Source organism: Flavobacterium sp. ZB4R12, assembly GCF_048276375.1.
In the GTDB taxonomy this organism is placed as follows: Bacteria; Bacteroidota; Bacteroidia; order Flavobacteriales; family Flavobacteriaceae; genus Flavobacterium; species Flavobacterium gawalongense.
This window is the reverse complement of the sequence record NZ_JBLNKS010000007.1, coordinates 115,343-173,013: the sequence shown is the minus strand read 5'-3', so window position 1 is coordinate 173,013 and position 57,671 is coordinate 115,343. Positions and strand designations below refer to the sequence as shown.

The following is a 57,671-nucleotide window of genomic DNA, read 5'->3' as shown; positions in this document are numbered from 1 at the left end:
CGACTGAACACTGTCAATTTATTACGGAACTGGATTTCCGGCACTTTCTGTCCAAATGGCAAACCAATCTTCTTTTTCCAATTCTAATTCGACCGCTTTCATCAACGATTGAATTCGGGCCACATTTACGGTTCCGGCAATAGGAATGACTTTTGCAGGATGTTGTAAAACCCAGGAGAGCAAAATTGTATCGGAACCCAAATGGTACTTTGAAACTAATGTAGCCAATAATTTTTTCAATCGGTGGGTTTGTGGAATATCTTCCCTAAAAACACATCCCAACGGATTCCATGACATAGGACGAATGTGGTTGGTTTGCATATAATCAAAACTTCCGTCAACCATAGGTTCAAAGTTGGTAGCCGAAAATTGCACCTGATTGTAAGTGATTTCCGTTTTCTGACGAATCAATTCTGTTTGCGAAGAAGTGAAATTAGAAAGGCCAAAATCAATAATTTTTCCATCGGATTTTAGTTTCAAAACAGCTTCGGCAATTTCATCCGCCTGCATCAAAGGACTGGGTCTGTGAAGCAAAAACACATCCAGATAATCGGTGTGTAAATTTTTTAATGAATTTTCAACGGACCAAATAATGTAGTCTTTCGAATACTCATAATGTTTTATGGTATTGGTGCGATTTTCCGTCACCATTTGGATGCCACATTTAGATATGAGTTGCATTTTTTCTCTGGCTATTTTACTGGAAGCAAATGCTTTTCCAAAATCAGATTCCGTGGTATAGTCACCATATATATCCGCATGATCAAAGGTGGTAATTTTGTTTTCTAAACAGATATTTATCATGTTTTCCATTTCTGTTGTATTGAGATTTTTATCCCAAATTCCCCAATTCATGACACCTGCTACAATAGGTGATAATTTTGTTTTACTCATGGTTTTTATTTTTTATTGAAATGCTTAATTCTTCGATTTCAAAGTATATTTTTCAAAGTTCTTAAAAATAGGTAAATTCTATCATAATTCATCCTTAAAATTAGGGCATTTGTCAAAGTTTTAACCATTTTTTAACATCTTACTTCTAAAAAAAAATTCAATTTGCACTCTCAAAAGTAAGGCATTAAACACACGGTTTTAAAAATAATAAAATGGAAGAAAATACAGCGACTTTAGACATCAGAGCAATCAATGAAAAAATTGAAAGAGAGAGTGCTTTTATAGACCTTCTCACTATGGAAATGAACAAGGTTATCGTAGGTCAAAAGCACATGGTGGAGCGTTTGTTAATCGGACTTTTGGGTCAGGGACATATTTTGTTGGAAGGAGTTCCCGGATTAGCAAAAACTTTAGCGATAAATACCCTTTCACAAGCGGTACACGGATCTTTCAGCAGAATACAATTTACACCGGATTTATTGCCTGCCGATGTTGTTGGGACAATGATTTACAACATCAAACAAAATGAATTTTCGATAAAAAAAGGACCAATTTTCGCTAATTTCGTCCTTGCCGATGAGATTAACCGTGCGCCAGCCAAAGTACAATCGGCATTGCTAGAAGCGATGCAGGAAAAACAAGTGACTATTGGCGATACAACTTTTAAACTAGACCGACCATTCTTGGTTTTGGCTACGCAAAATCCAATCGAACAAGAAGGAACATATCAATTGCCTGAAGCACAAGTCGATCGTTTCATGTTGAAAACGGTTATTGATTATCCAAAAATGGAAGATGAACGGTTAGTGATTCGTCAAAACTTAAAAGGAAGTTATGAAAAAGTAAATCCTGTAGTTTCAGTAGAACAAATTTTACGTGCTCAAGAAGCGGTTCGTGAAGTGTACATGGACGAAAAAATAGAAAAATACATACTTGATATCATTTTTGCCACGCGTTACCCAGAGAAATACAAATTGGCCGATTTGAAACCATTAATCAGTTTTGGAGCTTCGCCACGTGGAAGTATCAATTTGGCGAATGCCGCAAAATGTTACGCCTTTATCAAACGTCGCGGATATGTAATTCCAGAAGATGTTCGTGCTGTAGTTCATGACGTATTGCGTCACAGAATAGGAGTTACCTATGAAGCCGAAGCCGAGAATATTACTTCAGTGGATATCATTAACAAAATCGTAAACGAAGTAGAAGTACCATAAGAATAGTATTCAGTGTTCAGTTTTTAGTGTTCAGTCTAGGTCGTTTCAAAAATATTTGTTGTTAAATAATTACAATGTAAAAAACTTTGGACAATAGACTTAACACTAATTATTAGGAAAGACTGACATAAATTAATTAACTGAATACTCTTACTGATCACTCAAAAAAATGGATACAAAAGAGCTTTTAAAAAAAGTACGAAAAATAGAAATCAAAACCCGAAGATTGAGCGATCATATCTTTTCGGGAGAATATCACACCTCTTTCAAAGGACGTGGAATGACGTTCAGCGAAGTGCGCCAATACCAATACGGGGATGATATCCGTGCTATTGATTGGAATGTAACTGCACGTTATAATGAAGCACACGTAAAGGTTTTTGAGGAAGAACGTGAATTGACCATGATGTTAATGGTTGATATTTCGGGTTCGGAAAGTTTTGGTTCGAAAAACCAATTCAAAAAAGACGTCGTTACGGAGATTGCTGCAACAATGGCTTTTTCAGCGACTCAAAACAATGATAAAATAGGTTTGATTTTGTTTTCAGATGAAATAGAATTGTATATTCCACCCAAAAAAGGAAGATCACACGTATTGCGAATCATTCGGGAATTGATAGAATTTCAGCCTAAAAGCCGTAAAACAGATGTTGCCCAAGCCTTGAAGTTTTTATCGGGAACCCAAAAAAAGAAAGCCATCGTATTTGTAATTTCTGATTTCATGTCGGAGGATTATGAACAGACATTAAAAATAGCTTCCAAAAAACACGATATAACAGGTATTCGGGTTTATGACATTCGAGAAGAAAAAATACCAAATTTAGGGATGGTTTCCATGCTTGATGCCGAAACCGGAGAAATAGAATTGATTAATACTGGTTCAAAATCGGTGCGAATGAATTATGAAAAACAGTATCACGATAAAGTAAACTATTTTAAAGAAACATTCAGTAAATCAGGTTCAGGTGTTGTAAACACTAGAGTTGATGAAAGTTATGTCACTAAATTATTAGGCTATTTTAAATCGAGATGATGATTTCAGATTGTTGATTAACGATTTTTGATTTCAGATTTTGTTGGGATGGAGCAATGATTTTAAATTGAAGATTAACGATTTTAGATTTTGTTGAAGTGGAAAATTGATTTTAGATTGGAGAAATAAAAATAGAAAGTGAGTAAGTGAATAAACAAGAATTAGAAAATAGATTGATAGATCTTGCGGCGATAATAATAATTGTTGCAGGTAAATTTGAAAAAAACTATGCTGGAAATCATCTGGCAGGACAAATAATTAGATCTGGAACTTCACCCGCTTTAAATTATGGAGAAGCGCAAAGCGCAGAAAGCAGTAAAGATTTTATTCATAAAATGGGTATTTGTTTAAAAGAATTAAGAGAAAGTTTTGTTTGTTTGAAAATTATTGAAAAATCAAATTTAATCTCAGATTTAAATAATTTATCGATTGCAAAAACAGAAGCCAATGAGTTAATTTCTATTTTCGTATCAAGTATTAAAACAGCTAAAACAAATCTGAAATAATTTAGATTTTCGATGTTAAACGAATAGAAGTTTCGGGAGAAATCTGAAATCAAAAATCGTTAATCTTCAATCAAAAATCAAAAGGTTTCAATAATAAAAGATGAAAAAACAATTATACCTACTATTATTGCTGCTTTCTACGGCTGTTTTTGCACAACAAAAACAAGTAGTCACAAGTATTGATACGATTAAAAATAAAATTGGTGCTGAATTTAAACTATCAATAAAAACTACTGTTGACACTTCGTCTAAAGTGATTTTTCCAAACCTGAAAAACTTTGGCGCTTTAGAGGTAATTCAGTCCTATCCTATTGATACCATCAAAACGGATGGCCGTTATGAATTGGTGAAAAAATACGGTTTAACCCAATTTGATTCCGGTAGATATGTTATTCCAAGCATAAAGATTTTTATCAACAGCAAACCGTTTCTAACGGATTCGCTTTCGGTTGAAGTGGCGAATGTTCAGGTGGATACTTTGAAACAAAAAATGTTTGATATTAAGGATATCGCTGCTGGGGACAATTCTATAGGCGATTGGTGGAAATATCCTTTAATACTGGCATTGATTGTTGGAATTGGAGCATTGGTTTATTGGTACATTAAAAAACAACAAAAGAAAAAGCTGGAAGAGGAAATATTCAAAACGCCAATTGAGAAAGCCACAAGTTTGCTGGATACTTTAGAGAAAAAAGAACTTTGGCAAAAAGGAGAAGTCAAAGCCTATTACAGTGAATTGACGGATATCGCCAGAAATTATATCGAAGAAGCAATTGAAATTCCAGCGATGGAAAGCACTACATCGGAACTGATTCAGGGACTTAGAGCGGCTTCTGTCAAAAAGAAAATGACGCTTTCTCAGGAAACAATTGAAAATCTGGAACGTGTTTTGAAACAAGCCGATTTAGTGAAATTTGCCAAATCTAAACCATTGGATTTTGAAATTACCGAAGATAGAAATAAGATTCAAAAAGCAATTCTGACATTAGATAGCTCCATTCCAGTGGAAGTTCCAGTAGAAGAAGATACTTTATTGAATGAGGCGCAAAGACAAAAACAGATACAAATTCAATTGCAAAAAAAGAGGAATAAGCGTATTGTTACTGCAGTTGTTTCGGTTGTCTTTTTAGTGGTGGCAATCACGACTTTTTTCATTGTTCTCAAAGGATTTGATTATGTAAAGGACAATATTTTTGGCCATCCTACTAAAGAATTATTGGAGGGCGAATGGGTGAAAAGTGATTACGGAAACCCAGGTGTTATTATAGAAACACCAAAAGTGTTGAAAAGAGTTGATCTGACCAAAACGCTGCCTAAAAACGGAATGGCTTTGATTAAAGAGATGCAATCTTTTGCATATGGAAGTGTTGTAGATCCTTTTTACCTTATGGTTTCTACTTTAAAATACAAACAGGAGACAGAAATAGATTTGGCAAAATCAATGGACGGTGCATTGCAATCATTTGAAGCTCAAGGAGCCCAAAACATGATTGTTAAGCAAGAGGATTTTGAAACCAAAGAAGGAATTAAAGGATTGAAAGCCTACGGAACATTCTCGCAAATTGATGGCGATAATAAAGCGAGCGTTAAAATGTATTATGAAGCATTATTGTTTAGTCAAGAAGGCGGATTACAACAAATTTTACTCTTCCATGAAGAAGGGGATAGGTATGCAAATGAAATATCAGAACGAGTTTTGAACTCTGTCGAATTAAAACAAGCAAGTAAATAATGGCTAAAGTAACTTTTTTAAACCCAGAATTTTTTTGGTTGTTTCTTCTGATTCCAGTCGCAATTGTCTGGTTGTTTTGGAAAAAGAACCAACAATCAGCAACGTTAAAAATAAGTTCAATACAAGGATTTAAAGGCACAACTTCTTATTTAACAAAGCTGAAGCCAATATTGAATGTGTTTCGAGTGTTGGCTTTATGTTCTTTGATTGTTGCAATGGCAAGACCAAGAACGGTTGATATAAGCAATAAAACTAAAACTACGAAAGGAATTGATATTGTTATGGCAGTTGACGTTTCCGGAAGTATGCTGGCCAAAGATTTGAAACCAGATCGAATGCAGGCGCTTAAAAGATTAGCTGCAGATTTTGTTGAAGAAAGACCAAACGATAGAATTGGATTGGTGGTTTATGCTTCTGAGGCGTATACAAAAACGCCGGTAACAAGTGATAAAGCCGTTATTCTGGACGCTATCCAAAGTATAAAATACGATAACATTCTAAAAGACGGAACAGGAATAGGAATGGGATTGGCTACTGCTGTAAACCGTTTGAAAGACAGTAAAGCCAAAAGCAAAGTGATTATTTTGATGACTGACGGGGTTAACAATGCGGGATTTATTGAGCCAGACACAGCCTCGGATATCGCCAAACAATACGGAATAAAAGTATATACTATAGGAATAGGAACAAACGGAATGGCAATGTTTCCGTACGCAGTTGCACCAAATGGACAATTTCTTTTTCAAATGATGAAAGTTGAAATTGATGAGCAAATGATGAAAAAAATTGCAAACAATACGGGTGGAAAATATTTTAGAGCGACGAGTAATAGCAAGTTAGCCGAAATTTATGCAACAATAAACAAACTGGAAACTACAGAAATTGAAGAATTAAAATTCTATGATTATGATGAAAAATTTAGGCCATTTGTATGGTTTGCAGGTTTTTTGTTATTACTTGAGATAGGATTGCGAAATACAGTTTTTAAAAGCTTTATATAATGTCAGTCGTAGTTTTCAGTCGTAAACTGCAACTAAAAGGAAAAAAATGGAATTAGACGAAAAAAAATATTTATACCTCCTTTTTATACTACCCATTGTGGCGCTGGTTTTTCTAGTTAATTTATATTGGAAAAGAAAAAAACAACGCGAATTTGGAGATTTAGAGATCGTAAAAAAACTAAGCCCGGAAAGCTCTGTTTTTAAACCAGTTTTGAAGTTGGTATTGTTATTATTAGCATTACTTGGACTGATTCTTGGATTGGTAAATCCAAAGATTGGTACTAAAATGGAAACCGTAAAGCGAGAAGGAATTGATATTGTTTTTGCAATGGATGTATCCAAAAGTATGCTGGCTGAGGATGTAGCACCCAATCGTTTGGACAAAAGCAAGCAAGTTGTCTCGCAAATTATCAATCAATTAGGGAGTGATAGAATAGGAATTGTCGCTTACGCCGGAAGTGCCTTTCCCGTATTGCCCATTACGACAGATTATGGTGTTGCAAAAATGTATTTGCAAAGCATGAATACTGACATGGTTTCATCTGTAGGAACATCGTTCAACGAAGCAATCAAACTGTCTACGACTTATTTTGATGATAAAAAAACGAGTAAGTTATTGATTATGATTTCCGATGGTGAAGACCATGCCGAAGGAGCAGAAGAAGCTGCAGAGGAAGCTAATAAATTAGGTGTAAAAATCATCACAATAGGAATAGGAACTGAAAAAGGAGGTGCCATTCCTTTGAAAAGAAACGGCATTATCGAAAGTTTTAAAAGGGACAATAACAATGAAGTGGTTATTACCAAATTAAATCAAGAAAGTCTAAAAGCAATTGCAAAAGCCACAAAAGGCGGTTATGTGAACGGAACGAATACTAAAGAAGTGCTGGAGTATGTGAAAAACGCATTAAATAATATTCAAAAAACCGAATTTGAAGCCACACAAATGGCCGACTTTCAATCGCAATTTCAATGGTTTTTAGGTTTTGCTTTTGTTTTCTTATTTCTGGATATTTTTCTTTTGGAAAGAAAAACAAGCTGGGTAAACAAATTGAATTTATTTAACGAGAATAAATAAAATAGAATGACAAAAATGTATTTAGCTTCGTCTCCCTCTCCTTTGGAGAGTCCTGACGCTTCGGGAGGGGTGAGGAAAAACATAATTTTACACCTGTTATTACTTTTTTCTTTTGTTGTAAACGCACAACAGAAAGACAGGATATTGCCTAAAGCAAACGAGGAATATGCTGAAAATAAATTTGTGGATGCCGAAGCTAATTATAGAATTTCGGATTCAAAATTTCCGAATAAAACAGTTGCGCCTTACAATTTAGGGAATGCTATTTATAAGCAAAACCAAGTTGCAGAGGCTAAATTTGCTTACGCAAAAGCATTGAAAAACGCTAAATCAAGACCTGATAAACACCAAGCATTTCATAATTTAGGAAATGTTTTCATGAAAGAAAAGGATTATACGCAAGCAGTGGAAGCCTATAAAAACGCACTGCGAAATGATCCTGCTGATGAAGAAACTCGTTATAATTATGCTTTGGCAAAGAAAATGCTAAAAGAAAATCCGCCAAAGGATGATAATAAGAAAGACGACAAGAAGAGTGATAAAGAGAAGAAAGAGGATAAAAAGGACGACAAGAAAGACGGCGAAAAAGATAAAAAAGATAAAAAGGATAAAGAGAAAAAAGACGACAAAGGAGATAAGGACAAAGATAAGAAAGAGCCTAAACCAAATGAGAATGGGGAACCAAAACCGGCGCCTGGAGGAATCTCTAAAGAACGTTTAGAAAATCTTTTGGATGCGGTAAATAAGGAAGAAAAGAAAGTTCAGGATAAAGTGAATGCCCAAAAAGTAAAAGGAAAACCAATGAAAACGGAGAAAGATTGGTAATTCAATTAGATAATTTGAAAATGAAAAGATTTATAGCAGCGATTGTTTTAATAGTGTGCAATTCACTTAGCGCTCAAGTACAATTTGAGGCTAGGGTAAGTAAAACCATGCTAGGCTTAAATGAAAGACTTCGTATTGATTTTATAATGAATGTAGATGGAGATAATTTTAATCAGCCATCTTTTGAAGGATTTAGAATTATTGCCGGACCAAGTCAGCAGGTTAGTCAGTCGTGGGTAAACGGAAGAAGCTCCTTTGAGAAAGTGTATTCTTATTTCCTTTTGCCAAATCAAAAAGGAACATTAGTTATCAAGCAGGCCGCTATAGAGTACAATGGACAAATTTATAAAACGTCACCTATAAAAATCAATGTTACTGCGGCAACGGAACAGCCTAGAGATCCTAACGATACTCAAGTTTCTGCGGATGACAATATCTATCTTGTGGCGGATGTTTCCAAGACAAATCCCTACATCAACGAACCTATTACGGTGGTTTATAAATTGTATTTCAGTTATAATATTGGAATTACCAATTGGCGAGAATTAAACAAACCAAAGTACAACGACTTTTGGAGTCAGAACATCGATATCAAACAGCTTGTTGCTGAGGAAGGCATGTTTAAAGGGCAAAAATACCGTTATGTGGTATTGAGAAAAACCGTTTTATATCCGCAAAAATCCGGAAAGTTAGCAATAGAACCTTTGTCATTAGATATTGATGTGCAATTGCCTACAAATCGCAGAGATATGTTTGGACGTGTAATTGTTAATGAGGGTAACAAAAGAGTTTCTGCAGGAACAAAAACAATAACCGTTAAACCACTTCCTGAAGTAGGAAAACCAGAAGATTTCTCTGGAGCTGTTGGGAATTTTAGTTTTAAAGTAACACCATCAAAGACCGATTTAAAAAACGGAGAAAGCCTTGATTTGGTTGTAAGTGTGACTGGAAAAGGGAATATGAAACTATTCAGCTTGCCAAAACCGGTTGTGCCAAATGCGCTGGAAATGTATGATGCGGTTCATAATGAGCAAGTGAATACACCGCTTTCAGGAATGTCAGGAAAAATTTCTGATAGTTATACTATTATACCACAGTACAAAGGGGATTATCCTATAAAACCATTAAAGTTTTCTTATTTTGATTTGGGTTCAGAAACCTATAAAACACTAAGTTCACCAGAGATAATGATTAATGTTCTCGATGGTCCTACAGCTTCGGATGCTACTACAGCTTCGAATTCAGGGGAGAACAAAAATAAAATTACAAACGTTGAACAATTCAAATTCATCAAGTTAAAAAGCAATCTTTTGACTATAAATAAGAAGGATTTCTTCGGTTCTAATTTATTCTACGGATTGTTATTTTTCCCATTTCTACTATTGCCTTTAATAGTATTATTCAAAAAGAAAAAAGAGGCTATTGATAGTGATGTTTCTGGAAACAGAATCCGAATGAATAATAAATTGGCAAAGAAATATTTATCGGAAGCCAAAAAACAAATCAACAACAAAGAACCGTTTTACATTGCCCTTGAAAAAGCGATGCACAATTTCCTGAAAGCTAAATTACATATTGAAACTTCAGAAATGAGCAAGGATAATATTCAGGAACTTTTGTTGTCCCGAAATGCTAATCCAGAAGCAGTAAATGATTTTATTGCACTTACTGAAAACTGCGAAGTAGCACGATATGCACCATCGTCAAGTGTTACGATACAACAGGATTTTGATAAAGCGGTATTTATAATCTCCGAGTTAGAAAAACAGATATAGCATACTTTTTCAAAGACGCTAAGGAAAAAAGCTGATTGAAATTAATTATTGAGTTAACAAACTTTGCGCCTTTGAGTCTTCGTGGCAAAAAAAAAACAGAAGTCGTGCCTTCGGGTAAAAATTAATAAAAATGAAAAATATTTTATACATACTCTTACTTTCAACCCAAGTTTTCTTTGCTCAAAATGGCTTCGAAAAAGGAAATGCATACTACGAAAAAGGGAAATATGAGGAAGCTGTTACAGCTTACGAAAGTGTTTTGAAAGACAACAAACATTCGTCAGAATTGTATTTTAATTTGGGAAATGCGTATTATAAATTGAATAAAGTAGCACCTTCCATTTACAATTATGAAAAAGCATTAGTGCTCAATCCAAATGATAGCGAAAGTATCAACAACTTAAAATTTGCTCAAAAAAGAACCATTGATGAAATTAAAGTAGTGCCAAAAGTTGGTTTTGGAAAGTTAGTCCGTGATTTTACGGGAATCTATCATTACAATACCTGGGCGTGGATTTCTGTTGGACTTGCAACATCATTCTTATTGTTTTTTCTGGGATATTATTTTTCACAAACAACAGTATCCAAAAGGATTTTCTTTTTTGGAATGTTTGTACTTATTTTTCTGATTCTAATCAGTGTTTCATCAGCGATTTTCGAGAAAAGCCATTTTGATACTGAAAAACCGGCTATTGTTTTTGCCGAAATAGCAGATGCAAAAAGCGAACCCAGAAATGGAGGTCAGGCAATCTTTATGTTGCACGAAGGGACCAAAGTGTACGTGGAGGAAATCATTGGAAAATGGAAAAAAGTGCAATTAACGGATGGAACCGAAGGTTGGATTGATAGTACCGCGATAAAGGAAGTGAAGTAGGTTTAGTAGGCAGTGGTCAGTTTTTTAGTGTTCAGTTGTGATACTAAATAAAATCGTCTGGTTCTTTCAATTTTTCGAGAGTTAAAAAATAATAGCCCATGGTTTAAACTGGGCTATTGTTTTTTAAGGATGCATTTATCTAATTGATTCGAAAATAGAGTAACCTTAACGGACCCAGAACTGACCACTATTTGCTTGACTTCACGTACCATTTCTCTATGGAAGGATACATAAATCTAGCTGTTTTTTGGATGGGATTATAAAATAGAGATTTATCCAATGTCTCTTTTTTGGCTATAAAATTATGATAATTTATTTTTTCGAAAACAGCGAATACAATACCTAATATCAAAACAGTTTTTAAAACCTTAAAAAATCCACCACCCAATTTGTTAATCCAACCTAAATAAGCAAAATCCGCTATTCCGGTAAGGAATTTTCCCAATAATGATATTCCAATCACAACAAGGATAAAAGTGAGCACAAAAGCAATCACTTGAATGGTATGGGGATTCCAATGAACAAATCCTGCCAACAGTCCTTTTATAAGTGAGGAAAATTTTATGGCAAAATAAATCCCGACTATTATTGAAACTAAAGAAGCTAATTCAACAAAAAGACCATTTCTAATGCCTTTATACAAAGCAAAGGCAAGTAATCCACCCAAAACGATATCTAAAAAACTCATAATTATATTTTATAAAAGAAAAAGTGCAAATATAAAAGAATTGTTCGGTATCAATTGCCAAATTTCAAGTTCTTATCTTTGTCAAAATAATTCGATTACTATTTTTGAAAATCTACAATCAAAAGTCGTTAATCTGCAATCAAAAATAAAAATGTCAAGAGACACACAACTTAAAGAACGCTGGGAACAGCTTGTAAATATACTTTCTAATCAATTTTCTCAAGGGGAAGATTTAGATCTCGATGCTATTATTTATCTGATTGGAGTACAAGAACTCGGGAAAGTACATAGCGAATACAAGAAAGACGAAAAATTAAACCTGATGCACATCGCGATTTGCAGGTTATTAGAGCCTTATGGATTCTATGAATTCGAATTTTTTGATGAAGAAGGATGGCCTCATTACAAAGTAAAAGAGGAATTACCGCCACTAAAAGCGGGAGAACAATCGGTTTTAATGAAAGAAGCTATTGTTAATTATTTTATTGAAAGAGAACTAATTTCGTAGTTTGCAGTCTCAGTCTCAGTTTTCAGAACGAATCTACTGAAAACTGAGACTGAAAACTGAAAACTTTTCCCTAAATTTGCACTCTCAATTATTGGATGAAAATGATAGACAAGATAAAAGAATATATTGGCGAAGCACAAGCTTTCTCAACGCAAAATACAGTAGATTTAGAAGCATTCCGAATTAAATTTCTTGGAAGTAAAGGGCTTTTAAAAGAACTTTTCGCTGAATTCAAAAACGTTCCTAACGAACAAAAAAAAGAATTTGGTCAAGTAATCAATTTGCTTAAAACTTCTGCCGAAGATAAAGTAAAAACCATACAAGAAGCTTTAGAAAGCAAAGAAGAAATCAAAGGGTTGCACGGGGATTTGACGCGTTCAGCTGAACCGATTACTATTGGTTCCCGTCATCCTATTTCATTGGTAAAAAACCAAATTATCGATATCTTTTCGAATATTGGTTTCAATGTTTCCGAAGGTCCTGAAATTGAAGATGATTGGCATAATTTCACCGCATTAAACCTGCCAGAATACCATCCGGCACGTGACATGCAAGACACGTTTTTCATCCAAACCAATCCTGATATTTTGTTGCGCACGCACACATCATCCGTTCAGGTGCGTTACATGGAGAACAACAAACCGCCCATTCGTACGATTTCTCCGGGAAGAGTTTTCCGTAATGAAGCCGTTTCGTCGCGTTCGCACTGTATTTTTCACCAAGTGGAAGGATTGTATATAGACAAAGACGTTTCTTTTGCCGACTTAAAACAAACGCTTTTGTATTTTACCAAAGAGATGTTCGGAAAATCAAAAATCCGTTTGCGTCCGTCTTATTTCCCGTTTACTGAGCCAAGCGCTGAGGTTGATATTTATTGGGGTCTGAAAACAGAAACCGATTATAGAATCACCAAAGGAACCGGTTGGCTAGAAATCATGGGTTGTGGAATGGTAGATCCTAACGTTTTGAAAAACTGTGGCATTAATCCTGACGAATACAACGGTTTTGCATTCGGAATGGGAATTGAAAGGATCGCCATGTTGTTGTATCAAATCGGCGATATCCGTATGTTCTACGAAAATGACGTTCGTTTCTTAGAGCAATTCAAATCAAGCATTTAAATATTTAAGAATGTTGATTAACGATTTCTGAAGGATTTAAAATCTGAATTCAGAAATCGTTAATCTTATATCTAAAATCAAAAATATGAAATCCGACATCATCATCCCCGAAGTAGAAAACGTATTCCTTGCTGCAGTTCAGGAATGGAGCGACGATTTCATGGAAAAAGTATGGTATGCCTATTTAATAAACGATAGTGATTACCTTATAGAAAGTGTAATGGTCGTTTCCAAAGCTTTTGGAACCATAGACGGCGAAATGAAAAAAACATCACTTTTGCGTCATGCTTTTGTGGAAGTGCCGCCAGTTTCAGTGATCAAAATAGAAATGATAGAAAAAAGTGTTCTGGCACTTAACAATGAATTTATGTTGACTTATTTCATCGGGGATAAATTGCACGACAAAAAATTCATTTTTAAGGCACATTCCATCCATGAAGATTTTGTGGAAGAAGTGCCTATTTTATTCGTTGACGGAGTTATTGTGAGGTAAATTAATTTCGGTTTCAAGCCGAATTAAAAATAATTATAAAAACAAAGGCACTATCTTTATGTAGATTAGTGTCTTTGTTTTTTGTTAGACTTGAAGAAATTCTTCTGTTTTACTATTTTAATAATGATGTAATTACTAATCTAATTTATCGGTCAGGGCCTTAAAGACAGTTTTAGCATCCTTTCCTTCATATAGAATCTCGTAAACGGCATCTATAATTGGTGTTTTAGCACCGTAGCCTTGATTGAGTTTATAAGCACTTTTAGCGGCATAATAGCCTTCGGCAACCATGCTCATTTCCATCATCGCTGATTTTACCGTGTAGCCTTTACCAATCATATTCCCGAACATTCTATTTCTGGAGAATACAGAGTAACCCGTAACCAATAAATCGCCTAAATAAGCTGAATCATTAATGTTACGTTTCATTTTATGAACTTTCTTGATGAATTTTCTCATCTCTCGAATCCCGTTACTCATCAACACCGACTGGAAATTATCACCATAACCCAATCCATGGGCCATTCCAGCTGCAATTGCATAAATATTTTTTAGCATGGCAGCATATTCGGTTCCTATAATATCATCTGTAATCTTCGTTTTGATGTAATTTCCAGATAAATTCTTAGCAACAATTTTAGCTTTTTCATCATCGCCACAGGCAATAGTCAGATAAGACAATCGTTCCATAGCAACTTCTTCTGCGTGACAAGGACCGGTAATTACACCTATATTATAATAAGGAATATCATATTTAACGTGGAAATGTTCGCCAACAATCAAACTCGTTTCGGGAACGATACCTTTTATTGCTGAAAAAATAATTTTGTCTTTCAATGAAACCGTCAATTTCTCTAATTCAGCATCTAAAAAAGCAGAAGGAATTGCAAAAATGATGTAATCAGCATAAGCCACAGCCTCATTTATATCACTGGTGAGTTTCAGTTTTTTGACATCAAATTCAACGGAACTTAGATAATTTGGATTGTGTTTGTAGGTTTTAATGTGTTCTATAGCAGCTTCATTACGCATATACCACGAAATCTCCGAAAGATTTACACATAGCATCTTTGCAATCGCTGTTGCCCAACTTCCTCCGCCAATCACTGCAAATTTTATATTTTCGGTCATTTTTTTATTAAATTTAATCAAAAGTACTTAAAAAAGTAGTGATTATACAAATAAAATTGGAACAAGAAATTGGCATTCTAAGAGTTTTCAAAAGGGTATTATTAGTAACAAAAAAAATAATTTTACTTTTTTTGTTTTTTAACACAATATATATATTCAATTTGCGTTGTATATGATTATAAATTAATCATTTAACAATTATAATGCATATTGAATTAGTTGGTTTTGTTTTAGTATTTTAAAAGGCGTTCCCATTATAAATAGGAGAACGCCTTTTTATTTGTGCCAATGTCAATCAGCATCAGTATTATTTGAATTAATAACTCATTTCAACAATTGACTTCAGTTTTTCTAAAGTAATGTTTTGTTTTTCGCCCAATGCTATCCAACCTCTTTCTTCAAAGCGATTGACAATAAAATCAGCCGTATGATCAAACTCATTGGTGTAATCAGATAATTTGGTTTGCATTCCCATAATATGATAAAATTCTACCGTTTTATTGATGGCTTCATTCGCAATCTCATCTTCACTTCCGGTTAAATTAAAAATACGTTTCCCGTATTGTGCTAATTTTCCTTTTTTGGTTTCAAACATTACTCGGAATAAATTTGGACCTACAACTGCCAAAGTTCTGGCATGATCGATTTCGTATAAAGCCGTTAATTCATGTCCAATCATGTGTGTAGCCCAATCAGAGGGAACTCCTTTCTGAATTAATCCGTTCAAAGCCATAGTGCAACTCCACATAAAATTAGAAGCCAAGGCATAATCTGTAGGTCTTTCAACCACTTCAGGGCCAACTTGTATTAAAGTTTGCAGGATACTTTCTGCAATTCGGTCTTGAAGATATCCTTCATGTGGATAGGTTAGATATTGCTCTAAAACGTGGACGTAAGCATCAACAACACCATTTTGCAATTGTCTTTTTGGTAAAGAGGCTATTACGGTTGGATCACAAATAGAGAATTTTGGAAACATAGCAGAACCACCAAAGTCTAATTTTTCCTGAGTGGCTTCAATCGTAATTACAGCACCAGAATTCATTTCGGTTCCCGTTGCAGGTAAGGTCAAAACAGTTGCAAAAGGGACTACTTTTGAACCTTCTGTAAACATGATTCTCTTTTTAAGAATATCAATTGGATTTCCGTCAAAGTGTACGGCTGCAGATATGAATTTTACTCCGTCAATTACCGATCCACCGCCTACAGCAAGAATAAAATCGATGTTTTGTTCTTTAATAATCGCAACGGCTTTCATTAATGTTTCAAAACGCGGATTGGGTTCTATTCCGCCAAATTCAACAATGTCAAAACCTTTTAGATTGTTGATTACTTGCTCGTGAATTCCATTTTTAAAGATACTTCCACCACCATAGGCCAATAATATTTTAGCGTCTTTAGGAACTAGTGTAGCTAATTTTTCTATTTGTCCTTTACCAAAAATTAAGTTGGTAGGATTGTATAATTCAAAATTTAACATGTTTATTTTTTTGCGTTTAATTGACCTAATATTTTTTCGGCAACAAGTTTAGAGGAAGCTGGATTTTGTCCTGTAATTAATAACCCATCTTCAACGGCATACGGATGCCAGTCTGCAACTTTGCTATACGTAGCGCCGTTATTCTGTAAAACATCTTCTAATAAAAAGGGAACCACTTTAGTTAAACCCACCGCTTCCTCTTCGGTATTAGAGAATCCGGTTATTTTTTTACCTTTCACTAAAAATTCACCATTTACTTTTACATTTTTCAAAGCTCCAGGAGCATGACAAACGAAACCAACTGGTTTATTGTGTGTGTAAAAAGATTCAATCAATGCGATTGACGTTTTGTCTTCGGCTAAATCCCAAAGTGGACCGTGACCTCCTGGATAAAAAACCGCATCATAATCTGCTTGATTTACATCCGATAATTTTTTTGTGTTTTTCAGTTTAGCAAGAAGCACAGTGTCGCTGTCAAATCTTTTGGTGTCTTCTGTCGCAGCTGATGAATCTTCACTTTTTGGGTCAATAGGTGGCTGACCTCCTAGTGGTGTTGCAATATCAATTTGTACTCCTTTATCCGCCAAAGCGTAATAAGGTGCCGCTAATTCTTCGGTCCAAAACCCTGTTTTTTCTCCTGTGTTACCTAATTTATCGTGACTGGTAACCACAAATAATACTTTTTTCATACCTTTTTTATTTATTTTTTGTGCCGTTGTAGTGATGCAACCCGCTGTTAATGCTATAATGGCAAATAATACAATTTTCTTCATGACTGATTTTGTTTGTACAAATTTAGGGCGAATATGCTATTAATAAGAATAATTTAAATTATGTTTGTGATAAATATATTTATATCATGGTAAATCTCGAATGGTACAGAACCTTTAAATCGGTTTACAAAAACGGGAATTTTTCTTTGGCTGCCAAAGAATTGTTTATTAGTCAACCTGCTGTTAGTCAGCAAATATCAATGTTGGAGGCGCATGTAGGCTATAAACTTTTTAATCGAAAGTCGAAAGGCGTGGAACCAACGGAATATGCTAAGTTACTCAATAATCTAATCATCGAGGCTTTAGACCGATTGGAAAATGTGGAGTATGGTTTTCGTGCCAAAGCGTTTGATGCAAACCGATTGATTTCAATTGGAATTTCGAAACACTTGATGAGCAGTTTGGGAAGTTGTTTGATTTCAAAATTTGATTTTATCGATTTTAGCTTTCATGAAAATGACACACTTTTTGAATTGGTAGATTCTAAAAAACTTGATTTTGGTGTTGTCACCAAAAAATACGATACGTTTGACACAATTCAGAAAAAGGTTGGTGAAATCAAACAGGTCATTATAGGTTCAAACACTATTGATGCCTCCGAATTAAAATCAAATATTAAAATCAAAGATTTCACGGCAATCGAACATTGGTTAAACGATCAAAAATGGTTTAGTCACAATGCACAAATCCCACACATCAAATTGTTTTGGTTGTATGTTTTCAACAAAAAAAGACCTTCGATGGTTCCCAATTATATTATTCCATCCGAATATGAAATGCTCGAAATACTTTCTAGAAATACTGGAATTGGAGTAGTTTGGGATATAAATGCAAAGGATTTTATTGCAGAAAAAAGAGCACAATTATTATGGAACAGCAAGCAAATGCCGAGCACGGAAGTGTTTTTATTATCAGGTAAAAATGAGAATCTGAGTACTATTTTCGAAAATATTGAAACAGAATTGAAAAGGGTGTTGAAGTAGTTTTCTCATAAAACACTATAGTTTTTATGTCAAATCGAGCGCAGTCGAGATTCTTTTTGACAGTTGAATTTAAAAAAAGGTTTCGACTGCGCTCAACCTGACAAGAATAGCAACCTGATAAAAATAGAATAAAACGATATTATTACTTCCTATAAAAATTATTATGATCAATATATTCCCAAACTTTTGCAGGCAATAACGGCTGTACATTTTTCCCCTTCTTAATATTATTCCGAATAAATGTCGATGATATTTCTACAACCGGAGCATCAATCATATGAATTTTTGGATGGTCCTTAAACATTACGTTCTCTGCTTCGGTTGAAATTGCTTCGCCTGTTCGACCTTTGGCCTCGAGTCGAGGATAGACATAAATTTCATGATGTGCCAGAATCGCTTCGTAGTTTTTCCATTTGTGCAACGACTTTAGATTGTCTTCGCCCATGATTAAGGAGAACTCGTAATTTGGATATTTTTCCTGCAAGTGAACTAAAGTATTCACGGTGTAATTAGGCTGTGATAATTTAAATTCAATATCCGAAGGTTTGATTTTTGGAAAATCCTCGGTGGCGAGATGTACCATTTGCAAACGATGGTAATCATCAAGTAAAGTGCTTTTTTTCTTCAGAGGATTGTGAGGCGTAACTACCATCCATACTTGGTCTAAATCGGCATGTTCCGCCATGTGATTGGCAATGATGAGATGTCCGACATGAATGGGATTAAACGTTCCGAAATAAAGACCTATTTTCATATTTTACCGCTAACTAGTAATTTATTTTGCACAAAGCCGCAAAGGCTCAAAGTGTTTATAAAACAATTCGTTCGTGCTAATTCGTGAAATTCGTGTTTTATTTTACAAAATTCTTTACCAATTGATATGCTTCCTCAAGAGCAATATCTAAATCGTAGTTTTTTATAATAACATCAAACTGTGGTGCTGTTGCCAACTCTACAGAAGCTTTGGCAATACGCATATTGATTTTGTCTTCACTTTCGGTAGAACGTTCTTTCAGTCTTCTTTTTAGTTCATCCACGCTTGGTGGCTTTACAAAAACAGCTAAAGTTTCCTTAGGAAATTTATGTTTGATACGCAATCCGCCAGATACATCAATATCAAAAATCACATTTTTTCCTTTAGCCCAAATGCGTTCCACTTCGCTTTTTAAGGTTCCGTAGAAATTATCGCGATAGACTTCTTCCCATTCCAGAAAGTCTTCGTTTTTGATGTGTTTTTTAAACGCTTCGGTAGACATGAAATAATAATCTTTTCCATTTATTTCTTCGCCTCTTGGTGCGCGGGAAGCTGCCGAAATAGAAAATTCAAGATTCAAATCTTCTTTGCTTAATAAATGCCTAACTATGGTAGTTTTACCAGATCCCGAAGGCGCCGAAAAAACGATTAATTTTCCTCCTGTACTCATTTTATGCTGAATTTATTTCAGTATCTATTTATGTTCTCCTGCAAGGTTTCAAAAACCTTGTAGGTCTAATTTATTGTAGAAACCTAAAAGGTTAAAAAAACCTTGCAGGTTGTGACTTATAGAACGTTCAACACCTGTTCTTTGATTTTTTCCAATTCGTCTTTCATCTGAACGACTAATTTTTGCATTTGTGCGTGATTGGATTTAGAACCCATCGTGTTGATTTCACGTCCCATTTCTTGGGTAATGAAACCTAGTTTTCTACCATTGGCTTCGGTACCGTTTATCGTTTCAAGGAAATAATCAAGGTGATTGGTTAGACGTACTTTTTCTTCGGTGATGTCTAATTTCTCTAAATAATAAATCAATTCTTGCTCAAAACGATTTTCGTCTACATTGACTTTTAGTTCTGAGATAGCAGTTTGCAAACGGTCTTTTATCGCCTGAACACGTTCTGGATCAAGCGCCAAAGCTTCGGTCATATATTGACGAATATTGCCTATTCGCAATTGAAATTCTTTTTCTAAAGACATTCCTTCATCTCTTCTAAAGTTCAAGATGTTTTGTAACGCTTCTTCGATAACGGTTTGGATTTGTACCCAGTCGTTTTCATCGATTTCATCGCGTTCTATTTTCATGGCATCCGGCATGCGAACAGCCATTTTCATTAGTTCAGTCTCATCGGCAGCAGCATACACTTCCCTCAACTGGTTGATATATCCTTTTACAATGGGCACATTAACTTTCGTAGAAGTTTGTTCAGCGGTACTTTCGATAAAAATAGAAAAATCTACTTTTCCTCTTTCCAGTTTTAGTGCAATTTGGTTGCGCAAACCCAATTCCATTTCGCGGTAAAGAGAAGGCATTCTCACATTCAAATCCAAACCTTTACTGTTTAAGGATTTTACTTCTACCGTGATTTTTTTGGTTGGTAATTGCAAAGTCGCTTTACCAAAACCCGTCATTGATTGTATCATATAGTTGTATAAAAGAGGTCAAAGATAAGGAAAAGCCGCCTAACCCCCAAAGAGGTGAATTACTGATGGTTTTGTTGTGATTTTGGGTTTTATTCTAAGCCAACGCTTTCATTACTTGCAACATGTTTTGCTGCGTGTTACCGATAAAAATTTTTCCGTCTATAATAAAAACAGGACGACTCAAGAACGTATAATGTTCTAGAATGTATTTCTTGTAATCGGCTTCAGTTAAAGATTTATTCTTTAAATCCATCGATTTGTACAATTGCGCTTTTTTGCTAAAAAGTGCTTCGTAACTTCCGGAAAGTTTGCGCATTTGTTCCAATTCTGCCACTGTAATTGGGTCTTGTTTGATGTCGTGAAACTTCAAATTATGATCTTTCGGTAATGATTTTATAATTTTTCTACAGGTGTCGCAAGAAGCGAGATAATATATTTTGTTCATATAAACAGCGATTTCTTTGTGCAAAGAAAAATCATTTGACACGGAAAATGATTATTTTTATCAAAAAATTAGAAAAATGAATCAAACATTCGACGTCAACACTACAAGCAGAAATATAGTTTCAAAATTTCTAGCCGGTTACACTTTAGAACAACTCAACACGATTCCTGAGGGATTCAGCAATAACTTGATTTGGAATATTGGCCATGTTATCGTGACACAACAATTGTTAGTGTATAAACTTTCAGGTTTACCCATGATGATTTCCGACGAGTTAGTCGGAAAGTATAGAAAGGGAACTAAACCGGAACATATCGCTACACAAGCCGAAGTGGACGAAATCAAATCGGTATTGTTTGAAACAATCAATCAAACCAAAGTTGATTTTGACAATAAAATTTTCAAAAATTATAATGAATATCCCACATCAACTGGCTTTATCTTAAAAAGCATTGAAGATGCATTGGCTTTTAATAATTTCCACGAAGGGCTTCACATCGGGATTATGATGAGTATCAGAAAGTTTATTTAGGAGCTATTTCCCGCTATTCGTTGCAAATGAAATTCACTGAACTCCTATTAAAATAAAAGTATAGTGAAGTAATCTTTTTTTCGGTAAAAACCTCAAAAAAGGATTTTCACTGCTATCCGGGCTAGGCAATCCCTAAAAATATAATAATTTGGTCTTTAAAAGAATTTTCAAATTATAGGAACTTAAATTCCTTCATATGTTTCTGATTTTTTTAAAGACTATTTATTATTTAACGGTCAAATAATCGTTCACTTCCTTATAAAGCAACAACAATTCTTTTGGTCCATCTGCATACGATGCCGCTTCATAGGAATTATAATAAAGAAGCAACCCTTTATCGGTGTAGAAAATATTTTGGGGCAGATTGAATTTCTCGTCTTCAAACATCAATCCGGTTGAATTTATAGATTTGTTTGTCGGAATTTTATATTTGGCTCTGAATTTTTTTTCGGCGAAAGCCTTAAAAGCATTCTTGTCTTTAAATAATTTAGTATTCGGAATAAATTTTCCGGTGTTAGGATCAAATAGCAGCGAACGCAACCCTTGGTAGCCATGAGCGCCACCGGTATAGGTATAGTGCTTGATTTCTATATTCAATATACTGTCGGATTGGTATTTTATACTTCCTTCAATGTCAGCTTCCCAGCCAAATTTGTCGTTCGGAAATTCTTTCTGAAGTTTTTCATAGGAATCAATAAACGAAGTTAACAATCCGTCATAATTCGTTGATGTATATGGCTTTTCGCCAAAATAAATAATCTCCTTCAATACCGAAAACACTTTTTTGTTGATGCTGTCCGCTACAATTGGGACTGCATTTGCAACAGGGATTTTTACAGTAATTTTTGGACAATTTTCTTTGCAGGGCAAAGTCGTTTTTTTCTGGAAAGATTGATCTTCAAAAACCAATTCGTTAGAACATCGCGCTGCCGAAAAAAGCAATAAAGTATAAATTAGTAGGTGTTTCATCTCAAAATTGTTAATTAAATACAAAGGTACCTACTTGTGGCTTGGTTAAAATAAATTAAAAGGTAAATTTGTAAAACAATTTTGCATTAAAAATTCAATATATGAAATTCAATACTAAAGTTATTCACGGTGGTCAGCATCATGATCCTAGTACGGGAGCAGTTATGCCGCCAGTATACCAAACGTCAACATTTGTACAAACAAGTCCTGGACACCCCATAAATCCGGATTATGAATACAGTAGAGCTGCAAACCCTACCAGGAGTGCTTTGGAAAATGCATTAGCCAGTATTGAAAACGGAACACGAGGATTGGCTTTTTCGTCAGGATTAGCGGCCACGGATTGTATTTTACGTTCTTTCAAGGCTGGTGATGAAATCATAGCTATGGATGATTTGTATGGTGGGACTTACAGAATGTTTACCCGTATTTATAAAGATTCCGGAATAAAATTCCATTTTGTGGATATGAATGATTTGGAGAAATTCAAGTCATTAATCAACGAAAACACCAAATTGGTTTGGGTAGAAACGCCAACAAATCCATTGATGAAATTAGCCGACATTCAAGAAATTGCTAAAATCACTGCAGCAAATAAAATCCTTTTTGCAGTTGATAATACTTTTGCAACACCCTATTTACAAAAACCATTGGATTTAGGAGCTGATATTGTAATGCATTCTGCAACCAAATATCTTGGTGGCCATTCTGATGTTATTGCGGGAGCATTAATTGTAAAAGACGAAGCACTTGGAGAACAATTGCATTTCCAACAATTTGCAACGGGAGCTACATTGGGACCAATGGATAGTTTCTTGGTTCTTAGAGGAATAAAAACGTTGCATTTGCGAGTAGAAAGACATTGTGAAAACGGTGGAAAAGTGGTGGAGTTTTTAAACAACCATCCAAAAGTGAAAACGGTTTATTATCCGGGATTGCCAAGTCATCCGTATCATGAAATCGCCAAAAAGCAGATGAGTGGTTTTGGAGGGATGGTTTCGTTCACTTTTGTTTCGGGTAAAAAAGAAGATGCTATTGATTTTCTGGAGAAACTAAAAGTGTTCACCTTAGCAGAATCTCTTGGTGGAGTAGAATCATTAGCAAATCACCCAGCTTTGATGACTCACGCATCGATTCCGGAAGAAAAGCGAAAAGAAATAGGAATTACAGATGATCTGGTTCGATTGAGCGTTGGTATAGAAGATGCCGAAGATTTAATTGAAGATTTAAAACAAGCATTAGCGTAAATTTATAAAAATAAAACAGTCCGCTTTTCTCCCTCTCCTTTGGAGAGTCCCGACGCTTCGGGAGGGGAGAGGAAAAAAGCGCCAATTCTAATTTTAGAATTGGCGCTTTTGTTTTTATATTGGTGTTTTGTTTTTTCTATTGTAAGTAATAAATATAACCAACATTCAACCAAACCAGCCAGTCGTTTGCTTTGTTTTCTTTGTAAAGTGCCGGATTAGGATTTAAACCATCTACCCAATTGGAAAAATAATATTGAAATCTTAAATCAATCATTAAATCTCGTAAAGGAGTCAGTTTATAACGGGTTCCCATGCTTGATACAACTGACCACACGGTCCCGCCTTCAGTAGAAAATCCATAAGGACGATCGTCTGTAGGGATTAAATATTTAGGAAATGTAGTTAAGGGTGTTCCCAAAGTTCCCATTGTTGAATAAGCTTCGGCATCATAATAACTGAATTGGGCTCCAAGACTTACGAATGGTCCTAAGCTACCAATTCTTGCGGTAAAATCACGAATACTCCATGGGAAATATTCTAGTTGCATTCCTATGTTTGTAACCGCGGTGCTTCCTTTCATTGCGCGTAATTGATCTGCTCCAAGAGAGGTTTTATTTGGTTCTACCCATTCTCCAAAATGCTCTAATTTGGTTTTATTATAAGAAAGCTCGGATCTTAATTTAAAATGGTCATTAAAATAAGTTTCAGGAGTAAAACAGTTACATTCGGCTTTGTAAGAGAAATTTAAATAATGAATAATTCCAATTCCTAAACCTGTATTTCCGGAGTTAGTTTTCAAATCATAGCGTTCCCCATAATCAGATTGAAAAGCCACAGGACCAGCAATAATTCCTACTTCATGCGAAAAACCAAATTGTGCATTTATTTTATTTGAAAAGCCAAATAAAATAAATAAAGTAAGGATGGTTTGTTTGATCATTAGATATTAAATTTCAACTCTTGACAAATATATAAAAACATCATCCATTAATTAAAATAAACTAAAAATTAAATATAAGTAATCAAATTCTCATTTGGTTACGAAAACTATAACGTTTTCGTAACAAATGCCACTTCAAAAGCATATTTCTCTGTAATTGCTTAATAAAAAGATAATTCTGTTGATAAAGTCAAAAAAAACACTGCAATATTCTTATAAGATGTATCTTTGTACACACTAACGAAAACGTTTTCTTAAACGTTAATAATCTAATTATTATGTCACAAAGTATTACTACTTTTATCGAAGCGGTTGCTAAAAAAAACCCTAACGAGCCTGAATTCATGCAGGCAGTTTTAGAAGTTGCTGAAACAGTAATTCCTTTTATCGAAGAAAATAAAAAATACCAGAACAAAATGCTTTTGGAGAGAATGGTCGAGTCAGATCGAATCATTACGTTTCGTGTAACTTGGATTGATGACAAAGGTGAAATTCAAGTGAATAGAGGATACCGTATTCAAATGAACTCTGCAATTGGACCATATAAAGGAGGACTTCGTTTTCATCCTTCAGTAAATCTTAGTATTTTGAAATTCTTGGCTTTCGAACAAACTTTCAAAAATAGCTTAACTACATTACCTATGGGTGGTGGAAAAGGTGGAGCTGATTTTGATCCAAAAGGGAAATCAGATAATGAAGTGATGCGTTTTTGTCAAAGTTTCATGACTGAATTGTGTAAACATATTGGTGCTGATACGGATGTTCCTGCTGGAGATATAGGCGTTGGTGGAAGAGAAGTAGGTTATATGTTTGGTCAATATAAAAGAATCAGAAACGAATTTACTGGTGTTTTAACTGGGAAGGGAATTTCTTTTGGAGGTTCATTGATTAGACCGGAAGCTACAGGTTACGGAGCCGTTTATTTTGCTCAAAGTATGTTGGCTACAAAAGGCGATAGCTTTACGGGGAAAACAGTTGTAATTTCCGGTTCAGGAAATGTAGCACAATATGCTGCTGAAAAAGCAACTCAATTAGGTGGAAAAGTAGTTACCATGTCAGATTCAGGAGGATATATCTATGATGCCGATGGAATTGATGGGGAGAAATTAGCTCATGTAATGGTAATCAAAAATGAGTTAAGAGGTAGAATTAGTGATTATATCACTAAATATCCAAATGCAAAATACGTTGCAGGAAAACGTCCTTGGGATGTAAAATGTGATGTTGCATTGCCATGTGCTACTCAAAACGAATTGAATGAAGACGAAGCAAAAGCTTTAGTAGCACATGGATGTATCTGTGTTGCCGAAGGAGCAAATATGCCCACTATGCCAGATGCAGTATTAGTTTTCCAACACGCAAAATTATTATTCGCTCCGGGAAAAGCATCTAATGCTGGCGGGGTTGCAACTTCAGGTTTAGAAATGTCTCAAAATTCATTAAGACTAGGTTGGACATCTGAAGAAGTGGATGAAAAATTAAAAGGAATTATGCTAAATATTCACGCTTCATGTGTGAAATATGGTTCAGATGCTACTGGATATGTTGACTATGTAAAAGGAGCCAACATTGCAGGATTTGTAAAAGTAGCTGATGCTATGCTGGCTCAAGGAGTGGTATAAAAAATCCTCACCCCTCCCGAAGCCTCGGGACTCTCCAAAGGAGAGAGTTAAAAATAGTAATGCCTTCTACCGTCCCGATGCTTAGGGATCGAATGGAAGGCATTTTTTTGTGTAACAAAATTCTAATACTTTCGTTTGTTCTATATTTGTAAACCAAATATTGATGCAAATAATGAAAAAGGGCGTTTTATGTTTTTTGCTTTTACTTTTTATCCAAATGGGTTTTGCCCAAAGTAATTTGTTGTGGCAAGGTTATTTCTCTTATAATGAAATTAAAGACGTTTCAGAATCTACAACTGCTGTTTTTGCCGCTTCAGAAAATGCCTTGTTTTCTAAAAATATAACAACAAGCCAAATTAAAACTACCAATACAATTGATGGACTTTCTGGGCAAACTATTTCTGCATCATACCACAGCGCAACATTCAATAAAACAATTGTAGGTTATGAAAACGGATTGAAAGTGTTGAAATCTGACGGTCAGTGGCAAAGTTACGCGATGGATACTATTCTGGATTCAGCTATTGATAATAATTTTGGAACAATTGCAATTGATAAAAATGGTACGAAATGGCTCTCTACAAGTAGTGATGGGGTTATTGGTTTTAACGAAAGCGGCAATAAATTCAAAAAAATTACAACTGGACCTGATACCGGGAACTTACCTATTGCTGATGTAAGAACGGTTGCGGTAGATACCAGAAACCAGCTTTGGATAGGGACTACAAAAGGATTGCGAGTTTTGTCTAATGTAGGCAGTTTTCAAACAGAAGATAAGTTGACAGCCAATCCTATAATTATTTTAGAGGACAATCTTGCGCAAGAATTGCTGTACGAACAATTTATAACTGATATTGCTGTGGATGGAGCCAATAACAAATGGATTGGCACTGCCGATTCGGGTGTTTTTTTAGTTTCACCAAACGGTCAGGAAACAAAATATCACTTTACAATAAACAATTCGCCTTTGCCCAGTAATGATATAAATGACATCGACATAAATAGTACAACGGGCGAAGTTTTTATAGCTACCGCTAAAGGTTTAGTTTCTTTCAAAGGAGTCTCGACTGCGGCAAATGATGATTTAAGCAATGCGTATGTGTATCCAAATCCAGTACGGCCTGAATATCAAGGAACCGTTAAAATTGCCGGATTACTCGATAAAGCCAATATTAAAATTACCGATATTGAAGGAAATCTGGTTTATGAAACCACTTCCGAAGGCGGAACAATAGAATGGGATACCACGGCTTTTGGAAAACACAAAGTAGCTTCGGGAGTGTATATGATTTTTATTTCGGCACAAGACGGAGTCGAAACCAAAGTTAAAAAAGTAATGATAATAAGGTAATTTGTTTGTGGTTTTGAGTTTGGTCTGTCGTCACAATCCGAAACTCTAAACTTTAAACTTTAAACAAAAAAAATGCTCGTAAAAACCAAGGCCATTGTCATTTCATCTTTAAAATTTCAGGAAAAAAGCTTGATTGTGAAATGCTTCACATTGTCGCATGGTTTGAAGTCCTATTTTGTTCGGGATGCTTTTTCTTCCAGAAAATCCAATCAAAAAATCGCTTATTTTCAACCGTTGACCATTCTCGAAATTGAAGCTGTTCACAAAAACAAAGGCACTTTAGAAAATTTCAAGGAAATAAAAATCGCTACGCCGTTTCACTCCATACATTCGGATATTTATAAAAGTACGATTGTGATGTTTGTTTCGGAAATTCTGCATCATTCCATTCATGAAGAAGAAAAAAACGAGCACCTGTTTACCTTTTTAGAAACAGCCCTGCATTGGCTCGACAATCATGATGAAATCGCCAATTTTCACCTGATTTTATTACTGGAAACTACAAAATACTTAGGCTTTTATCCTGATATTTCGGACATGAACATGCCTTTTTTCGAAATGACTGAAGGCGTTTTTACGCCGTTCAATGCCATCAGTTCGCTCACCGAACATGAAAGTAATTTGTTTAAAAAACTCATTGATTTAAAATTTGATAACAATCAAAAAATATTTCATGTTATTGAAAGACAGCTAGTTTTGAAAATTCTAATCGATTACTACAGTTTTCACCTGGATGGCTTTAAAAAACCAAAATCCTTAGACGTTTTAAAAGAAGTTTTCTCTTGAAAAACCTTAGTAAAGGTTCAGAGACACAAATTAAAAATGAAAAACTAACACGAATTACACTAATTTTCACTAATTAATTCATGTTGTTTTTTAGATTTTGGATTTTGAAACTTGAGAATAGAATCAATTTTAAAATGAACAAAAAAATTTCAAACCTGTTTGGTAAACAAAAATTCGTGAAAATTCGTGAAATTCGTGTTCAATAATTCAAAATTCCTTACTTTCGCACCTCGATTTAGAAAAGGATAAAATGAGCACAAAATTTACTGAATACAAAGGACTTGACTTACCAACTGTAGCGTCAGAAGTACTTGATTTTTGGAAGGCAGCAAACATATTTGAAAAAAGTGTAACCACTCGTGAAGGAAACCCACCATTCGTATTTTTTGAAGGTCCACCTTCGGCAAATGGATTGCCTGGAATTCACCACGTAATGGCGCGTGCGATTAAAGATATTTTTTGCAGATATAAAACTCAAAAAGGGTTTCAAGTGAAGCGTAAAGCGGGCTGGGATACTCATGGTTTGCCTGTGGAATTGGGTACTGAAAAAGAATTAGGCATTACCAAAGAAGATATTGGAAAGACCATTTCCATCGAAGAATACAACGAAGCGTGTAAAAAAACCGTGATGCGTTACACGGACGTATGGAACGATCTGACTGAAAAAATGGGGTATTGGGTTGATATGAAAGATCCGTATGTGACCTATAAACCAAAATATATGGAAACGGTTTGGTGGCTTTTGAAACAAATCTACAACAAAGATTTGATGTACAAAGGCTATACAATTCAACCGTATTCTCCAAAAGCAGGGACTGGTTTAAGTTCACACGAAGTAAACCAACCGGGAAGTTATAGAGATGTAACCGATACGACTGTTGTGGCGCAATTCCCCACCCTAGCCCTCCCCGAAGGGAAGGGAACCGGAGCCGAAAACTCTGTGTTCAAGGCATTCGGTTTCAGCGCCACGTCACCCTTCCCTTTGGGAAGGGATGGGGATGGGATTTATTTCCTCGCTTGGACAACAACGCCTTGGACTTTGCCTTCGAATACCGCTTTGACGGTTGGTCCAAAAATCGATTATGTATTGGTAGAAACCTTCAATCAATATACATTTCGTCCTTCGAAAGTGATTCTTGCTAAGAATTTAGTTGGAAAACAATTTGGAAAAGGTTTCTTCGAAAGTTCAGAGCCAGCTGATTTTGAAAATTTCGCAGCAGGCGACAAGAAAATTCCTTACCGGGTTTTGGCTGAATGCAAAGGTGCTGATTTAGTTGATATTCGTTATGAGCAATTATTGCCATTTGTATTACCCTACCAAAATCCAGAAAATGCTTTTAGAGTAATTTCAGGGGATTTCGTTACTACCGAAGATGGAACAGGAATTGTGCATACGGCGCCAACATTTGGTGCTGATGATGCAAAAGTGGCTAAAGAAGCTACGCCAGAAGTTCCGCCAATGTTAGTTCTTGACGAAAATGGAACTCCGGTTCCATTAGTGGATTTACAAGGCAGGTTCACTTCGCATATGGGTGAATATGCCGGTAAATATGTGAAAAATGAATATTATAACGATGGTGAAGCACCGGAACGTTCTATAGATGTTGAAATCGCTATTCGATTAAAAGAAGAAAATAGAGCCTTCAAGGTTGAGAAATACGTGCACAGTTATCCACATTGCTGGAGAACAGACAAGCCTATTTTATATTATCCTTTAGATTCTTGGTTTATAAAAATCTCAGAAGTTAAAGACAGAATGTTCGACTTGAACGAAACCATCAACTGGAAGCCAAAAGCTACAGGAGAAGGGCGTTTTGGAAATTGGTTGAAAAATGCCAATGACTGGAATTTATCCCGTTCAAGATTTTGGGGAATTCCATTACCAATATGGAGAACAGAAGACAAACAAGAAGAAATTTTAATAGGTTCTGTTGAAGAATTATATAACGAAATTGAAAAATCAATCGCTGCCGGTTTCCAAAAAGAAAATCCTTTTAAAGGTTTCGAAATTGGAAATATGGCTGAGGAAAATTATGATTTAGTTGATTTACATAAAAATGTAGTCGATGAAATTACTCTGGTTTCTGCTTCGGGGAAAGCGATGACGCGTGAAGCGGACTTGATTGATGTTTGGTTTGATTCGGGTTCCATGCCTTATGCACAATGGCATTATCCTTTTGAAAACAAAGATAAAATAGACGAAAACAAAGATTTTCCTGCTGATTTTATCGCTGAAGGAGTCGATCAAACACGCGGTTGGTTTTATACGTTGCACGCTATTGCAACTTTAGTTTTTGACAAAGTAGCGTACAAAAATGTAGTCTCTAACGGATTGGTTTTAGATAAAAACGGACAAAAAATGTCCAAACGTCTTGGGAATGCCGCAGATCCATTCGAAACATTAAAAGAATATGGTCCTGATGCCACACGCTGGTATATGATTTCAAATGCAAATCCTTGGGACAATTTAAAATTTGATTTAGAAGGAATTGCTGAGGTGCGTAGAAAATTCTTTGGAACATTATACAACACGTATTCTTTCTTTAGTTTGTACGCCAATATTGATGGTTTCAAATTCGAAGAAGCGGAGATTCCATTAAATGAAAGGCCGGAAATTGATCAATGGATTATTTCGGAATTGAACACTTTGATAAAAGATGTTGACAGCTATTATGCGGATTATGAACCAACGAAAGCAGCTCGTGCAATCTCTGAATTTGTACAGGAAAATTTAAGTAACTGGTACGTTCGTTTGTGCAGAAGACGTTTCTGGAAAGGGGAATATGCACAAGATAAAATTGCGGCTTATCAAACCTTATATACTTGTTTGTTAACCATAAGTAAGCTGGGTGCGCCTATAGCTCCGTTCTTTATGGACAAACTTTACAGAGACTTAACTTTAGCAACACAGTCGGAAAAGTACGACAGTGTACATTTGGCGGAGTTTCCAAAACACGTTGAAAACTTTGTTAATAAAATGTTAGAGAGCAAAATGCAGAAGGCGCAGACCATTTCATCATTGGTTTTGTCACTCCGAAAAAAGGAAATGATAAAGGTGCGTCAACCATTGCAAAAGGTAATGATACCAGTACTTGATGAGAATCAAAGAGCTGAAATTGAGGCCGTTTCTGACCTTATAAAAGCAGAAGTAAACGTAAAAGAAATCGTACTTTTGGATGATGCTTCGGGTGTTTTGGTAAAACAAATTAAACCGAATTTTAAAGCGCTCGGACCTCGTTTTGGAAAGGATATGGGCTTGATTTCTAAGGAAATACAAGGGTTTTCTAAAGAACAAATCAGCCAATTGGATAAGGAAGGAAGCCTGGATATTGTTATTGCAGGAAATAACGTAACTTTAACATTAGAAGATGTAGAAATAACATCACAAGATATTGAAGGCTGGCTGGTAGCCAATTCAAACGGAATAACGGTTGCGCTTGACATTACAATTTCTCCAGCATTAAAACAAGAAGGAATTGCCAGAGAATTGGTAAACAGAATTCAGAATATCCGTAAAGATTCGGGATTTGAAGTTACTGATAAAATTAAAGTTCAACTGAAAAGAAATGGACTTTTAGAAGAGGCGATTCTTAAAAATGAAGCGTATATAAAATCAGAAACATTAACCAGCGATTTGGTTTTTGTAGATGAAATAGAAAACGGTACGGAAATTGAATTTGACGAAATAAAAACAAAAATAATAATTACTAAATAATTTAGAATATGGTAGATGAAGCCACAAGATACTCTGACGCTGATTTGGCGGAGTTCAAAGATATAATCCTTAACAAAATTCAAAAAGCACAAGCAGATTTAGATTTGATAAAAAGTGCTTATATGAATGATTTGAATAATGGTACTGACGATACGTCGCCTACATTTAAAGCCTTTGAAGAGGGAAGCGAAACGATGTCAAAAGAGGCAAACTCACAACTGGCGATCCGTCAGGAAAAGTTTATTCGAGATTTGAAAAATGCACTTTTCCGTGTAGAAAATAAAACGTACGGAGTTTGTAAAGTTACAGGCAAATTAATTGGGAAAGAAAGATTAAAAATCGTTCCTCATGCAACAATGAGTATCGAAGCAAAGAACTTGCAACGATAAACCTCTTGTTAAACAATATTTAACGCTCCATTGGGAGCGTTTTTTTTGATTAAATTGTTACTTTTGCGCCATTAAAATTTATAAAATGTCATTACGAAAAGCGTATCTCCTTATTTTTATCATATTACTTGTCGATCAAGTTTCAAAAATATACATCAAAACTAATTTTATTTTAGGCGAAGAAGTTGAAGTATTCAAATGGTTCAAAATTCTTTTTATCGAAAATGAAGGAATGGCATGGGGAGTTCAAATTCCTGGAGCTTATGGAAAATTATTTTTAACTCTTTTTAGAATCGCCGCTGTTGGTGGAATTGGATATTGGTTGTGGGATTCAGTGAAAAAGAAGAGCTCGGATTATTTAATTGTCGCGATTTCATTAATTCTTGTTGGAGCTTTCGGGAACATCATCGATTCTGTTTTTTACGGAGTTATTTTTGACGACAGCCAACAACAATTAGCTACTTTATTCTCGGATCAACCTTATGGGACTTGGTTTCACGGAAAAGTAGTTGATATGTTTTACTTTCCTTTTTGGCATGGAAATCTACCAAGTTGGTTGCCTATTTGGGGAGGAAGAGAATTTACTTTTTTCAACGCTATTTTCAACGTTGCCGATATGGCTATTTCTACAGGAGTTGGGATTTTGATTGTTTTCAACAAAAAAGCATTTCATCACAAAACTGCATAAATTTTTAACCAAGAATTCAATAAAAGAAAAAGACCTATTTCATAATTTGAATAGGTCTTTTTCTTTTATTGAATTTATTTGTTTTGTCCCGGAGCATAGCGCTTAGATTTAAGGGAAGTTCCACACTATGAACTTTATAGTCATTTTTTTTTGAGATTACTTCTTTCTCAGATGGATAAAAAAAGGATGCGTCTTTCATAAGAAGTTATGCTATTGGAATTAATAAGTTTCACTTGGCGTAGCAAAAAACGTAGTATCATCAATTATTTTTATAATCTTTTTCGTAAAATATCACCAAAAGTGGGTATTGTGGATTCGAATAAATTACTTTATAATTGTCAGAATATTTTTTTAAAATTTAATGTAGTGCTAAGGAATGATTATATCTCCCTCTTTTTTAACAACTTGAATTTGAAAAAATCTTACCAGCTAATGCTATTTTATTTCTTTAGACCTGCCAAACACTTTGGATAAAAAATGCACGGAGGCAATAATGACGATTACTTTTTGACAACACAATAATAAAACCAAAACCATGAAAAATGTACATTACACCAACAATTTAAAAATAAAATTATGAAACATTTTATAGTATTTATATTATTAGGATTTTCTGTTTTGGCTACTGCCCAAGATAAAATTGTATTTGAATATGATAATGCAGGCAATCAAATAAAACGATATTTATGTATCGATTGTCCTCTTGGAACAGGTAAAACTTCGAATGTTTTACCAAAAGAAATAATGGCTTTGAAAGAAGAAGATTTACAAAAGTTTTTCCCTGAAGATGTTATTTCCTATTACCCCAATCCTGTAAAAGAGGAATTGTACCTTAAGTGGGAACTTATAGCGGGTAATCTGGTTACTTCAATTCAAGTATATGGTTTGAGTGGGCAATTGCTAAAATCATATTCTGGACTAGAGAAAAATAATGCCCAAAACATTCCTTTTCAAGCATATCCATCAGGCACCTATGCTGTTGTTTTGTTTTATAGCAACGGTGAACAAAAATCCATTAAAATTATTAAACAATAAGATATGAAGAAACTTTACTTTACCCTTATATTTATAGTATATCATTTATTTGCTTTAGCACAAACTCCTACCGGAAGTTCTACCGAAGTTGGAATTACAGAAGGACAATTATCAGTATCATTGACAGGAGGAGCCAATTATTCTATTCCTATTGCTGTGCCACCAGGTATAAATGGGGTTGTGCCCCAAGTAGGTTTGACTTATAATAGTCAAGGCGGTAATGGACTGGCAGGTTATGGCTGGAATATTTCTGGAGTGTCTACTATTACAAGAATTCCTGCTACCAAGTTTCATGATGGAAAAATAGACGCTGTTGATTTTAATAGTATGGATCGTTTTGCTTTTGATGGACAACGTTTGATTTTGAAGAACTTAACAAGTACTTATGGAGCAGATGGAACTGTTTACGAGACGGAAAATTTCTCTAATGTTAAAATTACTTCTTATGGTATACATCCCAGTGGAACTAATTACGGTCCATCTTATTTTATTATAGAATACCCAGATGGCTCTAAAGCCTATTATGGCAGCACAACCAATTCTCGCTCTATTACTGATTGGGCAATTGAGTATTGGGAAAATCCACAAGGGGTTCGAATAAGTTATAATTATATACTAGCCAATAATAATTTGAGTATTGAATATATCAAGTACGGCAGTACTACTACAAATGCCCCTATAAATCAAATCCAATTTGTATATAAAACACGCCAACGCCCCGAGCAAGCTTATGTAGGTGGGCAAAGTTTTCTGAGAAATACAATTTTAAGCCAGATAAAAGTTTTTGGTAACGGACAGGGTTTTAGAAATTACCTTTTAGAACATTTAACCCAAGATGTAACATTAGGCTACGAACGACTCTCGAGAATTACCGAAAGTAGCGGGGATGGCACTAAGAGTTATAACCCCACAATATTTAGTTATGGCACAACTAATGATGTTATTTCTTACGATCCCATTACTACCAATATAAATGTAAATGATATTTCTTCTAAAAATTCAGCTACTGTTACAGGAGATTTTAATGGCGATGGCAAGATGGATTTTTTAGTCTATCGAACTACGGGAACGACCAGTAAATCTAAATATTGGCTTTTTTATAATCTTGACCCATTAGTAAATCCTAATATGAGTTACGAACAAAATATAGGCGCTTTTGAGGAAATTTTTGCTTCGTCATTATTAACCGGGGATGCAGGTGCAGGATTTAAATTGATGCCAAAACAAGGATGGAGTATCATTAAGAATAATGTTTCAACAAATACTACTACATTCTCAAATTATAGCTCGGAGGGAGGTATGAATCCCGTATTGCTCCAAAATGAGAAATCATATCAATTTCCTCTTTTTTCTTGGGGATATCCAGCAATTTGCGGTAATTATTCCAGTTATGTAACTAAAACATATAATGTGCCCAAAAAATTCATCAGTGGTGATTTTAATGGTGATGGGTTAACGGATTTGATAGCTATAGATAAAGAAATATACTATCAATCTGCTTGCGATAGAACATCTTTAAGAAGTGGAGGTCAAAGTTATTTTGTTAATTTAGACAAAAGATTAACTACTAACTATGTTACCGATGCGGGAACTATTATACCTTCTACCGCAGATAAATATATAGTTGCTGATTTTAATGGAGATGGAAAATCAGACTTATATGTTTTTAACTATCAATCTGTTCGAGTTTATGCATTAAATGATTTAAATCAGTTTGTTTTATTATACCAAAATACAACAGCCGATCCAGATGTGCTTTTTGAAAGACCTGTTTTGATGGGGGATTATAATGGAGATGGAAAATCAGACTTTATTATTCCTAAAGGATATGGTACTAATTATGCTAAGTATATTTCAACTGGAATAAGTTTTATTAAAACGGACGTAACCTACAGCATTCCTTATATAGCAAATAGTGGAAGTGACTGTCTAATTTCTAACATGATAATTCCAACTGATATTAATGGAGATGGCAAAACGGATTTAATTACCTATTCTACCACAGGGTGTACTTCTACTAATACAGGTCAATATTGGATAAGAGTTTGGAATAATATGGATTCTAATTTTGCAAATACGGCAACTTTTTATTCAGGTTCAATCAGTGGTGTTAAACAATATGCTTTGCCAATATTTTTATCTTCTGACAGACCTAATTTTAGTATGGAATTAGCAGCTATCTCGGATAATAAAATTTATAGATTTAGTTCCCAAAAAGATTTCAATATAGAACGGTTGCTTAAAACAGTCACAACGGGTAATGGTGTCAAAGAATCGATTACTTATAGCCCAGTTGTTAATGATCCATGTTCTTATAATTGTAATCCTTTATACAGGTCAAGTAGTCCAATAGAAAACTATCCTAATACAGATATTCCTGTGGCTCCATCTTTTCAGGTGGTTTCAAAACTGGAAAAACAAAGTGCAACGGTTTATAAAAAACAACTCTTTGGATATTATGGTGCGGTTTCTAATTTAGAAGGATTAGGCTTTCTAGGTTTTAGAGCTACCATGCGTACTAATTGGTATGACGATACAACAACAATTATATCTAATATTTCTAAATTTGATGTAGGCTTACGTGGAGCCAATACTGAGAATTACTCGGTACTCTATTTATTTTCACCCTCTAGTAGTTTTGCTCCAACTGATTTTATTAGTAAATCGATATTAGGATACTCAAGTTCTTTAACAAATAAAGTTTATAATATTAAGAATACTTCATCACTACAGTTTAATGGTTTAGATAATACCAATAGTGAAACTACAACCCTATATGATGCCAATAATAATCCCACAAAAGTAACAACTTTGCTAAAAGAAGGAAGTACTCTTGTACAAACTAGCGTTGGGGATGTTACTTATATTCCACTTACTACTTCTCCCTATGTTGTAGGAAGACCATCTGGAAAAATACAAAGCATTACGTTAGCTGCAACGGGAGAGATAACCAGTAACGAAGAGCAATATAGCTATACTCCCAGTTTGTTAACGCAAGTCAAGAAAAGAGGAAATGATGCAGGTGTTTTTATTACCGAAGATAATATATACGACACATTTGGTAATATTACTAAAAAAACCATAACTGTTCCTGCTGTAGCACCCAATCCGGCTCCTGCACCAAGGATAACCAATTACGAATACGATACATCAGGTCGATTTTTAACCAAAAGTATTGACATCGAAGGATTGGCAACAACATTTGCTTATAACGCCTATAATGGCTTATTAAGTTCTGAAACCAATCCGTATGGTTTAACAACGACCTATTCATACGATCCTTGGTTCAAGAAAATAAAAACGACCGATTATTTGGGTAAAAGCAACACCTATGTCTACACCCGAAGCACCGAGAAAACAATTGTTACCACCACCGGAGATGACGGTAGCGGCAGTGAAGAAACACTTGACGATTTGGGTAGGAAAATAAAATCAGGGGTTAAAAATTTAAACGGCACATTCTCCTACGTTGATTATTTATACGACATTTACGATAGGAATTATAAAGTAAGTGAGCCTTATTTTGGCACAAGTCCAACGCAATGGAGTGAAACTAAGTATGATGTTTATAGCAGAATAAGTCAAAGTATATCCTTTACAGGAAAAACGGTAAGTATGAGTTATTCCGGGCTTACGACTACTGTAAACGATGGTACAAAAACCAAGATTTCGACTAAAAATGCTATTGGTAATGTGGTTGCAATGACTGACACACCTGGAGGTACCATAAATTATACCTATTTTGCCAATGGAAATTTAAAAACTTCCAATTATGGTGGCGTAGTGACTACAATAGAGCAAGACGGTTGGGGTAGAAAAACTAAATTGATAGATCCATCGGCTGGAACCTATTTATACGAATACAACTTATTTGGTGAAACCACAAAGGAAGTTACTCCTAACGGCACAACGACTTATACACTTGACAACGTAGGGAAACTGACGACAAAAACCATAGTGGGCAACCCAACATCACTTACCAATAGTAGTACCGTTTATGCCTATGATGGCACAACAAAATTGCTTACAAGCAACACCTTTACAAACACACTCGAAGGCGGTGCCGTTACCACGAACACCTACGAATACGATGCGTCCAAACGCCTTTTTAAAACCACCGAAACCACGCCATACGCCACTTTTACCAAACAGCTCAGCTTTGATGCCTTTGGCAGGACAGATAAAGAAACTAGTACCGCTTTTTTGCTAGTCAACGGAAAAGCAAGTGCCAAGACCATAAAGAACACCTACCAAAACGGCTACCCTTGGCAAATTCTTGACGATGCCACCAGCCAAGTATTGTGGCAAACCGGTACGGTAAACGCACGCGGACAATTGACAACTGCCACGTTGGACAACGGTATAGCGATAACTAACGCCTACGATAGTTACGGTTTTGCAACCCAGTTTAAGCATGATAAAGCAGGGACCAATATCATGACACTCAACACGGTATTCGACCCGCAAAAAGGGAATTTAACCAGCCGTACCAACAGCTTGTTTAATTGGAACGAAAGTTTTCTATACGACAGTTTAGACAGACTAACCACCTATACCAATGTACAAGGGCAACAAGAACCCCAAAGCTATGATGATAGGGGAAGAATAACTCAAAACAATGTTGGAACCTATAATTATACCACTTCAGCAAAGCCGTATCAAAATACTTCGGTAACATTGACACCAGCTGCTTTGACATATTATAATACGGCAAGGCAAGTACAAAACATTACTTACAACGCCTTCAAAAGTCCAGTGCTAATAGAAGAAGTAGGCATAGACAAAATAAGCTTTACCTACAATGACGGTAATGACCGGAGCGCCATGTTCTATGGTAGTCTAGACGTTGATAAACTATTACGTCCTAATCGAAAATACTATTCGGGAGATGGTACGATGGAGATAAAGTACAACAAGAATACCGGAGCAACGGAGTTTGTTACCTATATAGGTGGCGACGGCTACTCAGCACCTTTGATTATAAAAAGTGACGGTACTACCCAAAATTATTTATATTTACATCGCGATTACCAAGGAAGTATCTTGGCAATAACTAGTGCCACAGGACAAATAGTAGAAAAACGACTCTTTGACGCTTGGGGAAATATTGCAAAGGTACAAGACGGAGCGGGGAATACATTAAATGGTCTTACCATTCTTGACAGGGGTTACACAGGTCATGAGCATCTGCAAAGTGTAGGGCTCATAAACATGAACGGGCGTTTGTACGATCCTAAGTTGCATCGTTTCTTGCAGCCAGATAATTATATCCAGGAACCCTTTAATAGCCAGAACTATAATAGGTACGGGTATTGCTGGAATAATCCACTCAAGTACACAGATGCTTCGGGAGAATGGATTTGGATTGTTGTTGGTGCTATTGTTGGAGGAGTAATTAATTGGGCAGCACACGGAGCTCAATTTAACGCACAAGGGTTAACAGCTTTTGGAATTGGAGCAGCTGCAGGAGCATTAGCAGGAATTATTGGTCCAGCAGCTTTCACGGCGGCAGGAGGTGGTGCAGCAGGTGCAGGCGGTTTTTTAGCAGGTGCAGCAGGTGGTGCAGTAGGAGCAGCAGCTTCCCAGACTGTTTTAAACGTAGGAAACCATATTGCTTTTGGTGATCCTTTAATGTCCGGAAAAGAATTTATTGCAGGAATTGCTTTTGGAGCAGCATTAGGTGGTGCATTCAATGGTGTTAGTGCATTAAGAAACGGAAGAACATTCTGGACTGGAACAAGAATTACTGTTCAGCCTATGTCATTGCCAACAGCAACAGGATTTGTAAAAACAACAGGCAATGCCGAAATTAAAACTAGTGATTACAAAATATCCAGTTCTACTCAACCAAGTACAACGCAAACAACACAAGCTAATACGGCAACGGTTATCAATAAAGAAACTGGATTTGTGGATGTTTCTAAAAACTCAGCATTTAGATATATGGGAGAGGGAGAGCTAAAAGCTGTACAAGAAACAGGTGTTTTAAGAGGAGGAAATCCTGGCGAAACGTTCTTTACTAAAGATGTGTATAAATCTGCATCTTTAGCTCAACAAAGATTAGCTTTACCCACTACTCCAACCTTAAGAGTAGAATTTGAAATTCTTAATAATCCAAGCCTACAACTAAACGGCTCTAAAGTCTTACCTGCTTTTTCAATGCCTGGAAAAGGTTCTGAATTTATGACTATGGATCCCGTGAAAGTGCGATTAATTAATTGGCAATCTTTAAGATAAAGCATTATGAAAAAAGAAAATTATTTTATTTCAGTTTCTGAACCTTGGGATTTTGAAAGTTTAGACGGGAAAAACATTATAGCTGGAAGTATTTTAACTATTAAAAGTAGCAAATGTTTAATATTTAAATCAAATTATTTACTGAGATTTGGAAATATTGAGGGCTTTTTTTTGATACTAAGCCCAAGACTAAAAGGAGGAAATTTTTATAACAAAGAAAGGGAGGTAATTATTAATGGGGCATTATTTCTATTAGATTTTAATAGAGAATATACAGAACATGAGCTTATGGAAAATTCAAAATTTGTAATGATTGGTAGTCTTAGAAAAGAGGGAACCGAGCAATCTTGATATAACAGCGCGACGATGACCTGCTGCAACTCCGCCAGGATTTAAAGGACCAAATCTAAGTCATTTTTATTTAAACAATGGGGGACATATTTTTGACTCAAGTAAATGACCTTGGTGGTAATGGTAGTGATTTAAAAAAAAGTACATATGAATTTTAATGATTTTTTTTACCACGATGTATAATTAAGAATATTATAATTGACCGAAATACTTCTGTCATTAATGATAACATTAGTTTTTCATTGGAGTTGCCTGAAAAAAAAAGATAAAATAAATTTCACCTTTGAAGATGTATATTGGTAAGCAATCGATCTAAATTTTGGGAGATCTGCAGACGAAACAGTTTTTAGTGCATTTTGTTTGGTCGATAATAATGACTTAACCAAATTTTATTCAAAATGGAAGGGGTTAATGAATGATGTTAAGTTATATTTCTATGAGATTAATTTAAATTCATTCCACTGGTTCTCGTTTGTCCTCTCCTCTGGTGCTTGCCAGTGGCGAGTACCTACTTAAATTAAAAAATAAATCGTAGTGTTTGCAACGCGGATAATTAAAACAGAAGTATCTTTAAACAAGTATCCTTCTGTTTTTTAAACCCGATGGCTAGGATTTGAAGTAAATTGAACGTTCAGGGTAAATTTTAAACGATAAAAAATTAAATAAAAACATGAAGCGTATACTCTATCTACTGCCTCTGCTTTTTTGTATGTGCACCTCATCAGACGATACTACAAGTCAAAGTACTTTTAGTATTACAGTAACTCCATCTTTAACAACAGTGGCTATAGACGAACTATTTGCCGTTACAGTAACCAGTAATGAATCAGTGAAAGGTATGGCATTAACAACTGATGGTTCAGACCCAGTAAATTTTTCTGGTTCTGATTTTGGCACTTCACAAACATTGCATTTTGCTTTTGATACTTTAGGACCAAAAAATATTATTATAAAAGCGAAAAATCAGAATGGAGATGTTGTTTCAAAAACAATTACTATTTTAGTTACAAGAGGCGATTGCATAAAAATAACAGGGTTGCAATTAAAATCATTTTATAACATAAACACCACTTGGGATCCAGAATATACAGAAAGTGATATAAATCGTTTGGCAGACGTGTGTTTTGGTTTTATAAAACTCCAATATACAAATCCATATGATGTTGGCGTTTCAGATAAACTCTGGTATGTTTCTCCTGTAAAAGACAATCAAGGAGATTTAACTTGGGATTTTTCAGTTGCTGAATTGTACATAAATCCTGGCGAAACACTAAATATAGAATTTGGTGATAAGGATGCTAGTACAACACAACTATTAACACCGCTTTACCCATCTACCAAGCCAATAACATTTGCTGTTTATACAGCTGAGAAGCCAAGCAAAATTACTTATTCGTTTCCAGATGCTAACCTAGAATTTGTACTTACAGTAGAATGGCCTTAATTATTTTCTTAAAATACTATACTTAATATTTTGATGAAGTTTAAATTACTTTTTTTACTAACGCTTTACACCACACTCGTTTTCTCGCAACAAGAAGCGAGTGTTTGGTGTTTTGGTAGCGGTGCTGGCCTAAAATTCAATCCTGATGGCTCCGTTACAACAGTTATAAGTGGTGTGAGTGCACCTCAAGGATGTTCTACTATCTCTGACAGTAATGGTAGTTTACTATTCTACTCTAATGGCGTTACCATTTGGAATAAAATTCATCAGCCAATGGTAACGTATTTACTGGGAGACTATAATGCAACACAAACATCTGCCATTCTTCAAAAACCAGGTACGACTAACTTATATTATCTATTTACACTCGATGTAGGAGCACTTTCAAACGGTTTGAGATATACAGAGGTGGATATGAATTTAAATAACGGATTGGGAGGTGTAACCGCTAATAGGAACGTATTAATTTACACCCCTACCTGCGAAAAAATTACCATTGTTAAGCATGCAAACGGTACCGATTATTGGGTTATAACACATGGATGGAAGAGTAATGCTTTTTATGCTCATCTTGTTACAGCAAATGGGATTAGCACAAACCCCGTAATAAGTAATACTGGAACTGTAATAAATAATTCAATGGGACAAATTGGAGCAATTGGTAACATGAAAATTTCTCCAGATGGGACTAAATTAATTGTATGCAATACTTTTTTTAATAATGCTGAATTATTTGATTTCAACACCACTACAGGAATAGTATCCAATCCCAATGTAATAATCAATAGTCCATTTGAAATTACAGGAGCTGAATTTTCCTCAAATAGCACTGTATTATATGTATCCGAAAAAGCAAGAGGGAGTATTTTTCAATTTGATTTGACATCAGCAAATATAGCATCAACAAAAATTGAAATAAGTACTTCAGGAAAAATGTTAGGCTCTTTACAATTGGCAATTAATAATAAAATCTATATTGCCTCTTGGTCAGGTAATTCTTTGGATGTTATTAATGATCCGAATATTTCAGGTCTTGGATGTAATTTCCAAATGGATGGTTTAAGTTTAGGAGGTACTGGTTTATCTATGTTGGGCTTGCCTTCCTTTTGTCAATCATACTTCAATCCCTCCTTCACAATCAAAAATGTATGTTTAGGTACTACTAGCGAATTTACATTAAGTGCATCCCAGACTATAACCTCTGCCAGTTGGGATTTCGGGGATGGGAACGCTTCAAATGCAATTAACCCAACCCATACCTACGCAGCCACTGGCACATACAGCGTTTCGGTTACTGCTACAAATGCAAACGGCACCAGTGCCAAAACCAAAGACATCACAATCTATCAAATCCCAACCGCAACAAAACCCCAAGACATCTTAGTTTGCGATGATAACAATGACGGTCTGCATACTTTTGATTTAACTACTCAGAATATTGCCATTCTAAACGGACAAGATACTAATTTGTTTGCAGTAACCTATTTTGCCAATAATGAGGCAATTACCTCTCCTAGTACTTACATTAATACTGTTCCGTATCAACAAGAAACCATCACTGCCGAAGTATCCAACAAAGCCAATGGTGAATGCAAAAGTAGTACCACTTTTACTATTGATGTATTTGACACACCTTTACCCAATTTACCGGCATTGATTCCAAATTTAACGAGTTGTGATAACACTAGTATTGGAAGTGATAGTGATGGTAAAGTTGTTTTGAATTTAACCCAAAGAGCCAGCAGCATTCTGAACGGTCAATCGGCAACTCAGTTTTTGATTTCGTATTACAAAGATGCGGGATTGACACAGCCTATTTTGATTGCAACAACTTATCAAAATACCAATCCAACTGAAACGATTTATGTAAAAGTAACCAACAAAGACAATCTTAATTGTTTGGCGACTACTTCCTTCAAAATTGAAGTCTTTGCTTTGCCCGTGATAACTAGTGTTTTTGATTTGAAACAATGTGATGATAACATTGATGGTTTTAGTGTTTTTAATTTAGAAGAAGCCATTAGTAAAATAACGGCTAACGCTGCAACAGAAACAATTACTTTTTATAAAACCCAAACAGACGCACAAAACAATACCAATCCGATACCGAATGCTACAACCTACACCAATCAAATTGTAAGTGTTGACAAAGTTTATGTAAGAGTAAGTAATAGCAATGGTTGTTATAGAATTGCTCAACTCAATCTAATCGTTTCTACCACTCAAATTCCTTTAAATTTTACAAGGGCTTTTACTCAATGTGATGATGCAGTTTTAGGAACGAATAAAGATGGAATCGCTTCTTTTGATTTTAGCAATGTGACAAGTCAAATTCAGAACATATTCCCTGTTGGACAACAATTAGACATTACTTATTATAGAAATTTAGGCGATGCTCTTGCCGAAAAAAATACCATCTCCAATATTTCAAATTACAGAAATATTGGATATCCAAACACTCAAAATATTTACATTCGTGTAGATAGCAGATTGAATAATGATTGTTTGGGCTTAGGAAGTCATATCACGCTGAACGCGGAATCAATTCCGGTAGTAAAATCTATTATTGAGAGTCATTGTGACGACAATCAGGATGGGGTATATGCTTTTGACACTTCGGGACTACAAACCAAGTTGTTAAACGGGTTAACCAATGTTACTATTGCTTATTTTGATCAAAACAATAATCTGCTGTCAAGCCCATTACCAAATCCTTTTACAACGGCTTCGCAAACGTTAAAAGTAGTCGTAACCAATAACACTCCAAAAGCCTGTTCTTTTGATTCTGCAATACAATTTATTGTTTACGATTTACCGGAAGCATTTCCAGTTCCAACATCGTTAACCACGGTCTGCGATGATGAAGCGGATCCCAGTTTACAAGACAGAAAATATGCTTTTGATACTTCAACCTTTCAAACTACTATCCTAAAAGGACAGACAGGAATGACCGTCAACTATTTTGACGGAAATAACAATCCGCTTTCAAGTCCATTACCCAATCCGTTTCTTACCGCAACCCAAAACGTGAAAGTCGAGGTGATTAATCCAATAAACACAAACTGTACAGCTACGGTAATTCTGCCATTTGTTGTAAATCCAGTACCCAAAATCAATTTATTAGGAGATGAATTAGTGTGTAGCAACCTGCCGACATTTACAAAAGTAATTGATGCAAGTATTCAAGATGGTAGCCCAACTAGTAACTACAATTATGTTTGGTACTTCAATGGAAATGCAATTGCTGATGCAACAAATTACACCCTAACGGTTAATACTGAAGGAATCTATACTGTAGAAGTTACCAACGATAAAGGCTGTTCCAGAATACGAACAATTACAGTTCTAGCTTCGGATATTGCTAAAATAACAGATGTTAATATAGTAGATTTAGTGGATTCGAATAGTATCACTATTTCGGTAAGTGGATCAGGAGATTATGTATATAGTCTAGATAATGAGTATGGCGATTACCAAATTGAACCCTTTTTTTCCAATGTTAGTGCTGGAATTCATACGATTTTTGTCAAGGACTTAAATGGTTGTGGCGTAGTTCCAAAAGAAGTAGCCATATTGGGAATTCCGGATTATTTCACGCCCAATGAGGATGGCTATAATGATACGTGGAACATTAAAGGAGTGAATACTACTTTCAATGCAAAAACTAGTATTCATATTTTTGACAGATATGGCAAATTATTGAAACAAATAAGTCCAATAGGTGAAGGCTGGAATGGAACATTCGATGGACTACAAATGCCATCAGATGATTATTGGTATTCCATACAATTGGAAGACGGTCGAATCATGAAAGGGCATTTTTCATTGAAAAGATAAATTTTCAGGCAAAATTAAAAAGAATAGGCCTCATTCGCATTCGGCGTAACACAATAATCCAGTTTCACGTCACCTTCAAAAACATCTGTAATCAATTCTTCAGGGTCAAAGAAAGAAAGACCAATTTTGATTGTATCCGGTTTGCATTCTGATAAGAATTTGTCATAGAATCCTTTACCATAACCCACCCGATTTCCTTTTTTGTCGAATGCTAAAAGCGGTACAAAAACGACATCAATTTTATGCGTTGGAACTTCAATTCCATCAACAGGTTCGGGGATATTGTATTCGTTTTTCTTGATTTTAGTACTATCAGTCAATAGGAAATGAGTCATGTTTCTGGTTTCGAAATCAGCTTTTGAAATAATAATTTCCTTGTCTTTTCCGGACAATAAATGCAGAATAAATTCAGTGTTGACTTCCCTGTGTTCCGTAATGGGAAGAAAAATATGGAAATAGGTTTTTTCCCAAATAGGAAGCGCCAATACTTTATTGGCAATAGCTAAACTCATTTCTTCCAATTCATTTTCAGAAAGTGAATTTCGTAAGGTTTTATATTTTAGTCTTAATGCTGTTTTATTCTTCATCTTCTTCATTAGTATTCGATAGGTGATAAATAGCATCGCCTTCATAAACAATAGGCGAATGATTGGCATTGATTACGTAGCCGTCATTTGGTGCTTTCACTTTTCGTTCAAATTTTCCAAAAGGATCTGTTATGGTGGCAAGAATAGTTCCTTTTTTTACAAATTTCCCAATGGTATCGTAATCGTGTAATAATCCGGAACATTTGGCTCTTATCCAACCAGATTTTTCAATATAAATGGTAGGTGTTTTTTGTTTAGTAACAAAATGTTTTGGGTCTAGCATATCAAGGTGAGATAGCAAGCGCTTCACTCCATTTACACCTTCATCTGCAATAGTGTTATTGATATCAAGGGATTTTCCGCCTTCAAAAAGGAGCATTTTCACATTCAATTTTTCACTTGAACTCCTGAAAGAACCCGAAATATTTCTGGAATATAAGGTAAAAGGCGCATTAAACACATCGGCCAGTATTTTTAACTCTCTATTGTTTTGGGTAAGACGAATTTGCGGTGCGTTGAAACGGCTGGCGCCACCGGCATGAAAATCTACTGCATATTGTACAATTGGCATAATCTCCGTTAAAATATGGAAAGCGAATCTGCTGGCTAAAGAACCAGTTTTGCTTCCCGGGAAAACCCGATTTAAATCCCTGCCATCAGGAAATTCTCTTGATTTATTGACAAATCCATATACGTTTATTATAGGAATACAGATTATTGTGCCTCTTTTCGGTTTGTTTATCTTTTTATGGATAAGCTGTCTGACAATTTCAACCCCATTGATTTCGTCACCATGTATTCCTGCAGAAAAAAGTACCACGGGACCATCAATTTTAGAACGTCGGATAATTATAGGGATATTCAGTTTCGTTGTGGTATGTAATCGGGCAATTTCAACATTGATGGTTTTACTTTCGCCGGGAATAATGCTTTCACCAAAAAGGACTATGGGTGTGGAATTGTTTTTTATCATAAGTTCTTGAAAATATAAAAATATACAATTATGGGTTAGGAATTATAAGTTGTGTGTTGTTTTTCGTTTTAGAAAAATGTTATTTGTAAATTTGTTGGGAGTAAATTGAAAATTCAGATGGAAAACAGCAGAAAAGCATTAGATTTAAAAAATCAATTAGATAATTTACGTCCCATTGATAAAGAACAGGAAGAGCGGATTATGCAAAAATTCCGTTTGGATTGGAATTATCATTCCAACCATCTCGAAGGGAATTCGTTGACTTATGGTGAAACTAAGGCATTAATTTTATTTGGTGTTACAGCTCAAGGTAAGCCATTACAGGATCATTTTGAAATAACGGGACATAATGAAGCAATAAATTGGGTTATTGATGTTGTAAAAGGCGACTATCCATTGAATGAAAATTTTATTAGGGAGTTGCATACACTTTTGCTAAAAGAATCCTATGAAGTTGATGCAATTACTCCTGATGGTAAACCGACAAAAAAACGTATAAATGTTGGGCGTTACAAAACCTCTCCCAATCATGTAAAAACAAAAACAGGGGAAATATTTTATTTTGCCACGCCAGAAGAAACGCCTTCTAAAATGACCGATTTAATCAATTGGTACAGAGAAAAAAGCGAACAGAAAGACGTAAATCCTATTTTTTTAGCAGCAGAGTTTCATTATAAATTTATTCGGATTCATCCTTTTGATGATGGAAACGGTAGGACGGCAAGGATTTTGATGAATTTTATCTTGATGAAGTTTGATTACCCGCCCGTAATTATTAAAACGGAAGACAAAGCTAATTATTTTGCAGTATTACAGCTTGCAGATGCAGGAAATATTGAAGCATTTATTGAATATGTCTCTCAAAATTTAGTTCGTTCCCTTGAAATAATGATTGCAGGAGCTAAAGGGGAAAGTATTGAGGAAGAAGATGATTTAGATAAGGAAATTGCTTTGTTGGAGCAGAAAATTAATAAAACAAACTATAAAGAATACATAAAAAAACAAGATATAATTGGAGATTTATTTGATGCAATTATTATGAAGCTAATTTTAAGATTTCAGTCAAGAATATCAAAGTTTAGTAAATTATATTCTGAAACAAACTTTCTAATTAGTTTAGATAATAATGAGTTTGATTCAATTGAAAAATTTAATGAATTTTATAAAGATTATAAATTCAATCATTTAGATAATATTCTCGAATTAAGTTTTTTATTTGTTAAATTAAAGAAAGAAGAAATAGCAATTAATTTTTTAAGTGAAATTCAGATTAGATTCAAAGAAAGTTATTATTTTATTGATATTGGTAATCAAAATGAATTCAAATTTTCATATTCAGATAACTTAAAAGAATTTGATATTAATAATATAGTTGATAAAGAAGTAAAACGTCACAAAGAATTCATCGAACAAAAAATAGCCGAAAAAGAAAATAAATAATCTGTGAAAATCTGTAAAATCCGTTTAATCTGTGGCTGATTTTTCAATGTCAATTACAATTTTAAAAAAATGACCAAACCCACAATAGCCTTACAAATTCAAACCTTACCTGATAATCCTGGCGTATATCAATATTACGACAAGGAAGGGAAGATTTTGTATGTAGGTAAAGCCAAAAATTTAAAAAAAAGGGTTTCTTCCTATTTTAATAAAATTCATGACACGGCCAAAACCAATGTGCTGGTTAAGAAAATTGTGACCATAAGACACATTGTGGTTCCTACGGAAACCGATGCGCTTTTATTGGAAAATAACCTTATAAAAACCTTGCAGCCACGTTACAATGTGTTGTTACGAGACGACAAAAGCTATCCATGGCTGTGTATCAAGAAAGAACCTTTTTCTCGCATATTTGCCACTCGAAGAATGGTTAAAGACGGTTCGGAATATTTTGGACCGTATACCAGTTTCAAAACGGTGAATACTATTTTAGAGCTGATTAAAGAATTATATCCACTTAGAACTTGCAATTATGATTTGAGCAAGAGTAATATTGATAGCGGGAAATTCAAGGTTTGTCTCGAATATCATATTGGGAATTGTATGGGGCCATGTGAAGGTTTTGAAACTTTAGAAAATTATCAGAAGCAAGTTGATGCGATCCGCGAAATCTTAAAAGGGAATTTTAAGGAAAGCATGAAAGATTTCAAACGGGTCATGACGAATCTGGCTGCCGAAATGCGTTTTGAAGAAGCGCAAAAAATCAAAGAGAAAATAGAAATACTTGAAAATTACCAATCACGATCAACGATTGTAAACCCAAAAATTACCAACATCGATGTGTTTTCGATAGTTTCGGATGAAAGTGCGGCGTATGTGAACTTCTTACAAATTTCTCATGGCTCGATTATTCGTTCGCATACAATGGAAATCAAAAAGAAACTGGATGAACCCGATGAAGAATTATTAGAATTGGCGATTATCGAATTGAGAGACCGTTTTCAATTGTTGTCGAGGGAAGTTATCGTTCCGTTTCAGGTTGATTTGGGTGAAAATATAAAAATTACTGTTCCGCAATTGGGAGACAAAAAGCAAATTCTGGACTTGTCTATTCGAAACGCTAAGTTTTACAGAATCGAACAATTAAAACAATTGCAAATTGTAGATCCGGATCGCCATACGAAAAGGATTATGGCGCAGATGCAAAAAGATTTGCGATTGCCGGTTGAACCGCGTCACATCGAATGTTTTGATAACTCGAATATTCAAGGAACGAATCCTGTTGCAGCTTGTGTTGTTTTTAAAGATGGAAAACCCAGCAAAAAGGATTACCGTCATTTTAATATAAAAACAGTCGAAGGACCGGATGATTTTGCCTCGATGACTGAAGTCGTTTATAGAAGATATAAACGGTTATTAGATGAAGAACAACCTTTGCCGCAATTAATCATTATTGACGGAGGAAAAGGACAATTGTCATCAGCATTGAAAAGTATAGATGAATTGGGTTTGCGGGGAAAAATAGCTATAATTGGGATTGCTAAAAGGCTGGAAGAACTGTTTTATCCGGGTGATTCTATTCCGTTATATTTAGACAAAAAATCAGAAACTTTGAAAGTAATTCAGCAATTGCGAAACGAAGCGCATCGTTTTGGGATTACGCATCACAGAGATAAAAGGAGTAAAGCGGCACTAAATTCTTCGATAGAAAGCATTCCCGGCATTGGAGAAAAAACGATGTTGACTTTGATTCAGCACTTTAAAAGTGTTAAAAGATTGAAGTTAGCGTCAGAAAAAGAAATTTCTGACGTTATAGGTGTATCTAAAGCCAAAAAAATTACCGAATTTTACAAGACAGTAAATGAATGATTAATTTAGATTATTGAATTTTAGGCGGATGATAATCAATATCGCTAAATTCTATTATTTCCCAAATCGCTTTTTATGAAGAAAATTGCTCTGTTATTCATTGTTTTTTGTATTAGTTTGACTTTGTTTTCGCAAGAGCAGAATAGACCCAAAGTTGGTTTGGTTTTAAGTGGAGGTGGAGCAAAAGGGTTTGCGCATATTGGGGTTTTGAAAGTACTTGAAGAAGCAGGAATCAAGATTGATTACATTGGCGGAACCAGTATGGGGGCAGTTGTTGGAGGTCTTTATGCTTCAGGATATGATGCAAGCCAGATTGATTCCATTTTTCAGGCAACTAATTTTGATGAGCTATTAAATGACTTCATTCCCAGATCTTCCAAAAACTTTTATGAAAGACGAAACGACGAATTATACGCGCTGGTTCTGCCATTTAATAAACTAAAAATTGGAATTCCTGAAGCATTGTCGAAGGGGATGTACAATTATAATTTATTGAGTAGAATTACCAGAAATGTTAGACACATAAAGGATTTTAATAAATTGCCAATTCCCTTCTTATGTATTGGTACCAATATAGAAACAGGAGAAGAAGTTTTGTTGAATAAAGGTAATTTGGCACAGGCTATGATTGCCAGTTCCGCATTTCCATCTTTGTTTTCACCTGTAGAAATTGATGGGAAACTATTGGTAGATGGCGGTGTTGCTAATAATTATCCCATTGAAGAGGTCAGAAAACTTGGGGCGGATATTATTATAGGCGTTGATGTTCAGAATGATTTATTGGACAGAACCCAACTTAAAGATGCCACAAAAATTTTGGTACAAATTACAAATCTTCAATCAAGAGATAGAATGAAGAAAAATGTAAAAGATACGGACATCTATATAAAACCAGATATCAAAAACTACGGTGTTATATCATTTGATAAAGGAAAAGAAATCATTAGAAAAGGAGAAGAGGCGACATTTTCTGTTTTTGAAAAATTAAAACTGTTAGTGGATGAGTCAAACCCTTATAAGAAACCTGAGCTGAAAATAGTAACCGATAGTTTACAAATTAAAAATATAAATTGTAATGAGCTGGACAATTATACACAGGATTATGTTGTTGGTAAACTAAGGTTTAAACCAGGAGTTAAAACAACGTACAATGATTTACTGAACGGGATAAACAATATTAATGCGACTCAAAATTTCAGTGCAATATCCTATTCGTTAGATGCTAACAATCAAGGTGACGACTTAAATATCAGCTTGAAAGAAAACTCCACAAAGACCTATTTGAAATTTGGATTGCATTATGATAATTTATATAAAAGTGGTGTTTTAGTAAATTTAACACATAAAAAAACGCTTTTTAAAAATGATATAGCGTCATTTGACATTGTTTTAGGGGACAATATCAGATATAATTTAGATTACTATGTAGAAAATGGATTTAATATGAGTTTTGGTTTTAAATCGCAGTTCAATCAATTTAATAGAAATGTAGCTAAAGAAATAAGTAATTTGAATTTAAGTGAAGTAAATTCAATCAATATTGATTTTACCGACCTGACAAATCAAGCTTATTTTCAATCTTTATTCGTGCAAAAATTTCTAGTAGGAGGAGGAGTAGAACTTAAATTTTTAAAAATAAAATCAGAAACATTGGCAAATGTGGATCCAATAATTGATAACAGTAATTATCTAAGTGCTTTTGGGTATATGAAATTTGATTCCTTTGATAATAAATATTTTCCTAAAAAAGGTTGGTATTTCTCAGGGGATATTCAAACCTATTTGCTTTCTTCAAATTACACGGGAAATTTCAAACCGTTCTCTATTGCAAAAGGCGATTTTGGAATAGCTGCGACGCTTTTTAAAAACGCCACAGTAAAATTTCAAACGGATGCGGGATTTTCATTTGGCAACGAAAGTGTAGCCTTTTTTAATTTTATTTTGGGAGGTTATGGCTATAACCCCATAAATAACTTTAAGTATTTATATGGATATGATTATTTAAGTGTGGCTGCCAATAGCTATATAAAATCAACTGGAACTATTGATTATGAGTTTTACAAGAACAATCATCTCAACTTTTCGGCAAATTTTGCTAATATTGGGGATAGAATTTTTGAAAAAGTCGATTGGATTTCAATGCCAAAATATTCAGGTTATGCGGTAGGATATGGTCTGGAAACTGTAATTGGGCCTATAGAAATAAAACATTCCTGGTCGCCGGAAACTGGAAAAGGATATACTTGGTTTAGTATTGGGTTTTTGTTTTAATTGTAAATTATATCAATAATAATTCCGATATTTGTTATAATGAAAACAAAATGGCTAGGTTTATTAGATTATCTTCAATTCCTCATCAAGAGAAATCCTGAGTGAGTACTCTTTTTTTGATTTATCATAGCACATTATAAAGTAATCTCAACTTTAATCTGTTTCACTTTTAAACAAAAAAATCATGCCTTTATACCATAAATTGGGGAGTTTTCCTCAAAAGAGACACACGCAATTCGAAAAACCAAACGGTGGTTTATACTACGAGCAACTTTTTGGAACCGAGGGTTTTCATGGCCATTCGTCATTGTTATATCATGTTCACAGACCAACACAAGTAAAGGAAATCCTAAAATCCTATCCGGTAGAACCAAAAATTGCAATTGGAAAAAACATAAAATCGTTATTGTTAAAAGGGTTTGAGTTAAAACCCGAAGACGATTTTATGGACAGTCGCAAAGCCATGTTGGTCAATAAAGATTGTACCATAGGATTAGCTGCGCCAAAACAATCCTTGCGTACTTATTTCTATAAAAATGCCGATGCCGATGAAATGATTTTCATTCACAAAGGGAAAGGAAAATTGCGCACCATGATGGGAAATATTTCGTTTAAATACGGGGATTATCTTATCATTCCACGTGGAATGATTTATCAAATCGATTTTGAAACTTTAGAAAACAGATTGTTTTACGTAGAATCATTTGCGCCATTTTATACTCCAAAACGCTATAAAAACGAATCGGGGCAGCATCTGGAACATTCTCCGTTTTGCGAACGCGATTTTATTTTACCGGATGAGTTAGAAACGCACGACGAAAAAGGCGACTTTCTTATTAAAATAAAAAAAGAAGGTATGATGCATGAAGTGATTTACGCTTCACATCCTTTTGACGTCGTAGGTTGGGATGGTTATAATTTTCCTTATGGATTTAGCATTCATAATTTCGAACCCATAACAGGGCGTGTACACCAGCCGCCACCAGTACATCAAACATTCGAAACGGCGACTTTTGTAGTTTGTTCTTTCGTTCCAAGATTGTACGATTACCATCCAAAAGCAATTCCGGCGCCTTACAATCACAGCAATATCGATAGTGATGAGGTTTTGTATTATGTAGATGGTGATTTCATGAGCCGCAACAATATCGAGCAAGGCCACATTACTTTGCATCCAAAAGGGATTCCTCATGGACCGGCACCAGGAGCAATGGAGCGCAGCATTGGTCAAACCATAACGCATGAATTAGCGGTAATGGTCGATACATTTCGCCCTTTAATGGTTACCGAAGAAGCTATGGGATTGGATGATGGACAATATTATAAATCTTGGGTGGAGTAATATCATCCTGAGCGCAGTCGAAGGGAGGAGCTATTTCCTGCTGTGCGCTGTATCTTTATGTTTTTAAAGGAAAAACATAAAGGATGCCACTTCCATCAGGGCTAGGACTTTTGTATAACGAGCAATATTTTTTAAATTAATAAAAACTTTGTAAATCCGTTTTATCCACTTTCCAAAATTAGATTTACCGAATCAAAAAATAAATATCATGTCAAAAGAAATAAAATCAGTAGAATACGGACTAGAAAAAATATTTGAAGGAGCACAGGATTTCCTTCCGTTATTAGGAACCGATTATGTAGAATTCTACGTAGGAAATGCAAAACAATCAGCGCATTATTATAAAACCGCTTTCGGCTACCAATCATTGGCCTATGCAGGATTAGAAACCGGAGTAAGAGACAGGACGTCTTATGTGCTAAAACAGGATAAGATCCGCATCGTATTGACCACGCCATTGACTCAAGATTCTCCGATACACGAACATTTGAGAAAACATGGTGACGGGGTGAAAGTAGCTGCACTTTGGGTAGAAGATGCCACTAGTGCTTACGAGGAAACAATGAAGCGTGGCGCTCGCTCTTTTATGGAGCCAACAGTTGAGAAAGATGAATTTGGAGAAGTAGTACGTTCAGGAATTTATACCTATGGAGAAACCGTGCATATTTTTGTAGAACGCAAAAATTATAACGGTGTTTTCCTCCCTGGATATAAGGAATGGAAATCCGATTACAATCCAGAGCCAACAGGATTAAAATACATTGACCACATGGTGGGCAATGTAGGTTGGAATGAAATGAATATCTGGGTTAAGTTTTATGAAGAAGTAATGGGATTTGTGAATTTCCTTTCTTTTGATGACAAACAAATTAATACCGAATATTCGGCCTTGATGAGTAAAGTGATGTCGAATGGAAACGGAAGAATTAAATTTCCAATTAACGAACCTGCCGAAGGAAAGAAAAAATCACAAATCGAGGAATATCTGGACTTTTACGGCGGACCTGGAATTCAGCATATCGCTATTGCAACGGATGATATTATCAAAACGGTAACGCAATTGAAAGCAAGAGGAATCGAATTCTTGTCAGCTCCTCCGCATACCTATTATGAGGCGATTCCGGAGCGATTGGGAGCGCATATGAAAATGATGAAAGAAGATTTAAATGAGATAGAGAAACTAGCCATTATGGTCGATGCCGATGAAGAAGGGTATTTATTACAAATTTTTACGAAACCAGTACAAGACCGTCCAACACTGTTTTTTGAGATTATTCAGAGAATGGGAGCCAAAGGTTTTGGTGCAGGAAATTTTAAAGCTCTTTTTGAGTCAATTGAACGTGAACAGCAATTACGAGGAACGCTGTAAAAAAGCATTTTTTTTGCATTATGTGAAAAAATAACCGACGAACGGCATGTTTGTTTACAAATGTTGTGTTAAACTTTGTTTTGGACTAAAATAACTGGATTTGTTAGCTACCTTTGCACTCGCAAAAAGGGAAGGGGTGGTTTCCTTCCTGATTTCATATAAATTTCATAGTTTATAGTTTTTTGGTTAGTTAATAGCATAAAAACTCAGTCATTATTTGACTGAGTTTTTTTGTTTTGATATATTTGGAACAAAATTTGCTATTATTGAAAAATAAATAGAAAAACGAGGTGATGAAAAAAATAACCCTATTCCTTATATTATTAGTAACTGTAAGTTTTGATTCTCCAAAAGAGGATGCTTACGGTGTGGGGGAATGGTTTAAGTTCAGGATTCATTACGGGATAGTCAATGCGGGTTATGCCACGCTGGAAGTAAAAGACGCTACCCTAAACAATAAAAATATTTTTCATGTAGTTGGTAAAGGATATACGACAGGAATGTCTCGTTTTTTCTTTAAGGTAGACGATTTATATGAAAGCTATATTGATAAGGATACCAGAAGTCCATACCAGTTTGTCCGAAAAATTAACGAAGGTGGCTACACCAAAAATCAAGAAGGTTTTTTTAATCAATCTACAAATAGAGTTCTTGTCAAGGATTACAAACACAAGACTGAGAAAACACTTTTCGTTCCTAAAAATACACAAGACATTTTGTCTGCTTTCTATTATTTAAGAAATTATCCCAGTATTGACAAGTTAAAAATAGGAGAATCAGTTGCGATTGATATGTTTTTTGATGATGAAACCACAAAATTTAAACTCAAGTTTATAGGTCGTGAAGATATTACAACTAAATTTGGTGTTGTTTCAACAATGGTTTTTAGGCCTTTGGTGCAATCAGGACGCGTTTTTAAAGAACAGGAAAGTCTAACCGTTTGGATTTCAGACGATGATAATAAAATACCCTTGCGAATTAAAGCAAGTCTGGCTGTAGGATCAATCAAAGCAGATTTAGATCAATACAAAGGATTGAAGAATCAGTTTAAAACAAAATATAATGGACAATAATGAGAATTCTGAAGTAATTTTAAAAGAAATTGAACTTAAATACCAAGCAATAAACCAGAAAACCGAGACGCATTTAGAAGGATTGCTTTGGTCTAAGCCGATAACTTATTGGGATTATATTCACACAGATGCATTATTAAGTCTTCAAATTCAAAGAACCACCCTTCCGGATGAAATGGTTTTTATTATGTATCATCAGGTTAATGAATTAATATTCAAGATGATACTTTGGGAAATGAATCAAATTTCTTATTCTGAGAACATAAAGACTGATTTTTTTACCGAAAGGTTAATGAGAATCAGTCGCTATTTTGATATGCTAACAACTTCTTTCGGTATTATGGAAGATGGAATGGAAGTCGATCAATATATGAAATTTAGGAATACCCTTACTCCGGCAAGTGGTTTTCAAAGCGCGCAATATAGATTAATAGAGTTTTCTTCTACGGATCTAATAAATCTTGTAGATCACCGTTATAGAGATTCAATTGATAGGAATACTCCGTTCGAATTTGCTTTTGAACACTTGTATTGGCAAGCAGCCGGAAAAGAGTATCACACCGGTAAAAAATCATTTTTGCTGGAGGAATTTGAAAGAAAATACAAAGGAATGTTTTTGAAACATATGGAGGAATATAACACCATA

General features: G+C 35.0%; 46 protein-coding genes (1 of these 46 cut by a window edge). 33 read left to right on the top strand and 13 right to left on the bottom strand.

Translation table 11 applies throughout. From position 1 onward, the window contains the following. Positions 1 to 21: 21 nt before the first annotated feature. Positions 22 to 894 carry an aldo/keto reductase gene (locus ACNO7W_RS07140; RefSeq protein ID WP_417937569.1) on the bottom strand — a complete coding sequence of 291 codons (873 nt, stop codon included), beginning with the start codon at positions 892 to 894 and terminating at the stop codon, positions 22 to 24. Between the two features lie 212 nt (positions 895 to 1,106). On the opposite strand from ACNO7W_RS07140, the gene ACNO7W_RS07135 reads away from it, so the two are divergent. The 9 genes from ACNO7W_RS07135 to ACNO7W_RS07095 all read left to right on the top strand — a co-directional run bounded on the left by ACNO7W_RS07135 (position 1,107) and on the right by ACNO7W_RS07095 (position 10,935). Next, positions 1,107 to 2,111 (top strand): AAA family ATPase, encoded by a 1,005-nt coding sequence (locus tag ACNO7W_RS07135; protein WP_131990630.1) that lies wholly within the window; start codon positions 1,107 to 1,109, stop codon positions 2,109 to 2,111. Between the two features lie 169 nt (positions 2,112 to 2,280). Beyond that, positions 2,281 to 3,144, top strand: coding sequence for a DUF58 domain-containing protein (locus ACNO7W_RS07130; protein WP_417937568.1), 864 nt, complete (start codon positions 2,281 to 2,283; stop codon positions 3,142 to 3,144). 146 nt (positions 3,145 to 3,290) lie between these two features. Next, a complete protein-coding gene (locus tag ACNO7W_RS07125) occupies positions 3,291 to 3,650 on the top strand; it encodes a four helix bundle protein (protein ID WP_417937567.1) in 360 nt (119 codons plus the stop codon). A 100-nt stretch (positions 3,651 to 3,750) separates the two neighbouring features. Next, positions 3,751 to 5,382, top strand: coding sequence for a hypothetical protein (locus ACNO7W_RS07120; protein WP_417937566.1), 1,632 nt, complete (start codon positions 3,751 to 3,753; stop codon positions 5,380 to 5,382). After that, positions 5,382 to 6,383 (top strand): vWA domain-containing protein, encoded by a 1,002-nt coding sequence (locus ACNO7W_RS07115; RefSeq protein WP_143386950.1) that lies wholly within the window; start codon positions 5,382 to 5,384, stop codon positions 6,381 to 6,383. Before ACNO7W_RS07120 ends, ACNO7W_RS07115 begins: the two co-directional genes overlap by 1 nt. A gap of 46 nt (positions 6,384 to 6,429) precedes the next feature. Further along, the gene (locus ACNO7W_RS07110; RefSeq protein WP_143386951.1) at positions 6,430 to 7,461 is read left to right on the top strand and encodes a VWA domain-containing protein; all 1,032 of its coding nucleotides are present in this window, start codon (positions 6,430 to 6,432) and stop codon (positions 7,459 to 7,461) included. A 15-nt stretch (positions 7,462 to 7,476) separates the two neighbouring features. Then, entirely contained in the window at positions 7,477 to 8,286 is an 810-nt protein-coding gene (locus ACNO7W_RS07105) for a tetratricopeptide repeat protein (protein ID WP_417937575.1), read from the top strand. A gap of 20 nt (positions 8,287 to 8,306) precedes the next feature. Next, a complete protein-coding gene (locus ACNO7W_RS07100) occupies positions 8,307 to 10,061 on the top strand; it encodes a BatD family protein (RefSeq protein ID WP_417937565.1) in 1,755 nt (584 codons plus the stop codon). Between the two features lie 130 nt (positions 10,062 to 10,191). Beyond that, positions 10,192 to 10,935: a tetratricopeptide repeat protein gene (locus ACNO7W_RS07095; RefSeq protein WP_417937564.1), complete on the top strand. Its 744-nt coding sequence runs from the start codon at positions 10,192 to 10,194 to the stop codon at positions 10,933 to 10,935. A 187-nt stretch (positions 10,936 to 11,122) separates the two neighbouring features. On the opposite strand, the gene ACNO7W_RS07090 is transcribed toward ACNO7W_RS07095, so the two are convergent. After that, complete coding sequence (locus tag ACNO7W_RS07090) at positions 11,123 to 11,623, bottom strand: CvpA family protein (RefSeq protein ID WP_417937563.1); 501 nt, start codon at positions 11,621 to 11,623, stop codon at positions 11,123 to 11,125. Between the two features lie 151 nt (positions 11,624 to 11,774). Between ACNO7W_RS07090 and ACNO7W_RS07085 the strand changes: the two genes are divergently transcribed. From ACNO7W_RS07085 to ACNO7W_RS07075, 3 genes are all read left to right on the top strand, one after another. Beyond that, positions 11,775 to 12,131, top strand: a complete 357-nt coding sequence (locus ACNO7W_RS07085; RefSeq protein ID WP_143386955.1) for a hypothetical protein — start codon at positions 11,775 to 11,777, stop codon at positions 12,129 to 12,131. A 101-nt stretch (positions 12,132 to 12,232) separates the two neighbouring features. After that, positions 12,233 to 13,252, top strand: coding sequence for a phenylalanine--tRNA ligase subunit alpha (gene pheS, locus ACNO7W_RS07080; protein ID WP_417937562.1), 1,020 nt, complete (start codon positions 12,233 to 12,235; stop codon positions 13,250 to 13,252). Positions 13,253 to 13,337: 85 nt separating this feature from the next. Continuing rightward, positions 13,338 to 13,745: a hypothetical protein gene (locus tag ACNO7W_RS07075; protein WP_143386957.1), complete on the top strand. Its 408-nt coding sequence runs from the start codon at positions 13,338 to 13,340 to the stop codon at positions 13,743 to 13,745. 135 nt (positions 13,746 to 13,880) lie between these two features. Here ACNO7W_RS07075 and ACNO7W_RS07070 read toward each other — a convergent pair whose 3' ends face one another. From ACNO7W_RS07070 to ACNO7W_RS07060, 3 genes are all read right to left on the bottom strand, one after another. After that, positions 13,881 to 14,876, bottom strand: coding sequence for an NAD(P)H-dependent glycerol-3-phosphate dehydrogenase (locus ACNO7W_RS07070; protein ID WP_143386959.1), 996 nt, complete (start codon positions 14,874 to 14,876; stop codon positions 13,881 to 13,883). A gap of 316 nt (positions 14,877 to 15,192) precedes the next feature. After that, entirely contained in the window at positions 15,193 to 16,356 is a 1,164-nt protein-coding gene (locus ACNO7W_RS07065; RefSeq protein WP_417937561.1) for an iron-containing alcohol dehydrogenase, read from the bottom strand. Between the two features lie 2 nt (positions 16,357 to 16,358). Beyond that, entirely contained in the window at positions 16,359 to 17,129 is a 771-nt protein-coding gene (locus tag ACNO7W_RS07060) for a type 1 glutamine amidotransferase domain-containing protein (protein WP_417937560.1), read from the bottom strand. A gap of 86 nt (positions 17,130 to 17,215) precedes the next feature. Between ACNO7W_RS07060 and ACNO7W_RS07055 the strand changes: the two genes are divergently transcribed. Continuing rightward, the gene (locus ACNO7W_RS07055; protein WP_417937559.1) at positions 17,216 to 18,112 is read left to right on the top strand and encodes a LysR family transcriptional regulator; all 897 of its coding nucleotides are present in this window, start codon (positions 17,216 to 17,218) and stop codon (positions 18,110 to 18,112) included. 142 nt (positions 18,113 to 18,254) lie between these two features. Here ACNO7W_RS07055 and nadD read toward each other — a convergent pair whose 3' ends face one another. From nadD to ACNO7W_RS07035, 4 genes are all read right to left on the bottom strand, one after another. Then, the gene (gene nadD / locus ACNO7W_RS07050; protein WP_417937558.1) at positions 18,255 to 18,866 is read right to left on the bottom strand and encodes a nicotinate (nicotinamide) nucleotide adenylyltransferase; all 612 of its coding nucleotides are present in this window, start codon (positions 18,864 to 18,866) and stop codon (positions 18,255 to 18,257) included. A 97-nt stretch (positions 18,867 to 18,963) separates the two neighbouring features. Continuing rightward, positions 18,964 to 19,536 (bottom strand): guanylate kinase, encoded by a 573-nt coding sequence (gmk, locus tag ACNO7W_RS07045; protein WP_417937557.1) that lies wholly within the window; start codon positions 19,534 to 19,536, stop codon positions 18,964 to 18,966. Between the two features lie 116 nt (positions 19,537 to 19,652). Then, positions 19,653 to 20,513: a YicC/YloC family endoribonuclease gene (locus ACNO7W_RS07040; RefSeq protein ID WP_417937556.1), complete on the bottom strand. Its 861-nt coding sequence runs from the start codon at positions 20,511 to 20,513 to the stop codon at positions 19,653 to 19,655. Positions 20,514 to 20,607: 94 nt separating this feature from the next. Further along, on the bottom strand, positions 20,608 to 20,958 hold the full coding sequence (locus ACNO7W_RS07035) for an arsenate reductase family protein (RefSeq protein WP_417937555.1): 351 nt from the start codon (positions 20,956 to 20,958) through the stop codon (positions 20,608 to 20,610). 76 nt (positions 20,959 to 21,034) lie between these two features. On the opposite strand from ACNO7W_RS07035, the gene ACNO7W_RS07030 reads away from it, so the two are divergent. After that, on the top strand, positions 21,035 to 21,490 hold the full coding sequence (locus ACNO7W_RS07030; protein WP_417937554.1) for a DinB family protein: 456 nt from the start codon (positions 21,035 to 21,037) through the stop codon (positions 21,488 to 21,490). A gap of 225 nt (positions 21,491 to 21,715) precedes the next feature. Here the strand turns inward: ACNO7W_RS07030 and ACNO7W_RS07025 are convergent, their stop codons facing one another. Beyond that, a complete protein-coding gene (locus ACNO7W_RS07025; protein ID WP_143386965.1) occupies positions 21,716 to 22,459 on the bottom strand; it encodes a DUF3298 and DUF4163 domain-containing protein in 744 nt (247 codons plus the stop codon). A 101-nt stretch (positions 22,460 to 22,560) separates the two neighbouring features. On the opposite strand from ACNO7W_RS07025, the gene ACNO7W_RS07020 reads away from it, so the two are divergent. Further along, positions 22,561 to 23,706, top strand: a complete 1,146-nt coding sequence (locus tag ACNO7W_RS07020; RefSeq protein WP_143386966.1) for a cystathionine gamma-synthase — start codon at positions 22,561 to 22,563, stop codon at positions 23,704 to 23,706. A 136-nt stretch (positions 23,707 to 23,842) separates the two neighbouring features. Here ACNO7W_RS07020 and ACNO7W_RS07015 read toward each other — a convergent pair whose 3' ends face one another. Then, entirely contained in the window at positions 23,843 to 24,646 is an 804-nt protein-coding gene (locus ACNO7W_RS07015; protein WP_143386967.1) for a THC0290_0291 family protein, read from the bottom strand. Between the two features lie 278 nt (positions 24,647 to 24,924). On the opposite strand from ACNO7W_RS07015, the gene gdhA reads away from it, so the two are divergent. The 11 genes from gdhA to ACNO7W_RS06960 all read left to right on the top strand — a co-directional run bounded on the left by gdhA (position 24,925) and on the right by ACNO7W_RS06960 (position 46,101). After that, positions 24,925 to 26,268 (top strand): NADP-specific glutamate dehydrogenase, encoded by a 1,344-nt coding sequence (gene gdhA / locus ACNO7W_RS07010; protein WP_417937553.1) that lies wholly within the window; start codon positions 24,925 to 24,927, stop codon positions 26,266 to 26,268. Positions 26,269 to 26,431: 163 nt separating this feature from the next. Next, positions 26,432 to 27,619 (top strand): T9SS type A sorting domain-containing protein, encoded by a 1,188-nt coding sequence (locus ACNO7W_RS07005; protein WP_417937552.1) that lies wholly within the window; start codon positions 26,432 to 26,434, stop codon positions 27,617 to 27,619. A gap of 72 nt (positions 27,620 to 27,691) precedes the next feature. Then, positions 27,692 to 28,405: a DNA repair protein RecO gene (gene recO, locus ACNO7W_RS07000; protein WP_417937551.1), complete on the top strand. Its 714-nt coding sequence runs from the start codon at positions 27,692 to 27,694 to the stop codon at positions 28,403 to 28,405. Positions 28,406 to 28,655: 250 nt separating this feature from the next. Then, positions 28,656 to 32,120, top strand: a complete 3,465-nt coding sequence (gene ileS / locus ACNO7W_RS06995) for an isoleucine--tRNA ligase (RefSeq protein ID WP_417937550.1) — start codon at positions 28,656 to 28,658, stop codon at positions 32,118 to 32,120. An 8-nt stretch (positions 32,121 to 32,128) separates the two neighbouring features. Next, entirely contained in the window at positions 32,129 to 32,509 is a 381-nt protein-coding gene (locus tag ACNO7W_RS06990; protein WP_417937549.1) for a TraR/DksA family transcriptional regulator, read from the top strand. A gap of 85 nt (positions 32,510 to 32,594) precedes the next feature. Further along, entirely contained in the window at positions 32,595 to 33,197 is a 603-nt protein-coding gene (locus ACNO7W_RS06985) for a lipoprotein signal peptidase (RefSeq protein ID WP_417937548.1), read from the top strand. Between the two features lie 576 nt (positions 33,198 to 33,773). Continuing rightward, positions 33,774 to 34,232: a T9SS type A sorting domain-containing protein gene (locus ACNO7W_RS06980; RefSeq protein ID WP_417937547.1), complete on the top strand. Its 459-nt coding sequence runs from the start codon at positions 33,774 to 33,776 to the stop codon at positions 34,230 to 34,232. A gap of 3 nt (positions 34,233 to 34,235) precedes the next feature. Then, positions 34,236 to 40,469 (top strand): RHS repeat-associated core domain-containing protein, encoded by a 6,234-nt coding sequence (locus ACNO7W_RS06975; protein WP_417937546.1) that lies wholly within the window; start codon positions 34,236 to 34,238, stop codon positions 40,467 to 40,469. A 6-nt stretch (positions 40,470 to 40,475) separates the two neighbouring features. Next, positions 40,476 to 40,820, top strand: coding sequence for a hypothetical protein (locus tag ACNO7W_RS06970; protein WP_417937545.1), 345 nt, complete (start codon positions 40,476 to 40,478; stop codon positions 40,818 to 40,820). 670 nt (positions 40,821 to 41,490) lie between these two features. Continuing rightward, positions 41,491 to 42,264, top strand: a complete 774-nt coding sequence (locus ACNO7W_RS06965; RefSeq protein WP_417937544.1) for a hypothetical protein — start codon at positions 41,491 to 41,493, stop codon at positions 42,262 to 42,264. 33 nt (positions 42,265 to 42,297) lie between these two features. Further along, on the top strand, positions 42,298 to 46,101 hold the full coding sequence (locus ACNO7W_RS06960) for a T9SS type B sorting domain-containing protein (protein ID WP_417937543.1): 3,804 nt from the start codon (positions 42,298 to 42,300) through the stop codon (positions 46,099 to 46,101). A 14-nt stretch (positions 46,102 to 46,115) separates the two neighbouring features. On the opposite strand, the gene ACNO7W_RS06955 is transcribed toward ACNO7W_RS06960, so the two are convergent. Continuing rightward, complete coding sequence (locus ACNO7W_RS06955) at positions 46,116 to 46,688, bottom strand: 5-formyltetrahydrofolate cyclo-ligase (RefSeq protein WP_417937542.1); 573 nt, start codon at positions 46,686 to 46,688, stop codon at positions 46,116 to 46,118. After that, entirely contained in the window at positions 46,678 to 47,661 is a 984-nt protein-coding gene (locus ACNO7W_RS06950) for a succinylglutamate desuccinylase/aspartoacylase family protein (protein ID WP_417937541.1), read from the bottom strand. The genes ACNO7W_RS06955 and ACNO7W_RS06950 overlap by 11 nt, the downstream gene beginning before the upstream one ends. A 117-nt stretch (positions 47,662 to 47,778) precedes the next feature. Between ACNO7W_RS06950 and ACNO7W_RS06945 the strand changes: the two genes are divergently transcribed. The 7 genes from ACNO7W_RS06945 to ACNO7W_RS06915 form a co-directional block, all read left to right on the top strand. After that, positions 47,779 to 49,101, top strand: a complete 1,323-nt coding sequence (locus tag ACNO7W_RS06945) for a Fic family protein (RefSeq protein WP_417937540.1) — start codon at positions 47,779 to 47,781, stop codon at positions 49,099 to 49,101. Between the two features lie 69 nt (positions 49,102 to 49,170). Next, a complete protein-coding gene (uvrC, locus tag ACNO7W_RS06940; RefSeq protein WP_417937539.1) occupies positions 49,171 to 50,970 on the top strand; it encodes an excinuclease ABC subunit UvrC in 1,800 nt (599 codons plus the stop codon). A gap of 75 nt (positions 50,971 to 51,045) precedes the next feature. Further along, positions 51,046 to 53,241 (top strand): patatin-like phospholipase family protein, encoded by a 2,196-nt coding sequence (locus tag ACNO7W_RS06935; RefSeq protein ID WP_417937538.1) that lies wholly within the window; start codon positions 51,046 to 51,048, stop codon positions 53,239 to 53,241. A 184-nt stretch (positions 53,242 to 53,425) separates the two neighbouring features. Then, positions 53,426 to 54,583 carry a homogentisate 1,2-dioxygenase gene (locus ACNO7W_RS06930; protein ID WP_417937537.1) on the top strand — a complete coding sequence of 386 codons (1,158 nt, stop codon included), beginning with the start codon at positions 53,426 to 53,428 and terminating at the stop codon, positions 54,581 to 54,583. A gap of 208 nt (positions 54,584 to 54,791) precedes the next feature. Then, the gene (hppD, locus tag ACNO7W_RS06925) at positions 54,792 to 55,952 is read left to right on the top strand and encodes a 4-hydroxyphenylpyruvate dioxygenase (RefSeq protein ID WP_417937536.1); all 1,161 of its coding nucleotides are present in this window, start codon (positions 54,792 to 54,794) and stop codon (positions 55,950 to 55,952) included. A gap of 293 nt (positions 55,953 to 56,245) precedes the next feature. Next, a complete protein-coding gene (locus tag ACNO7W_RS06920) occupies positions 56,246 to 57,025 on the top strand; it encodes a DUF3108 domain-containing protein (RefSeq protein ID WP_417937535.1) in 780 nt (259 codons plus the stop codon). Beyond that, positions 57,015 to 57,671, top strand: the 5' portion of a protein-coding gene (locus tag ACNO7W_RS06915) for a tryptophan 2,3-dioxygenase family protein (RefSeq protein ID WP_417937534.1). It continues 273 nt past the right edge of the window; only the first 657 of its 930 coding nucleotides appear in the window; it begins with the start codon at positions 57,015 to 57,017; its stop codon lies off the right edge, out of view. The genes ACNO7W_RS06920 and ACNO7W_RS06915 overlap by 11 nt, the downstream gene beginning before the upstream one ends.

Excerpts from the sequence above, each read along its gene's own strand:
- ACNO7W_RS07085 (WP_143386955.1), top strand. The coding sequence starts at position 11,775 with ATGTCAAGAGACACACAACTTAAAGAACGCTGGGAACAGCTTGTAAAT.
- ACNO7W_RS07120 (WP_417937566.1), top strand. The coding sequence starts at position 3,751 with ATGAAAAAACAATTATACCTACTATTATTGCTGCTTTCTACGGCTGTT.
- ACNO7W_RS07090 (WP_417937563.1), bottom strand. The coding sequence starts at position 11,623 with ATGAGTTTTTTAGATATCGTTTTGGGTGGATTACTTGCCTTTGCTTTG.
- ACNO7W_RS07025 (WP_143386965.1), bottom strand. The coding sequence starts at position 22,459 with ATGAAACACCTACTAATTTATACTTTATTGCTTTTTTCGGCAGCGCGA.
- ACNO7W_RS07110 (WP_143386951.1), top strand. The coding sequence starts at position 6,430 with ATGGAATTAGACGAAAAAAAATATTTATACCTCCTTTTTATACTACCC.
- ACNO7W_RS07075 (WP_143386957.1), top strand. The coding sequence starts at position 13,338 with ATGAAATCCGACATCATCATCCCCGAAGTAGAAAACGTATTCCTTGCT.
- ACNO7W_RS07105 (WP_417937575.1), top strand. The coding sequence starts at position 7,477 with ATGTATTTAGCTTCGTCTCCCTCTCCTTTGGAGAGTCCTGACGCTTCG.
- ACNO7W_RS06920 (WP_417937535.1), top strand. The coding sequence starts at position 56,246 with ATGAAAAAAATAACCCTATTCCTTATATTATTAGTAACTGTAAGTTTT.
- ACNO7W_RS07040 (WP_417937556.1), bottom strand. The coding sequence starts at position 20,513 with ATGATACAATCAATGACGGGTTTTGGTAAAGCGACTTTGCAATTACCA.
- nadD (WP_417937558.1), bottom strand. The coding sequence starts at position 18,866 with ATGAAAATAGGTCTTTATTTCGGAACGTTTAATCCCATTCATGTCGGA.
- ACNO7W_RS07130 (WP_417937568.1), top strand. The coding sequence starts at position 2,281 with ATGGATACAAAAGAGCTTTTAAAAAAAGTACGAAAAATAGAAATCAAA.
- ACNO7W_RS07055 (WP_417937559.1), top strand. The coding sequence starts at position 17,216 with ATGGTAAATCTCGAATGGTACAGAACCTTTAAATCGGTTTACAAAAAC.
- ACNO7W_RS07065 (WP_417937561.1), bottom strand. The coding sequence starts at position 16,356 with ATGTTAAATTTTGAATTATACAATCCTACCAACTTAATTTTTGGTAAA.
- ACNO7W_RS06945 (WP_417937540.1), top strand. The coding sequence starts at position 47,779 with ATGGAAAACAGCAGAAAAGCATTAGATTTAAAAAATCAATTAGATAAT.
- ACNO7W_RS06955 (WP_417937542.1), bottom strand. The coding sequence starts at position 46,688 with ATGAAGAATAAAACAGCATTAAGACTAAAATATAAAACCTTACGAAAT.
- recO (WP_417937551.1), top strand. The coding sequence starts at position 27,692 with ATGCTCGTAAAAACCAAGGCCATTGTCATTTCATCTTTAAAATTTCAG.
- ACNO7W_RS06930 (WP_417937537.1), top strand. The coding sequence starts at position 53,426 with ATGCCTTTATACCATAAATTGGGGAGTTTTCCTCAAAAGAGACACACG.
- ACNO7W_RS07005 (WP_417937552.1), top strand. The coding sequence starts at position 26,432 with ATGCAAATAATGAAAAAGGGCGTTTTATGTTTTTTGCTTTTACTTTTT.
- ACNO7W_RS06950 (WP_417937541.1), bottom strand. The coding sequence starts at position 47,661 with ATGATAAAAAACAATTCCACACCCATAGTCCTTTTTGGTGAAAGCATT.
- ACNO7W_RS06975 (WP_417937546.1), top strand. The coding sequence starts at position 34,236 with ATGAAGAAACTTTACTTTACCCTTATATTTATAGTATATCATTTATTT.
- ACNO7W_RS07035 (WP_417937555.1), bottom strand. The coding sequence starts at position 20,958 with ATGAACAAAATATATTATCTCGCTTCTTGCGACACCTGTAGAAAAATT.
- gmk (WP_417937557.1), bottom strand. The coding sequence starts at position 19,536 with ATGAGTACAGGAGGAAAATTAATCGTTTTTTCGGCGCCTTCGGGATCT.
- ACNO7W_RS06960 (WP_417937543.1), top strand. The coding sequence starts at position 42,298 with ATGAAGTTTAAATTACTTTTTTTACTAACGCTTTACACCACACTCGTT.
- gdhA (WP_417937553.1), top strand. The coding sequence starts at position 24,925 with ATGTCACAAAGTATTACTACTTTTATCGAAGCGGTTGCTAAAAAAAAC.
- ACNO7W_RS06985 (WP_417937548.1), top strand. The coding sequence starts at position 32,595 with ATGTCATTACGAAAAGCGTATCTCCTTATTTTTATCATATTACTTGTC.
- ACNO7W_RS07140 (WP_417937569.1), bottom strand. The coding sequence starts at position 894 with ATGAGTAAAACAAAATTATCACCTATTGTAGCAGGTGTCATGAATTGG.
- ACNO7W_RS06970 (WP_417937545.1), top strand. The coding sequence starts at position 40,476 with ATGAAAAAAGAAAATTATTTTATTTCAGTTTCTGAACCTTGGGATTTT.
- ACNO7W_RS07100 (WP_417937565.1), top strand. The coding sequence starts at position 8,307 with ATGAAAAGATTTATAGCAGCGATTGTTTTAATAGTGTGCAATTCACTT.
- hppD (WP_417937536.1), top strand. The coding sequence starts at position 54,792 with ATGTCAAAAGAAATAAAATCAGTAGAATACGGACTAGAAAAAATATTT.
- uvrC (WP_417937539.1), top strand. The coding sequence starts at position 49,171 with ATGACCAAACCCACAATAGCCTTACAAATTCAAACCTTACCTGATAAT.
- ACNO7W_RS07060 (WP_417937560.1), bottom strand. The coding sequence starts at position 17,129 with ATGAAGAAAATTGTATTATTTGCCATTATAGCATTAACAGCGGGTTGC.
- ACNO7W_RS07070 (WP_143386959.1), bottom strand. The coding sequence starts at position 14,876 with ATGACCGAAAATATAAAATTTGCAGTGATTGGCGGAGGAAGTTGGGCA.
- ileS (WP_417937550.1), top strand. The coding sequence starts at position 28,656 with ATGAGCACAAAATTTACTGAATACAAAGGACTTGACTTACCAACTGTA.
- ACNO7W_RS07015 (WP_143386967.1), bottom strand. The coding sequence starts at position 24,646 with ATGATCAAACAAACCATCCTTACTTTATTTATTTTATTTGGCTTTTCA.
- ACNO7W_RS06935 (WP_417937538.1), top strand. The coding sequence starts at position 51,046 with ATGAAGAAAATTGCTCTGTTATTCATTGTTTTTTGTATTAGTTTGACT.
- ACNO7W_RS07020 (WP_143386966.1), top strand. The coding sequence starts at position 22,561 with ATGAAATTCAATACTAAAGTTATTCACGGTGGTCAGCATCATGATCCT.
- ACNO7W_RS07135 (WP_131990630.1), top strand. The coding sequence starts at position 1,107 with ATGGAAGAAAATACAGCGACTTTAGACATCAGAGCAATCAATGAAAAA.
- ACNO7W_RS07030 (WP_417937554.1), top strand. The coding sequence starts at position 21,035 with ATGAATCAAACATTCGACGTCAACACTACAAGCAGAAATATAGTTTCA.
- ACNO7W_RS07095 (WP_417937564.1), top strand. The coding sequence starts at position 10,192 with ATGAAAAATATTTTATACATACTCTTACTTTCAACCCAAGTTTTCTTT.
- ACNO7W_RS06990 (WP_417937549.1), top strand. The coding sequence starts at position 32,129 with ATGGTAGATGAAGCCACAAGATACTCTGACGCTGATTTGGCGGAGTTC.
- ACNO7W_RS06980 (WP_417937547.1), top strand. The coding sequence starts at position 33,774 with ATGAAACATTTTATAGTATTTATATTATTAGGATTTTCTGTTTTGGCT.
- ACNO7W_RS07115 (WP_143386950.1), top strand. The coding sequence starts at position 5,382 with ATGGCTAAAGTAACTTTTTTAAACCCAGAATTTTTTTGGTTGTTTCTT.
- pheS (WP_417937562.1), top strand. The coding sequence starts at position 12,233 with ATGATAGACAAGATAAAAGAATATATTGGCGAAGCACAAGCTTTCTCA.
- ACNO7W_RS06965 (WP_417937544.1), top strand. The coding sequence starts at position 41,491 with ATGAAGCGTATACTCTATCTACTGCCTCTGCTTTTTTGTATGTGCACC.